Raw genomic sequence first — 56379 nt, 5'->3', positions numbered from 1 at the left:
TGGTAGGTCAGACCCAGCAGTTCAGCCGCCCGTTTCTGGTTATATTTTGCCGTCTTCAGGCTTTGCTCCAGCAGCTGTTTCTCCTGGTCGTTCTGGAAGTGGCGTAAATCAAGGGGGAGGGTAGGGAGATCGCCTGAAGACGTTGGTGCGGACAGCGGCGGCACGCTGCGCTGAAAAGGATCGATAATGATGTTGTCCAGCTCCGTCTCGCTGCTGCCGTGACGATAGACGGAACGCTCCACGACGTTTTTCAGTTCGCGGATATTTCCCGGCCAGTGGTAAGCAAGCAGCGTCTCCTGCGCATAATCGCTGAAGCCGGGGAACAGCGGCAGGCCGAGCTCGCGGCACATCTGAATCGCAAACTGGTCTGCCAGCAGCATGATGTCGCTTTTGCGCTCGCGCAGCGGAGGAAGCTGAACGACGTCAAAGGCCAGGCGGTCAAGCAGGTCGGCACGGAATTTCTCCTCCGCCACCATCTCCGGCAGGTTGGCGTTAGTGGCGCACACCAGGCGCACGTTAACCTGCAGCGGCTGGCTACCGCCGACGCGCTCCAGCTCGCCGTACTCAATCACGCGCAGCAGTTTTTCCTGTACCAGCATGGGCGCGGTGGCCAATTCATCAAGAAACAGCGTACCGCCGTCGGCGCGCTCAAAGCGTCCGGGATGGCGCTTCTGGGCGCCGGTAAACGCGCCCGCTTCATGGCCGAAGAGCTCGGTGTCGAGCAGGTTTTCATTCAGCGCCGCGCAGTTAAGGGAAATAAAGGGGCCGTCCCAGCGCCCGGATAAATAGTGCAGACGGTTGGCTATCAGCTCTTTCCCCGTTCCGCGTTCACCGATGATCAGCACCGGCTTGTTGAGCGGCGCCAGGCGAGAGACCTGTTCCAGCACTTCAAGGAAACTGTTTGCTTCGCCGAGTAAATTGTCTTTGTATCCAGGCATGATGAAATTAACCACTCCTTAGCGATTTTCACCAGGCAAGAATAGTTCTTCACTGCATGAAAATCAATCAGGTTCATTAAAATCAATAAGATAAAAAGTTGGCATGATGTTTGTATTATCTGTACAGCAGGGCATAGCCCGATAACAGAACTATGAGGATTAGATTATGGGTATTTTTTCTCGTTTTGCCGACATCGTGAACGCCAACATCAACTCGCTGCTTGAGAAAGCAGAAGATCCGCAGAAGCTGGTCCGCCTGATGATTCAGGAGATGGAAGACACGCTGGTTGAAGTGCGTTCTACCTCCGCCCGCGCGCTGGCGGAGAAAAAACAGCTTACGCGTCGCATTGAACAAGCTACCGCTCAGCTGAACGAATGGCAGGAAAAAGCGGAACTTGCGCTGCGCAAAGATAAAGAGGATCTGGCCCGCGCGGCGCTGATTGAAAAACAGAAGCTGGCCGATATGGTCGCGACGCTCGAGCATGAAGTGACGCTGGTGGACGACACGCTCACTCGTATGAAGAAAGAGATTGGTGAGCTTGAAAACAAACTGAGCGAAACCCGCGCGCGTCAGCAGGCGCTGACCCTGCGTCACCAGGCGGCAAGCTCCTCCCGCGACGTGCGTCGTCAGCTGGACAGCGGTAAGCTGGATGAAGCAATGGCGCGTTTTGAATCGTTTGAACGTCGTATCGACCACATGGAAGCAGAAGCCGAAAGCCACGGCATCGGCAAGCAGAAGTCGCTGGATCAACAGTTCGCCGATCTGAAGGCTGATGATGAAATCAGCGAGCAGCTGGCGGCACTGAAAGCCAAAATGAAGCAAGACAACCAATAATAATTCCTGCGGCACCTGAGCGTGCCGCATCATAAGACAAGGAGTACACATGAGCGCGCTTTTTCTGGCCATTCCCCTGACAATTTTCGTGCTGTTCGTTTTGCCGATTTGGCTATGGCTGCACTACAGCAACCGTTCTTCTCGGGGCGAACTCTCCCAGAGTGAACAACAGCGTCTGGTGCAGCTCTCCGACGAGGCGAACAAAATGCGCGAACGCATTCAGGCGCTGGAAGCCATCCTGGATGCTGAGCATCCAAACTGGAGGGACCGTTAATGTCTGGACTGAATCTGAACAAAAAGCTGTGGCGTATTCCACAGCAGGGCATGGTGCGCGGCGTTTGTGCCGGGCTGGCTCACTATCTTGATGTCCCGGTCAAACTGGTCCGCGTGGTCGCGGTGCTATCGATCTTCTTCGGCCTGGCGTTTATTACCCTTGTGGCATACATCGTCCTGTCGTTTGTCCTTGACCCGATGCCGGAAGGAGAACTGGCTGCGGAGGGAGCCCCGACCAGCAGCGATCTTCTCAATGCGGTTGATGAGCAGCTCGCCGCAGGTGAGAAGCGGCTACGGGAAATGGAACGCTATGTCACGTCGGATACCTTTACGCTGAGAAGTCGCTTTCGTCAGCTTTAAGAGAGAGATGAGATGAAACAACACTGGCAACAGGCCGGTCAGAAGGTAAAACCCGGCCTGAAAATCGCAGGTAAACTGGTCCTGCTGACCGCGTTACGGTTCGGCCCGGCAGGTGTGGCGGGTTGGGCAATTAAATCCGTAGCCCGCAAGCCGGTCAGAATGGTGCTGGCCGTGGCGCTAGAACCGCTGTTGCAAAAGGTGGCAAAACGGCTTTCTCGCCGCTACTTATCCCAATAATTCCTGCTGGCGTTAGCCCTTTCCCTTACGGGAGAGGGACTGGCGACGGTTAACCGCATTTCCTCTTTTCCCCGTTCTTTCTTTGCGGCAGCTCACAATATTGCGCTGAGCTGCTTTGCAATCACCTTTTTCTCCTTTCTGGTCCGTTGACAGATATTTTTCATGGGAGTAGATTGCCACTTCGTGGGACCGCTACCATGGAAAATAAAGTGAATACAAAAATTAAAGAACTCATTAATCTTGTTTACGGGGAAACGTTTTCTGAAGCCCATCTTAATGTGCTGCTGGAAAATATTGGAAAGGCCGCTTCTGTTATTACGGAAAAACGTAAAACGGGTTGGGATGAAAAAGACGTTGTCCTGATCACCTATGCCGATCAGTTTTCAGCGAAAGGGGAGAAGGCTCTGCCTGTTTTTACGCGTTTTTATAACAGGTGGCTTTCTCATTCTTTTTCTCATGTCCATCTCTTGCCTTTTTATCCATGGTCTTCAGACGACGGGTTTTCTGTTATTGATTATCATGAAGTTGCACCGGAAACCGGAACGTGGCGAGACGTTGCTGAATTAAAACAGTCAGCCAGTTTAATGTTTGATTTCGTCTGTAACCATATGTCGGCCAAAAGCATATGGTTCGCTAATTACCTGAAGCAAATACCAGGATATGACGATTTCTTTATTTCTGTCGATCCTGAAACAGACTTATCCGCGGTGACGCGTCCGCGTGCTTTACCGCTTCTTACGCCTTTCACGCTGCATGACGGCAGCGTGCGACACCTGTGGACCACCTTCAGCGAGGACCAGGTCGATCTCAATTTCGCCTCTCCGCAGGTGCTGATCGCGATGGTCGACGTGCTGCTGCATTACCTGATTGAAGGGGCGCGATACATACGTCTGGATGCTGTAGGCTTCATGTGGAAACTACCCGGAACAAACTGCATCCACCTTGAGCAAACCCATCAGCTCATCCAGCTTTTCCGCGCCATTACCGAGGCTGTCGCCCCTGGAACGGTGATTATCACCGAGACGAACGTTCCGCATAAAGATAACGTTGCTTACTTCGGTGACGGCGAAAATGAAGCGCAGATGGTTTATCAGTTCTCTTTGCCCCCGCTGGTGCTGCATGCGGTGCATTCTCAGGACGTCCGGACGCTGAGCCAGTGGGCAGCGTCGCTGACGTTGCCTTCCACGAAAACCACCTGGTTTAACTTCCTGGCCTCGCATGACGGGATTGGTCTGAATCCGTTACGCGGAATTTTACCCGAGTCGGAAATCCTCTCGCTTGTGGAAAAACTTCAGGCTGAAGGGGCGTTGGTTAACTGGAAAAATAACCCGGATGGAACACGCAGTCCTTATGAAATTAATGTGACCTATCTGGATGCTTTAAGTACGCGTAACAGTCCTGACAGCCAACGGATCGCCCGGTTTATTCTGGCGCATGCCGTCCTTTTAAGCTTCCCCGGCGTACCCGCGGTTTATATTCAGAGCATTCTCGGCTCGCGTAATGACTATGCAGGTGTTGAACGCCTGGGATACAACCGCGCAATAAATCGTGAGAAATACGCTGCGGGACAAATTGATAGCGTGCTTGAAGATAAAAATAGCCTGCGTTCTCAGGTCTATTGCTCATTAAGTCAGTTGATCGCGCTGCGTCGGGCCGAAAAAGCATTCCATCCTGACAGTGAGGCTTATTTCAGTGCGTCAGGTGAACATGTATTAAAAATCGTTCGCGTGGCGAATTGTGGCGAAAAAATAACGGCGCTGTTTAATTTCAGTGACGGCATTCAAACGGTGGAATCCGATATTCAATCCGGAACGGAATTAATTTCCGGGAAAGATATTACAGATAAAACGCTGACCCTATATCCATGGCAGGTGTTGTGGATTAAAGAAAACTAAAAAGGACCTTAAAAATGAAAATGCCCAGAATTGTGCTGATTTCAGCACTGGTTTCGTGCGCCTTGTTATCAGGCTGCAAGGACGACAAAAAGTCTGCTGTCACTATTGAGTTTATGCACTCGTCAGTTGAGCAGGAGCGCCAGGCTGTAATCACGAAGCTTATCGAAAAGTTCGAGAAAGAGAACCCCGGCATCACGGTGAAACAGGTGCCGGTCGAAGAGGATGCCTACAACACCAAGGTCATTACGCTCGCCAGAACGGGCGCGCTGCCCGAGGTGATTGAAGTCAGCCATGACTACGCGAAAGTCATGGACAAGGAACAGCTTCTGGATCGCAAAGCTATCGGTGAAGCCATTAAAGCGGTAGGCGAGAGCACCTTCTATGACGGCATTTTGCGTGTTGTTCGTACAGAAGACGGTTCTGCCTGGACTGGGGTGCCAGTCAGCGCCTGGCTATCCGGCGTCTGGTATCACAAAGATGCGCTTGCTGCGGCGGGTATCCAGGAGCCGCATAACTGGGAACAGCTGCTGAAAGCCAGCCAGAGGCTCAACGACCCGGCCAAAAAACATTACGGCATTGCGCTGCCCACCGCCGAAAGCGTGATGACGGAGCAGGCATTCTCCCAGTTTGCGCTTTCCGGCGGCGCGAACGTTTTTGATGCCAAAGGGAACGTCGACATCGATACCCCTGAAATGGCAAAAGCCCTGGCGTTTTATAAAGATCTGGCCGCGACCACCATGCCGGGTTCAAACGACGTCATGGAGATCAAAGATGCCTTCATGAACGGTTCTGCGCCGATGGCGGTGTACTCCACCTACATCCTGCCGGCGGTATTCCAGGACGGAAACCCTGCCAATCTGGGCTTCGTCGTCCCAACAGAAACCTCTTCTGCTGTTTACGGCATGGTCACGTCGCTGACGATTACCACCGGTCAAACCGAAGATGAAACTCAGGCGGCTGAAAAGTTTGTGACCTGGATGGAGCAGGCTCAAAACGCAACCGACTGGGTCATGATGTCGCCTGGCGCGGCACTGCCGGTGAACAAGCTGGTGGTGGGCACCGATACCTGGAAAAACAACGATGTGATCAAAGCGTTTGGACAACTGCCTTACGAACTGATTGCGCAGTTCCCGAATGTGCAGGTGTTTGGCGCGGTGGGGGACAAAAACTTCACACGCATGGGCGATGTTACCGGGTCCGGCATCATCAGTTCCATGGTGCATAACGTCACGGTGGGGAAAAAAGATCTCAGCAACACGCTTAGTAACAGCCAAAAGCGTCTGACCGATCTGATTTCACAACGATAGGAGCGCTCTGCGGAAGGAAATTATGAAGACGTTGTTTTCTGGTCGTTCAGATATGCCTTTCGCCATGCTGCTGTTGGCCCCCAGCCTGATTTTGCTGGGGGGCCTGGTGGCCTGGCCAATGATTTCCAATATTGAAATCAGTTTCTTACGTCTGCCGCCCAACCCGCGTATTGATGCGGTGTTCGTCGGGCTGGATAACTACATCCGCATTCTGGGAGATGCTGCGTTCTGGCACTCCCTGTGGATGACGTTCTGGTATACCGCGCTGGTGGTGATCGGCAGCACGGGGTTGGGGTTGGCGGTTGCGATCTTCTTTAACCGTGAATTCCGTCTGCGGAAAACGGCACGTTCACTGGTGATTTTGTCCTACGTCACCCCGTCCATTTCGCTGGTGTTTGCATGGAAATACATGTTCAACAACGGCTACGGCATTGTGAACTATCTGGGCGTTGACCTGCTGCATCTGTATGACCAGGCACCCCTGTGGTTCGACAATCCTGGCAGCAGCTTTGTACTGGTGGTGTTGTTCGCCATCTGGCGCTACTTCCCGTACGCGTTCATTTCGTTCCTCGCGATTTTGCAGACCATTGATAAGTCGCTGTATGAAGCGGCGGAAATGGACGGCGCGAATGCCTGGCAGCGTTTTCGAATCGTTACGCTGCCCGCGATTATGCCGGTGCTGGCAACGGTGGTGACGCTCCGCACTATCTGGATGTTCTACATGTTTGCGGATGTCTATCTGTTGACGACCAAGGTCGATATTTTGGGCGTCTACCTATACAAAACGGCATTCGCTTTCAATGATTTGGGTAAGGCTGCGGCGATCTCCGTCGTGCTGTTCGTGATCATCTTCGCGGTGATTCTGCTGACCAGAAAAAGGGTAAACCTCAATGGCAACAAATAAACGCGTACTGAGCCGTATTGGTTTTTATCTCGGTCTGGCGGTATTCCTGGTCATCACGCTTTTCCCGTTCTTCGTGATGCTGATGACGTCATTCAAGAGCGCTAAAGAGGCCATATCGCTGAATCCGACCATTTTGCCTCAGGTGTGGACGCTGCAGCATTACGTCGACATCTTTAACCCGCTGATTTTCCCGTTTGTGGACTATTTCAAAAACAGCATGGTGGTGTCGCTGACCTCCTCGGTAATTGCCGTATTTCTCGGCACGCTGGGGGCTTACGCCTTGTCCAAACTGCGTTTTAAAGGCCGCACGACGATCAACGCAAGTTTTTACACCGTCTACATGTTCTCCGGAATATTGCTGGTGGTGCCGCTGTTCAAAATCATCACTGCCCTTGGGATTTACGACACCGAGCTGGCGCTAATTATCACCATGGTGACCCAAACGTTACCGACAGCGGTGTTCATGCTGCGCAGCTATTTCGACACCATCCCGGACGAAATCGAAGAAGCCGCGATGATGGACGGCCTTAACCGCCTGCAAATCATCTTCCGAATCACCGTGCCGCTGGCGATTTCCGGGCTCGTGTCGGTGTTTGTCTACTGCTTCATGGTGGCGTGGAACGACTATCTGTTTGCGTCCATTTTCCTGTCCAGCGCCAGCAATTTCACCTTGCCGGTCGGGCTGAACACGCTCTTTAGCACGCCAGATTACATCTGGGGTCGCATGATGGCGGCATCACTGGTGACGGCGCTTCCGGTGGTCATCATGTACGCCCTGTCTGAACGTTTTATTAAAAGTGGTTTGACCGCCGGCGGCGTGAAGGGCTGAGGCGGCCAATTTTAACAAGGAGTCAGTCATGAAAAAATTAGTAGCGACAGCGCCACGCGTGGCGGCGCTGATGGAATATGAAGATCGTGCTGTGGGAGCACATGAAGTGAAAATTCGCACCCGCTTTGGCGCGCCGAAGCACGGCACTGAAGTCGTGGATTTCCGCGCGGCAAGCCCGTTTATTGACGAAGAGTTCAACGCGGAGTGGCAGATGTTCACGCCGCGTGAAGAGGGGGCGGCCCGCGGGATCGAATTCGGTAAGTTCCAGCTGGGCAATATGATTGTTGGCGAGATTATCGAATGCGGTGATGACGTCACTGAATATCAGATCGGCGACAGCGTCTGCTGCTACGGCCCGCTGCAGGAAACAGTCATCGTTAACGCGGTGAACAACTACAAGCTGCGTAAAATGCCGCAGGGTGCCTCCTGGAAAAACGCCGTTTGCTACGATCCGGCGCAGTTCGCCATGAGCGGCGTGCGAGATGCCAACGTCCGCGTGGGCGACTTTGTGGTCGTGGTCGGTCTGGGAGCCATTGGGCAGATTGCGATTCAGCTGGCGAAAAAAGCCGGTGCGTCAGTGGTTATCGGCGTTGATCCAATCGAACATCGCTGTGAGATCGCCTGTCGCCACGGTGCGGACCACTGCCTGAATCCAATCGGTACCGATGTGGGTCTTGAAATCAAAAAATTGACCGGGAAGCAGGGCGCGGACGTGATCATCGAAACCAGCGGCTTTGCAGATGCGCTGCAGTCCGCGCTGCGCGGGCTTGCCTACGGCGGCACCATCTCCTATGTAGCTTTCGCAAAACCGTTCGCGGAAGGCTTTAACCTTGGCCGCGAAGCGCATTTCAATAACGCGAAGATTGTCTTCTCCCGCGCCTGCAGTGAACCCAACCCGGACTACCCGCGCTGGAGCCGCAAGCGTATTGAAGAGACCTGCTGGGAACTGCTGATGAACGGCTATCTGAATTGTGACGATCTGATCGACCCGGTCGTGACCTTCGCCACCACCCCGGAAAGCTACATGACGTATGTCGATCAGCACCCGGAACTCAGTATCAAAATGGGCGTCACTTTTTAAGCTAAGGACAGCAAATCATGAAGATCGCAACACAAAACCAGGCCTTTTTCCCAACCAACATCATGGAAAAATTCGAGTACATCAAAGCGATGGGTTTTGATGGCTACGAAATTGACGGCCGCCTGCTGGTTGAAAACCTCGACGACGTAAAAGCCGCTATTAAAGCCACCGGTCTGCCGGTGACAACGGCCTGCGGTGGATACGATGGCTGGATCGGTGATTTCATCGAAGAGCGTCGTCTGAACGGATTAAAGCAGATTGAACGCATTCTGGAAGCGCTGGCTGAAGTGGGCGGCAAGGGCATTATCGTGCCTGCCGCGTGGGGGATGTTTACCTTCCGTCTGCCGCCAATGACCTCTCCACGCAGCCTGGACGGTGACCGCAAAGCCGTAAGCGCCTCCCTGCGCTGGCTGGATGAGGTGGCGGCGCGCACCGGAACAACCGTCTACCTGGAGCCGCTGAACCGCTATCAGGATCACATGATCAACACCCTGGCTGACGCGCGTCGCTATATCGAAGAGAACGGCCTGAAGCACGTGCAGATCATCGGCGATTTCTATCATATGAACATCGAAGAAGACTCGCTGACGGACGCGCTGCATCAGAACCGCGATCTGCTGGGCCATGTGCACATCGCAGATAACCACCGCTACCAGCCGGGCAGCGGCAGCCTCGATTTTGCCAGCCTGTTCGACCAGCTGCGTGCCGATAACTATCAGGGATACGTGGTGTATGAATGCCGTGTTCGCGCCGAGGATCCGGCTCAGGCATACCAGGACTCACTCATTTATCTGCGTGAATGCTAAGGATGACGAGCGTGATGAGTGCTTCTACACCTTCGCCTCTGCGCGTCGCCATCATTGGCGCCGGGCAGGTCGCGGATAAAGTGCATGCCTCGTATTACGCCACGCGCAGTGATGTTCAGATGGTGGCTGTCATGGACAGCCATCCTGAACAGGCTCGGGCGTTTGCGGAACGTCATGGTATTCCCTCGGTATGGCAGGATGCGCGAGACATGCTCGAGGCGGTTAAGCCGGAGGTGGTGAGCGTCTGTTCGCCTAACCGGTTCCATTTCGAGCACGTCATGGCAGCGCTGGAAGCTGGCTGCCACGTGATGTGTGAAAAACCACCTGCTATGACGCCGCAGGAGGCCGATCGGATGCGCATGGCCGCGCGCAAGGCGGGAAAAGTGCTGGCGTATGATTTTCACCATCGTTTTGCTCTCGATACGCAACTGCTGCGTGAGGCTGTGGTGAAGGGGGCGCTGGGAGAAATTTATTACACCACGGCGCAGGCGCTACGCCGCTGCGGGGTTCCCGGCTGGGGCGTCTTTACCAACAAAACGCTACAGGGCGGTGGGCCGCTGATTGATATCGGCATCCATATGCTCGATGCCGCGATGTACGTGCTGGGGTTCCCGGCGGTAAAAAAGGTGACGGCACATAGCTTCCAGAGGCTGGGAAACCGTAAAAGCAGCGGCCAGTTTGGCGCGTGGGATCCCACGCAGTTTACCGTTGAAGATGCCCTGTTTGGCACCATTGAATTTTGTAACGGCGGCATTCTGCGTCTGGACACGTCGTTTGCGCTCAATATCCGCGAACAATCCATCATGAACGTCGCATTTTGCGGTGAAAAGGCTGGCGCCATGCTGTTCCCGGCGCACATCTACAACGACGAAGCCGGGACTTTAGTCACCCTCACGCAGCGTGAAGAAGCTGACGATCGGCGTCATATGCGCAGTATGGATGCCTTTGTGCGGCATGTGCAGGGAGAGCCCGTCATGATCGCTGATGCAGAGCAGGGGCTGGTTATCCAGCAGCTTGTCGCCGCGCTGTATGAATCAGCAGAAACAGGGGAAAGCGTGACGTTATGCTAAACGTGTCTGTATTAACCGACCCGGGCTTTTGTCCACACAGCCTGAATAAATACGCCTCCATCATGGCCTGCGGTAATGGCTACATGGGGATCCGCGCTGCGCACGAAGAAGATTACACCCAGCAAACCCGAGGCATGTATCTTGCGGGTCTCTATCATCAGGCGGGTCGCAACGAGACCACTGAGCTGGTCAATCTGCCGGATATCATCGGTATTGATGTTGAGCTGGATGGCGTCAATTTCACGCTCCTGTCAGGCGAAATTCTCGAGTGGCAGCGCGAGCTGGCGTTTGCCAATGGTGAACTTCGTCGCAGCGTCGTCTGGCGCTCGCCTGACGGGAAACGCTATCGTCTGGAAAGTCGTCGTTTTGTGTCGCTGGACCAGTTGCCCTTAGTGGCTATGCAGCTTTCGATCACACCGCTCGATGCCGTCGCGCAGGCCGTGCTGAAAACCGGCATTGATGCAACGCAAACGAACAGCGGCAGACAGCATCTGGATGAAATGTCGGTCAGAGTATTCGATCAGGAATACATGCAGGGCGTGTATGAAACGCAGGACCGTACGTCTGAGATTGTTGTTTCAGCGTATTGTCAGCTCTCAGCGAAGAGCGACAGCTGTTTCACCGCCAAAAATCGTCGTCTCAGCGCTCATCATTCGCTGACGATTGCGAAGGGTGACACCGTCACGCTTGAAAAAATCGTTTGGGTGGCACATCGCAGTGATAAGGCACTGTCGCAGGCATCTTTCGCCCGCAACGCGTTGGCCGATCTCAAAGTCTGTGCGGCAAGAGGCTACGACGCCTTACTGGAGAGTTCGGCGTGTGCCTGGCAAGAGGTCTGGCGCGACGCTCGGGTGGAGGTGGACTCTACGGAGTATCAAGATCAGATGGCGCTGGATTACGCCGTCTGGCATTTGACGGCCATGACGCCAGCCCATGATGAGCGAAGCAGTATCGCCGCCAAAGGGCTGACGGGCGAGGGATATAAAGGCCACGTCTTCTGGGATACCGAAATTTTCCTGCTGCCTTTCCATCTCTTCACTCGCCCACAAACCGCCCGTAGCCTGCTGCGCTATCGCTGGCTCAATCTGGCCGGGGCGCGGGAAAAAGCCCGTCGCAACGGCTGGCCCGGCGCGCTGTTCCCATGGGAGAGCGCCGCCAGCGGCCTGGAAGAGACGCCGGAGTTCGCGGCTATTAACATCCGAACCGGCACGCGCCAGAAGGTGGCCTCCGCGCTGGCGGAACACCACATCGTGGCGGACATTGCCTGGGCCGTCGTCGCTTACTGGCAGGCGACGCACGATGAGACCTTTATGCGAAATGAAGGTCTGACGCTGCTGATAGAAACCGCTGCGTTCTGGATGGGACGCGCAACGGAAATCAATGGTCGTCTCGAAATCCATGACGTCATCGGACCGGACGAATACACCGAGCATGTGAACAACAACGCTTATACCAACTATCTGGCCTGGCACAACGTCGCCTGCGCTCGCCAGTTTATGGCGATTTTTGGGCGCGAGGATGAAGGTTTTACGCAGAATGCCACACGGTTCCTGACGCGCTTATGGCTGCCGGAGGCCAATCCAGACGGTGTGATCCCGCAGGATGATACCTTCATGGCAAAACCTGCCATCGATCTGAGCCGCTACAAAGCCAAAGCGGGTAAGCAGACCATTCTGCTCGATTATTCCCGCGCGGAAGTAAACGAGATGCAGATCCTTAAGCAGGCCGATGTGGTGATGCTCACCTACCTGTTGCCGGAGCGGTTTACCCTGCAGCAGTGCGCCGCCAATCTGGCGTTCTACGAGCCCCGCACGATCCATGATTCTTCGCTAAGCAAGGCCATTCACGGCATTGTGACTGCCCGCTGTGGTGACGTCGAAGGTGCATACGCCTTCTGGCGCGATGGCGTCGCTATTGACCTTGGGGACGACCCGCACAGCTGCGATGACGGAATTCACGCCGCTGCGACCGGCGCTATCTGGTCCGGCGTCATTCAGGGCTTTGCCGGTATGCAGATTGTAGAAGGGGAACTGCACCTTGCGCCCAGGTTGCCGGCCCACTGGCGAAGACTTGCTTTCCCCCTGCGCTGGCGGAACGCAACGCTGCACTTCACCTATGAAAATGAGGTGTTAACCATTGAAGCTTCAGCGCCTGCCACGCTGACGCTGTGGGGCAAAACGCTACATCTATCGGGGCGGAAAATTTGCGCTTATAAGGATTTTCTTGCATCTGAAAATGGGACCGCTACCACGGAGGGGCGCCATGATGCTTAAGGCTGTTGTATTCGATCTGGACGGTGTGATCACCGATACCGCACACCTCCATTTTCTGGCCTGGCGTGCAGTGGCGGATGAAATCGGCATCACCTTCGACGAAGCGTTTAACGAACAGCTGAAGGGGATTAGCCGCATGGATTCCCTGCAGCGCATCCTGAAGCATGGCGGGAAAGAGAGGACGTTTAGCGATGAGCAGTGCTTCGCGCTGGCGACGAAGAAAAACGCGCTCTATGTCCAGTCTCTGGCGTCGCTAACGGAGGATTCACTGCTTCCCGGTATTCGCGGCGTGCTGGCGGATATCCGTGCGGCGAAGGTCAAAATTGGGCTCGCCTCCGTTTCCCTGAATGCCCCGGGGATCCTGCACGGGCTGGGCATTCATCAGGCCTTCGATTTTTGCGCCGATGCTTCCCGTATTCGCCGCTCAAAACCAGACCCGGAGATCTTCCTCGCCGCCTGTGCAGGCCTGAATGTGCGTCCTGATGCGGTTATAGGTATCGAAGATGCACCTGCAGGCGTTGAGGCGATCAACGCGGCGGGAATGCTATCGGTTGGGATTGGAGCTGGCCTGAACCATGCGGGATTACAACTTCATTCAACGCGGGAACTGACCTGGAAATGCCTGACCGAGTTTTGGGCATCCCGGACGTATTGATAAGGAATTAACAATGGCTCAACTGTCTCTGAAACACATTCAGAAAATCTATGATAACCAGGTTCACGTGGTTAAGGATTTCAGTCTCGAAATCGAAGACAAGGAGTTCATCGTCTTCGTTGGGCCTTCGGGCTGCGGTAAATCCACGACGCTGCGAATGATTGCCGGTCTGGAGGAGATCAGCGCGGGTGAACTGATTATTGACGGGGTGTGCATGAATGACGTGCCCGCCAAGTCTCGCGATATTGCGATGGTGTTCCAGAACTATGCGCTTTATCCGCATATGACGGTCTACGACAACATGGCGTTTGGCCTGAAGATGCAAAAAATTGCGCCTGCGATTATCGAAGAACGCGTTAACTGGGCGGCACAGATCCTCGGATTACGCGAGTACCTCAAGCGTAAACCCGGCGCGCTGTCCGGCGGCCAGCGACAGCGCGTGGCGTTGGGCAGGGCGATCGTGCGCGAGGCGGGCGTGTTCCTGATGGATGAACCGCTCTCCAACCTCGATGCCAAGCTTCGCGTGCAGATGCGGGCTGAAATCAGCAAGCTGCACCAGAAGCTCAACACCACGATGATTTACGTGACCCACGATCAGACGGAAGCCATGACCATGGCGACCCGCATCGTGATCTTAAAAGACGGCATTATTCAGCAGGTCGGTGCACCGAAGCAGGTGTACAACGAACCGGCAAACATGTTTGTCGCAGGATTTATTGGATCGCCAGCCATGAACTTTATTCGCGGCGCTATCGACGATCGCTATTTCGTCACGGAAACGCTGCGTCTGGCGATCCCGGAGGACAAGCTCGCTTCACTGAACGCCGCAGGGTATCAGCGCAAAGCAGTGGTCTTTGGGATCCGCCCGGAAGATATTCTCACGCTGCAGAGCCGAGGTGAGAATATCGCGGCGAAAGTCAGCGTAGCCGAACTGACCGGCGCGGAGTTCATGCTCTACGCCACCGTTGGCGGCCATGAGCTGGTTGTGCGCGCTGGCGCTGCTAATGATTATGCCGCTGGGGATAATATCGACATCCAGTTCGATATGAATAAGTGCCATTTCTTCGACGCTGAAACCGAAGCGGCTATTAGATAAGAAAGGTGTTCGCCGGAAATGCAAATTTCCGGTTTTTTTGTTTGTTACTTATAAAGGGAAAATTTAATGGGTACTCTACTAAGAAGTGCTGCGCTCGTGCTGTGCGCAGGGGTGAGCTGTGCACAAGCATCAGAAACAGCGAAACAGTGGGAATTTAATATTGGGGCGATGTATGAAATCGAAAACGTTGAGGGGCAGGGCGACGATAAAGATGGATTATATGAACCTTCCGTGTGGTTTAATGCAACCTGGGATGCGTGGACTATTTCGCTGGCGATGTATCAGGAGGGGCCGGTTGATTACAGCAGTATGACCCGTGGAACCTATTTCGACCGTCCTGAATTTGAATTACGCTATCGCTTTATCGGAACCGATGATTTTACTTTCGGTCTGACCGGTGGTTTCCGTAATTATGGCTACCACTTTAAAGATGAACACGGTGCCAAAGACGGCAGCGCGAATATGCAGCGCTATAAAGTTCAACCTGATTGGGATATTAAATTAACCGATGACTGGCGCTTTGGCGGCTGGTTTGCCATGTATCAGTTTGCCAACGATCTGGAGAAAACCGGTTATTCTGACAGCCGCGTTGAAACCGAAACGGGCTTTACCTGGACCATTAACGAAACCTTTGCGGCTAAAGTGAATTACTATTTAGAGCGCGGTTTCAATATGGACAGTTCACGTAATAACGGTGAGTTCTCCACTCAGGAGATTCGCGCCTATCTGCCTATTTCAATTGGTCAGACGACCTTAACGCCTTACACCCGACTGGGGCTCGATCGCTGGTCGAACTGGGACTGGCAGGACGATCCTGAGCGTGAAGGACATGATTTCAACCGCCTGGGTATGCAGTATGCCTATGACTTCAATAACGGTTTATCCATGACGCTTGAATACGCCTATGAATGGGAAAACCATGACGAGGGTAAAAACGACCGCTTCCACTATGCGGGCGTTGGGGTAAATTACGCGTTCTGACCGAGGGCACGCCAGGGGCGTTAAGCCCCTGGTTTTAGCGCAGCGAGGCCGCCAGTAAAAAGTGGGTATCAACGAGAACTTTTTGCGGTGCGGGCTGACCCGCAATACGCCTGAAAAGAAGATCGCAGCTCTCTTCCCCCAGCTTTCGGGTCGGGATATCGAAGCCGCCAGGTGCGGGCGTTAAAATGAGAGACAGCATCGGGTCACTGTATCCGGCTATCACCACCTGCTCAGGGATCATCAGGTTCAACTCATCCGCCGCGCGATAGAGGCTAAGTAACTTCATGCTGTCGGTAGCGAATACCGCATCAGGCGGCGTGGGTGAAGACAATAATTCCAGCGCCGCCGTGAGCGCACTCTCATGGGTATAACCACCATCCCTGATCCAGTCCGGGTTAAGGGCAATATGGTGCTTTTCCAGACTGGCCTTATAGCCCGCAAGACGATCGATCGAAACATGATAATCAAGCGGGGCATGCAGACAGGCAATTTTACGGCGTCCGTTTTTAATAAAGGTTTCAGTCAGCGTGGCGCTGTCATGGAAATTATCCGTGTCGACGGAATAAATATTCTGAAACTCACCTTCGACTTTGCCGATAACCACTACCGGTACGCCATACGCATCCAGCGTGGTGAAAAAGGATTCATTTGCCGGTGAACTCAGCATTATTATCCCTTTGATCATCTTCTGTTTTATTTTACTCACACATTTCAGCAGATCGTCTTCGCTGCTTTTTGACGTTTGTAAAATAACATCAAAACCTTCTTCTTCCGCTTTTGCCGTAATGGCATGAAGGACATCGGAGAAAAAAGGATTACCGGCGGTGGTTTTGGTTGAACGGGTCGAAATAACCATAATGGCATCGAAGCCTGAAGAGGTCAGGGCGCGGGCCAGTTTGTTGGGCTGATAATTTAATTCGTCAATCGCCTTCAGCACTTTTTCACGCGCTTCGGGAGAAATATTCGTTTGTTTATTCAGAACGCGGGAAACGGTTGATTTCGATACGCCCGCAACCCGTGCGATATCATAGATGGTGGGTGACATACACCTTACTCACTCCGGACTGACAGCAATGTCGTTCATCTTACTGGAGAGAAAACGGCAATAGCAATAAATAAGAATTGATAATCAACGATCTGCCCCCATTTATTGTATTCTGAAGCAATGCGTTCAAGGCTTCCAGGCAACGAAGGACGGCGATGAAGCGACTTAAAAACGAAATCAATTCACTGGTGAACCGTGGCGTTGACCGTCATCTGCGTCTGGCCGTGACGGGGCTGAGCCGCAGCGGTAAGACGGCGTTTATCACCGCGATGGTAAACCAGCTCCTGAACCTGCACGCCGGCGCGCGTCTGCCGCTGCTTAGCGCGGTGCGGGAAGAACGTCTGCTGGGCGTGAAGCGTGTCCCTCAGCGTGATTTTGGTATTCCACGCTTTACCTATGACGAAGGGCTGGCGCAGCTCTACGGCGATCCGCCCACGTGGCCGACGCCGACGCGAGGGGTGAGTGAAATTCGCCTCGCGCTGCGTTTTCGCTCGAATGAATCCCTGATGCGCCACTTCAAGGATACCTCCACGCTATACCTTGAAATCGTCGATTATCCCGGTGAATGGCTGCTCGACCTGCCGATGCTGGCGCAGGATTACCTCAGCTGGTCCCGTCAGATGACGGGCTTATTGCAGGGGCAGCGCGCCGGGTGGTCGGCCAAATGGCGACAGCTGTGCGAAGGCCTGGACCCGCTTGCGCCGGCAGATGAGAACCGTCTGGCAGCCATTGCCGAAGCCTGGACGGCGTATCTGCATCAGTGCAAGCAGGAGGGGTTGCACTTCATTCAGCCGGGTCGCTTTGTCCTGCCGGGTGATTTAGCGGGCGCACCTGCGCTTCAGTTCTTCCCCTGGCCGGATGTGGATGGGGTGGGCGAGTCGAAGCTGGCGCAGGCCGACAGGCACACTAACGCCGGGATGCTGCGCGAGCGTTACAATTACTACTGTGAAAAAGTGGTCAAGGGATTCTATAAAAACCACTTTTTGCGATTTGACCGTCAGATTGTGCTGGTGGATTGTCTGCAGCCGCTCAACAGCGGGCCACAGGCCTTCAACGATATGCGTCTGGCGCTGACGCAGCTGATGCAAAGTTTTCACTACGGGCAGCGGACGCTGTTTCGCCGTCTGTTCTCTCCGGTGATCGACAAACTGCTCTTTGCGGCCACAAAGGCCGATCACGTCACGGTCGACCAGCATGCCAATATGGTTTCGCTGCTGCAGCAGCTGGTGCAGGACGCCTGGCAAAACGCCGCCTTCGAAGGGATCAGCATGGATTGCCTTGGACTTGCGTCCGTGCAGGCGACGCAAAGCGGGCTTATCGATCTTAACGGCGAGAAAATACCGGCGTTACGCGGGAACCGGCTCAGCGACGGTGAACCGCTTACCGTGTATCCGGGCGAAGTGCCTGCGCGGCTGCCGGGTCAGGCCTTCTGGCAGAACCAGGGCTTCCAGTTTGAAGCCTTCCGCCCGCAGGCAATGAGCGTCGATCGGCCATTGCCACACATCCGTCTGGATGCAGCGCTGGAGTTTTTGATAGGAGATAAATTGCGATGACGGAACCGTTAAAACCGCGCATAGACTTTACCGGAACGCTTGAGCAGGATCCTCAGGAGGCGTTTAAAACCGCGCAGACGTTCAGCGGCACGCAGGCTGATAACTTTGCCCCGGCCCTGACTGAGGAGCCGGGCGTCGAGGAAGGTCCGGCAGAGGCGGTTGTGGAAGCTGCCCTGCGTCCAAAGCGCAGCCTGTGGCGCAGGATGGTCACCACCGGGCTGGCGCTGTTTGGCGTAAGCGTGGTTGGGCAGGGCGTGCAGTGGACGATGAATGCCTGGCATACTCAGGACTGGGTCGCGCTGGGCGGATGTGCCGCGGGCGCGCTGATTGTGGGGGCGGGCATCGGGTCGGTTACCACCGAGTGGCGTCGGCTCTGGCGTTTGCGCCAGCGCGCGCACGAGCGTGATGAAGCGCGGGATCTTCTCCACAGTCACGGCACCGGCAAAGGCCGCGCGTTCTGTGAAAAGCTGGCCAGCCAGGCCGGCATCGATCAGTCGCATCCGGCGCTTCAGCGCTGGTATGCCGCCATCCATGAAACCCAGAATGACCGGGAAGTGGTGACGCTCTATTCCCATATGGTTCAGCCGGTGCTGGATGCCCAGGCGCGGCGCGAGATCAGCCGCTCTGCGGCGGAATCCACCCTGATGATTGCCGTCAGCCCGCTGGTGCTGGTCGATATGGCCTTTATCGCCTGGCGCAACCTGCGCCTGATCAACCGTATCGCGAACCTTTACGGTATAGAGCTGGGTTATTACAGTCGGCTCAGATTGTTCAAACTTGTCCTGCTCAATATCGCGTTTGCCGGGGCGAGTGAACTGGTGCGCGAAGTTGGCATGGACTGGATGTCGCAGGATCTGGCGGCGCGTCTTTCTGCTCGTGCCGCCCAGGGTATCGGCGCGGGATTATTGACGGCGCGTTTGGGGATTAAAGCGATGGAGGTCTGTCGTCCGCTGCCGTGGATTGATGGCGATAAGCCCCGGCTGGGGGATTTCAGACGTGAGCTGATCGGCCAGCTCAAAGAGACGCTCAATAAAAAACCTGCTCCGTGAGGTTTTGTTCACTTATCGTGCTGGCTGTCAATATTTGTTGACAGCCATCTTCCGGATCGCCGTGTTCTGACATATCATTTTACTGTTATTGGCTTAAAACGGTGAATTTCCCATGCGTCTTGAAGTCTTCTGTGAAGACCGTCTCGGTCTGACCCGCGAATTACTCGATCTTCTTGTTTTACGTAGCATTGATTTACGTGGCATTGAGATCGATCCTGTCGGGCGAATTTACCTCAATTTTGCCGAAATTGAATTTAATACCTTCAGCAGCCTGATGGCGGAAATCCGCCGTATCGCTGGCGTTACGGATGTGCGCACCATTCCCTGGATGCCCTCTGAGCGTGAGCACCTGGCGCTGAGCGCGCTGCTGGAAGCCATGCCAGAGCCGTTCCTCTCCCTGGATTTGAAAAGCAAAGTTGAGCGCGTTAACCACGCGAGCTGCCAGCTTTTCGCGCAGAGCCAGGAGAAGCTCAGCAATCATAACGCCGCGCAGCTGATCCCCGGCTTTAACTTCCAGCGCTGGCTGGACAGCAATCCGCAGAATACGCTTAGCGAGCATGTGGTGATTAACGGGCAGAATTTCCTGATGGAGATCACGCCGGTCTATCTGAAAGGGGAAGGGAATACCCGCGTATTGACCGGGGCAGTGATCATGCTGCGCTCGACGTTACGCATGGGTCGCCAGCTGCAAAATCTCTCGAGTCAGGATGTCGGCGCATTCAGCCAGATTATTGCCGTCAGCCCTAAAATGCGCCATGTGGTTGATCAGGCGCGCAAGCTCGCAAGCCTGACCGCACCGCTGCTGATTACCGGGGATACCGGCACCGGGAAAGACCTGCTGGCTCACGCGGTGCATCTGGCGAGCCCGCGTGCGGCCAAGCCTTATCTGGCACTCAACTGCGCCTCTATTCCGGAAGATGCCGTTGAAAGCGAGCTGTTTGGCCACGCGCCGGAAGGCAAGAAAGGGTTCTTCGAGCAGGCTAACGGCGGCTCCGTGCTGCTGGACGAAATCGGCGAAATGTCGCCGCGTATGCAGGCTAAGCTGCTGCGTTTCCTGAACGACGGAACCTTCCGCCGCGTCGGTGAGGATCACGAGGTGCATGTGGATGTGCGCGTCATTTGCGCCACCCAGAAAAACCTGGTTGAACTGGTGCAAAAGGGGATCTTCCGCGAAGATCTCTATTACCGCCTTAACGTCCTGACGCTGAATATTCCCCCGCTGCGCGATTGTCCGCAGGACATCATGCCGCTAACGGAGCTGTTCGTTGCCCGCTTTGCCGACGAGCAGGGGGTGCCGCGTCCGAAGCTGTCTGCCGATCTTGGCACGGTGCTCATGCGCTACGGCTGGCCGGGCAACATTCGCCAGCTCAAAAACGCCGTTTATCGTGCGCTGACCCAGCTGGAAGGCTATGAGCTGCGTCCGCAGGATATTCTGTTGCCCGATTACGACGCGGGGACAGTGTCTGTCGGCGAAGAGGCGATGGAAGGTTCGCTGGACGATATCACCAGCCGTTTTGAGCGCTCGGTGCTGACGCAGCTGTACCGCAGCTATCCCAGCACCCGCAAGCTGGCAAAACGTCTTGGCGTCTCGCATACCGCGATTGCGAACAAGCTGCGCGAGTACGGTTTGAATCATAAGAAAGGCGACGAATAACAAAAAAGCCTCTGCAAAGAGGCTTTTTACTTTACGTTTATTCCTTCGCCATCGGCGTGTTAACGATTTCTGTTTTTGTCTCTCCCTGAATCGACGCAATCCTGTTTTCGACCTCTTTCACCTGCTGCGGACTATGCAGCAGGGTATAGGTCAGGTCAAACTGCGCGCTGGCGCCGGGCTGCAGCTGCTTAACCCGCTTCTGCTCGCGTTCAATCGTAACGGGGTAGGCGTAGCTGGTGCCTGGCTCAATGCCCGTGACGTAGCCCTGCTTCAGCGTGTCGGTATTCTTCCATAAGGTCAGCACGGGCAGCTGGCGAGTATCAAACTGGATTGACGCGCCTTTATCTCCGGCTTTATTGACCACCGCCGCAAGCGTTTCGTGGTTATTGTCCGCGAGCGGTTTAATGTTAAAGACCATCTCATCAAAGCCTTTTGTCGGCCCGGCATAGGTTTGCCAGTCGTTAACCCCCGCTTTGGCGTAGTCATTGAATGGGCTCACGCTTGCCGCCGGCGCAAGGAAACGCGCGCCTTCTTCAAGGATCGGCGTGCCGAAGTTGCTGTGATAGATGATTTGGTAATCATGAGGGTAATCCGCATGGTTGGTCAGAACATCATGCAGGCTGAACTGGTTGGTTCCGGGAACGTAGCGCAGTTCGGTCATGGTTTGCAGATCCGATTTTTTAAACGTGCTCTCTTTGATCAAACCGCGAACGCGGATCTCATGCGGGGCGGCATCCGCGATTTCAACCTCGACCTGCGAAACGGGTGTATTACCGGCCCTGCCGTGCAGGGTGTAAATTTGCCCGTCCGCGGTGACCGGGTGCCCGGTCCACTCATAGCCACAGCGCACCATCATCTCGTTGAAACCATCCAGCCAGCCGAGACCGTTGCGGCTTTCAAGATTGATATATGCCGGATTAACGACCTCTTTAACGGGCGAATTCCACCCCAGTCGGGTGCCAAAGCCTTCTACATGCAGAAGGTTCATCCCGCGGGTCGGGCTCAGGGTAATCGTCAGGCCATCTTTGCTGCTAATAATGATGACTTTGCTGCCTTCCTGTTTACCACCGTGCAAGATTTTTTGCTCAATGCTGAACGTTTGGTCTTTAACTTTCAGCTCATCGCTGGAAATCTTCCAGTTTCCTTTCTCTATGCTGCTTTCAGCGCTTGTCAGCACCCAGGTCTTGGCCGCTGCATGGCCAGAAATCAGTACCGCAAGAAGCGTAAAAGCGAATTTAATCTTCATATATTATCCTTTTTGCTGAAACGATTATTTTCTTTCGTAAGCAAATCTAATGTTTAGACAAAAAGGGAAATGTGATGCGCTTCACTGGGGATGAAAATAGGGATTTTTAACGATTATTATGCGTTATTGATCACGCTCATGTTACATATTGTCTAAGTTATTGCATGATTAATGTGACTTGTGCGCATTTGTGCTTTAACGATTCAGCTTTGGCGCAATAAAAAACCCCGCCGCGGCGAGGTTGAGAATAAGTTGTATAGAATGCTAAGTACTTATTATGCTTTCAGCACGTCCAGCGCGGCAGTGTAGTCCGGCTCGGTGGTGATTTCGTTAACCAGTTCGCTGAAGACGACGGTGTCGTTTTCATCCAGAACCAGCACGGCACGTGCTGCCAGACCTTTCAGCGGGCCTTCCGCGATGCTGACGCCGTATTTCTCGAGGAAATCTGCGCTGCGCAGGGTGGAGAGGGTAATAACGTTGCTCAGGCCTTCGGCACCGCAGAAACGGGACTGGGCAAACGGCAGGTCAGCGGAAATGCACAGCACAACGGTGTTGTCCATTTCAGTCGCCAGCTGGTTGAATTTACGCACGGACGCGGCACAAACGCCGGTATCAATGCTTGGGAAAATGTTCAGTACTTTGCGTTTACCCGCAAACTGAGCCAGTGTGACGTCAGACAGATCTTTAGCCACCAGAGTAAAAGCCTGCGCTTTGCTGCCAGCCTGCGGAATGGAACCTGCAACAGCAACCGGGTTGCCCTGGAAATGAACGAGTTGTGACATAGATATCTTCCTGTTTACATATAGTTAACGTCGGGGCTAGTGTATGCCATCAGCGGATAACACGGCAAACCAAATTTTTCGCCTTTCCGGGCCGCAAGGAGTCAGTGATGAGAAGCGTTAAGGTCTATGAAGAAGCCTGGCCATTGCATACCCCGTTTGTGATCTCCCGCGGCAGCCGAAGTGAAGCCAGCGTGGTCGTGGTTGAAATCGAAGAAGAGGGAGTTAAAGGCGTCGGGGAATGTACGCCTTACCCGCGCTACGGAGAAAGTTCTGCGTCGGTGATGGCGCATATCATGACCCTGGTGCCTGACCTGCAAAAAGGGCTCACGCGCGAGGCGTTACAGCAGCGTTTACCCGCCGGGGCAGCGCGCAACGCCGTCGACTGCGCGCTCTGGAGCCTTGAGGCCGCTAAGCAGCAGCAATCGCTGACGTCCTTGCTGGGTGTGGCGCTGCCGGAATCCGTCGTGACGGCGCAAACGGTCGTGATTGGTGAGCCGGAGCAGATGGCCGCCAGCGCAAAAGCGCTCTTTGACGCCGGGGCCACGCTGTTAAAAGTGAAGCTCGACGATCGCCTGATCAGCGAGCGGATGGTCGCCATTCGCTCGGCGGTTCCCTCGGCCACGCTGATTGTTGACGCCAACGAGTCATGGCATCCCGAGGGGCTTGCCGCACGATGTCAGCTGCTGGCTGACCTGGGCGTGGCGATGCTGGAACAGCCTCTGCCAGCGAAGGATGATGCGGCGCTGAAGAATTTTATCCATCCGCTGCCCGTCTGTGCGGATGAAAGCTGTCATACCCGCGAGAATTTGAGCGCGCTTAAGGGCAGCTATGAGATGGTCAATATCAAGCTCGACAAGACAGGCGGGCTGACAGAAGCGCTGGCCCTGGCGGCGGAAGCGCAGGCGCAGGGCTTTTCCCTGATGCTGGGATGCATGCTCTGCACATCACGGGCGATCGGCGCGGCGCTGCCGCTGGTCAATCAGGTCCGTTTCGCCGATCTGGATGGCCCGACGTGGCTGGCGGTTGACGTTTCACCGGCGCTTAATTTTACCAGCGGCGTGCTTCATCTTTGAGGCTGCCAGCGCAGAAGCTCCATCATCGCTTTTAGGTAAATCTCGCTGGCTTCGTCGGAGGAAATCGGCGGGAATTCAGCGGTGATGCAGGGCAGGCTCAAATCGGCGCACCAGCTACCGAACGATCCGGGGGTTTCATAGCCCACGCTGGTGACGAGCGGCAGGGCGAAAGCCTGCGCCAGCCACGCGCCCAGTTCGGAGTGGCGCGGATCTTCAATGCAGGCCAGCGGATCGTGGAAAGAGACAACCCATGCGGGGTGGATCTTATGGATAAGCTGGCACAGCGCCTGCGTTTCCGGCTCGGAGCCGGGCTTGTCTCCCGTCAGTAGCACCACGTCCCGCTCCTCGGCGGAGCTGTTCCAGCGATAAACCGTTTCGCCGGCGCGCCAGTTTGCCGCTGGGAAATTACGGTTCAGGTCGATTCCCCTCGCATTCGCGCGTAAACCAAGCTGACAGCCGTCCGGATTGACGGCAAGAATCACGTGGTGACGTCGCAATGAAGGCGTCAGCGTCCGCAGCGCGCAGGAAAGCGTGACGATGGACGAGTTCTCATCTCCGTGCGTGCCGGCAATGACCAAACCGCTGTTGCGATCGGCATCGGGCGCCGGGAACCAGATCAGCGATGCGCCTAAAAATGAGCGGCCATATTGCTCAGCGCCCGGCGGAAAGGCCCCGCGCTCCGCTCGTGGTCGGGTAATTGCCATACGAAATCCTGATAAAGAAGTCTCTACTGGCAGTGTTGTGCAAAACTCGCTGTTAATCAAATAGTTTCCGTAACGCTTGAGAATTGCCTCAAATCACTATTCCTGACGAAGGTATTTGCATTTCCCTGTGTCGAAACAAATAATTACGCATCTGCTTGTTACCTGAATTTATTAAAGGGGATCTTATGAAGCATCCTGTTTCGCGTCTCTGCGCTGCACTGTACCTGTGCGGACTCTCTACACTCTCGTACGCTGCTGATGTGCCCCAGGGCACGGTACTGGCGCAAAAACAGGAGCTGGTCAGGCATATTAAAGACGAGCCTGCTTCGCTCGATCCGGCAAAAGCGGTGGGATTACCCGAGATTCAGGTGATTCGCGATCTTTTCGAAGGGCTGGTGAATCAGAACGAGAAAGGGGAGCTGACCCCGGGCGTGGCGACGCGCTGGCAGAGCAACGATAACCGTATCTGGACGTTTACCCTGCGCGATAACGCGAAATGGTCTGACGGTACGCCCGTCACCGCGCAGGATTTTGTCTACAGCTGGCAGCGTCTGGTTGACCCAAAAACCACGTCTCCGTTTGCCTGGTTTGCGGCGCTGGCAGGCATCAACAACGCGCAGGCCATTATCGATGGCAAAGCAGCGCCAGATACCCTGGGCGTGACGGCGGTGGATGCCAGAACGTTACGCGTCCAGCTGGACAAACCGCTCCCGTGGTTTAGCAACCTGACGGCAAACTTCGCCTTCTATCCGGTGCAAAAAGCGAACGTTGAAAGCGGTAAAGAGTGGACGCGTCCGGGCGCCCTGGTGGGCAATGGCGCATACGTCCTGAACGACCGCGTGGTGAATGAAAAACTGGTTGTCGTGCCGAATACGCACTACTGGGACAACGCGAAAACTGTCCTGCAAAAAGTGACTTTCATTCCGATTAATCAGGAATCCTCCGCCACTAAGCGCTATCTGGCGGGAGATATTGATATCACCGAATCGTTCCCGAAAAACATGTATCAGAAGCTCCTGAAGGACATTCCGGGACAGGTGTATACGCCGCCTCAGCTCGGGACCTATTACTATGCGTTTAACACGCAAAAGGGCCCGACGGCCGATGCCCGGGTGCGTCTTGCGCTGAGCATGACTATCGATCGCCGCATTATGGCAGAAAAGGTATTAGGTACAGGCGAGAAGCCGGCCTGGCATTTCACCCCTGACGTGACGGCGGGGTTCACCCCTGAACCTTCTCCGTTCGAGCAGATGTCCCAGCAGGAACTGAACGCTCAGGCGAAAACGTTGCTCCAGGCCGCAGGTTACGGTCCTCAGCGTCCGCTGAAGTTGACCCTGCTGTACAACACCTCGGAAAACCACCAGAAAATCGCCATTGCGGTGGCGTCTATGTGGAAGAAAAATCTCGGTGTGGACGTCAAACTGCAAAACCAGGAGTGGAAAACCTATATCGACAGCCGTAATACCGGCAATTTTGATGTGATCCGCGCGTCATGGGTAGGCGATTACAACGAGCCGTCGACCTTCCTGTCTCTGCTGACCTCAACCCACAGCGGTAATATCTCGCGTTTCAATGAACCGGCCTACGATAAAATTATCCACCAGGCAACGCTGGAAACCACGGCGAAAGCGCGTAATACAGACTACAACATGGCGGAGAAAATCCTCCTGGAGAAAGCGCCTATCGCGCCAATTTACCAGTACACCAATGGTCGTCTTATTAAGCCCTGGGTGAAAGGCTACCCCATCAATAACCCGGAAGACGTGGCGTATAGCCGGACGATGTTTATCGAGAAGCACTGATGTTTTATGAGACCTGGCGCATTCCCGCGCCAGGCCTGCAAAACGCGGTAGGGCTTCATTCGCTATGCGTGGCCCGATGCCGGGTCTCTGTTATTCTAATAGCGCATTAAACTTCGCCAGCCACTGCGGATGCGCGGGCCAGGCGGGAGCCGTCACCAGGTTACCGTCTACATGGGCCTGATCGATGCCGATAGCGGCGTAGTGTCCGCCGCTGAGACGGACCTCAGGCGCACAGGCCGGGTAGGCGCTACAGGTTCGTCCTTTCAGGATCCCCGCGGCAGCAAGCAGCTGTGGTCCGTGGCACACCGCAGCAATCGGCTTACGCGCGGCGTCAAATGCCTGTACCAGCTTTAAGACGTCCTCATTTAACCGCAGATACTCGGGGGCTCTCCCGCCGGGGATGAGCAGCGCGTCGTAGTCCTGCTCCTTTACGGCTGAAAAATCGGCGTTGAGGGTAAAGCGGTGACCGGGCTTTTCGCTGTAGGTCTGGGCGCCGTCAAAGTCATGGATTGCCGTCATGATGTAGTCGCCCTTCGGTTTGTCTGGGCAGACCGCATCCACCTGATGGCCAATCATCTGCAACGCCTGAAAAGGCACCATGGTTTCGTAATCTTCGGCGTAATCGCCAACCAGCATCAGGATCTTCTTGCTCATCTTTCCTCACCTCTATCAATAAAGATGATTAAGATATAGCCTGGCGTGGCTGAATTGCCGGAAATAAAAAAGCCCGTCAGAGCACGGGCAACATAAGCAAATGAATAAGTGATTCGTTATCAACGTTGTTGGAGGATAACGCCGCGTATTTTACGCGGCTGTAAGGGAAGCAGATACCTGACATATTCGGTAGGTGAAACAAGCGATTAAACGTGCGTTACGGTGCGTCAAAGGTCGGGTAAAGGCTATTTTCAAGAAACTCGACGAGATACCAGATCTCACCGCTAAAAATAAACCAGAAGCCAAATATAATAAGGAGTAAAATAATTAAGGTGAGTATTATTTCTGTTTTTCCCATTGCGGCTTTTACCCACCTGAAACTAATTGATTCGAGGTGGGCATTGTAGCGGGGCTTTTACGGATACTCCAGTTTCATGCCGCAAGGACTTTATTGCGTCCGTCATTTTTAGCGCGGTACAGCGCATCGTCCACGCGCTTAAACAGCTCGTCAATACTCTCCCCCTGATTGTGCCGCGCCACGCCGATGCTAACGGTGAACCGCGGCAAGCCCGGAATCGTAATGCGGGCAACGGCTGCGCGGACTGACTCGGCAATCTGCATCGCGGTATCGAGAGAGGTGCGCGGCAGCAGGATAACGAACTCTTCGCCACCCCAGCGGAAGACCATATCGCCCTCCCGACTACAGGCTTCCAGCGTCCGGGAAAGGGCGATAAGCACCTCATCGCCTTTCAGATGGCCGAACAGGTCATTAATGTTTTTGAAATGGTCGGTATCCACCAGCAGCAGGCTAAATTGCTGCTGCGCAGGAAGTTTATTCAGGCTGCTTTGATCGGTAATCGCGTAGAACTGCCGCCGGTTGAGTAGCCCGGTCATGGAGTCACGTAGCGCCGCATGTTCCAGCTCCTGCTCCAGCCTTTTTTGCTCGGTGATATCGTGGATGATGCACAGCATCAGCTTGTCACCGTAGATCTCAATGGGCCCGGCATACGTCTGAACGTGGCGGGTAGATCCATCGGCAAGGCGGTGAACAAAATTGAGCGGCTTATGACCACCGGGCAGCGCGGCAATCGCAGTCATAATGGGCATCACATCTCGCCCCAGCGTATTGATTTCCCAGGTATGCTTACTGCACATGTCATCATGTGAATAACCATAAAAATTGAGCGCGGCCAGATTCGCATCGACGATTTGACCGTCGCGGGCCGGATCGATTAACAGCATCGGGGCACTGTTGGTCAGAAAAAAGCGCGCATAAAAACCCTGTTTTTTCCGCCGGTAGTTAGCGGAACGGCTGGCCTTCAATCCTGAGAGTATTTGTTGGGAGATGCCCTCGAAAACAATCACATCTCCCCAGGGCGCGTAGTGGGCAAGCGAGAGGCGACAGCTTAACGGCGTATCCTGTCCATCCCGGTTCGTTGTCCAGATTTCGACGATCTCCTGCTCTGTTTTCAGTTCAGATACATACATCGACAGGACGGTTTGCGCACTGGCTGAATAGATCCCTTTGCGCAGGTCATCGAGCGTTTTATCCCCCATGATCTGCGTTGCGGACACATTCGCAAAAATGATCTTTTCCGACACGGGTGAAACGAGCCACACGGGTGTTTTAATTACATTTAACGCATCAAAACAAGGTTGCGACATAGGCGTTTCCTGTTCATCGACAACATGTGCCTGACAATCATGACAGAATTGACTCGCGTGTACTCCCTTGAAACATACTCCACTTAACCCCGTCAGGCATGATTTTTTTGAGAAATAAATGCGGGGTCCGTTTGAATTTTATTAATGGGTATAATCTGTTTGTCTGAATTTATCTGCAGCAGTAGCCACGGTACCTGTTCGGCAGGTAAGGGCCGGGAGAAAAGGTAACCCTGCAGGTAATCGCAGCCGAGACGGGTGAGAACCGCCTGCTGTTCTTCCGTCTCGATCCCTTCTGCCACCACATTCATCTCCATGGTCCGGGCGATACTGATAATGGTTTCAACCAGCTTGTAGCTTTTTTCATTTTCCAGCATCGACGTGACAAAGCTTCTGTCGATCTTAAGTTCTTTTGCCGGAAGCACGCTCAGCATCAGAAGGTTGGAATAGCCCGTACCAAAATCATCAATCGAGACGACGATCCCCGCGTGATTAAACGCATTGAGCAACTCAATGCTGCGGTCCAGATTTTTAAGCGCGGTGCTTTCCGTTACCTCAAGGATCAGCCGGGACGGAGACAAGCTATATTTTTCCAGCATCGACGAGACGATCTGGAAAATATCCGGCTGTTCAAACTGGATGGGGGATAGGTTGAGCGACAGAGTCCACTGGCTGAAACCTTGCTCAGTCCAGAAATGAAGCTGTCGGCATGCCGCTTCAATGGCCCAGTTACCTACCGGAATAATTAAACCCGTTTGCTCCAGAGAGGGGATAAACAAATTGGGCAGCACAACCCCTTGCTCAGGATGCCGCCAGCGCAGAAGGGCTTCAAAACCGTGAATGGTTTTCTCTCCCGCATGCCAGGTTGGCTGGTACCACAGTTCAAACTGATCGCGCTCAAGCGCCTGAGAAAGCTCCTGCAGAAAACCGGGTTTTGCCGGGATCGCCGTTGACATCTCGGCCCGGTAAATCGCCCAGCCGTTGCGGCCCTCTTCTTTGACGCGATGTAGGGCTGCATCCGCCTTTAGCTTCAGCTCGTGCAGCGTTTCGCCATCCTGAGGATAGAGGCTGACGCCCGCGCTGATCGTCGTGCTTAACGTATGCCCGCAGACAGACAGAGGGCGTCGAACATCCTCGAGCAACGCGGTGACCAGGGCGTTGAGCCTGTCGTCGTCACATTCCGGCACCAGCAGGATAAAGGCGTCGCCTCCCAGCCTTGCCAGGGTCATCTCACGAGTGAGCCGGGCCGTGATGCGCTGCGCGACCGCGATCAACAGCTCATCACCGACGCTGTGGCCCCACGTATCGTTAACGCGTTTGAAGTGATCGACGTCCAGGAAAATAACCGCAAATGGCTTCTTGCTCAGCAGCGCGCTGCGCAGACAATCCTGCATGCGGAGATCCATCTGGTGGCGGTTTGCGAGCCCGGTGAGCGCGTCAAAACGCGCCTGTAGCTCAAGCTGGCGGTTGAGCTGATGCAGATTATCCGTCAGCCGGCTGGTACGCCGGTGGGAATCGATAAGTGAAATGATTAACATCACGCCGAGCAGGCAGAGCGTGGTGACCGAAACCCAGATGGATAACCCCAGCTCGCCGATCCCGCCCGGGAGGGTATGCGCCATTTCCTGAAACTGCGCGGCACTCATGCCGGTATAATGCATCGCACAAATGGCGGCACCCATGACGAAGGCCGCGAGAATGCGATTGATAAAGACGCCTTTGTGTTTATCCCGCAGACGGAAAGCCAGCCACAGCGCCGTGCCGGAGGCAACAACAGCAATAACCACGGACAACCCCACGATGCGGCGATCCCAGATGATGCTGCCATCCAGCATCAGGGCCGCCATACCGATGTAGTGCATAGACACCACGCCAGCGCTCAGGATCGCCGTAGCAAAGATCAGCCGGAAGGGAGAAAGTTTTTTGCCCGCGACGGCAATATTAAGTGCCGTGGCCGATGCAATCACCGCGACGCCCAGTGACGCAAGGGTTAACCAGAGGTCGTAGCTCATCATCATGGGCATTTGCATCGACAGCATGCCGATAAAGTGCATCGACCAAATGCCAATGCCCAGCGTGACCCCACCGGCAATGCGCCAGAAGAGGGCAGCCTTTCGGCTGGAGAGGGGGATCTTTCCGGCGCTGTCCAGCGCCACAAAGGAGGCGATAAACGCCACCAGATAAGAGATAGCGATTAACACAGGGTCCCACGATATATTGAGCATTATGCAGTCCCACGCCTGAGAGGGTCACCGATTTCGCCTGCCGGGTACATCTTTATTGGGCAACGAACATGCGCATTCAAACCATATTAGTTATTTATCGTGAAAAATGACCAGTCATATTAATACTCTAAAACTTATTAAGAATATAAAATATATTCTCTTGTTAATATATTAAGCGTTGCTAAACAAGAACGAATAACTGTAGCAAAGCTCCTTAAATATGAGGGCGATCGTATCGTCTCACCGCGGGCGATACTATCGCTTAAGATGGCGGGAAACCAGTATTACAGCATGCTGAGCAGAACATTTTCACTAATACGCTTTTTTTATCTGACTTAAGACAAATCTCAGGATGCTAACGGCGAAACAAAAAACAAGCGTTGTTTGCGATGAAAAACTTCCGGGCCAATGCTATAAGTCTAAGTGCCGACCAAAATATAAAACGTGGGTATTATCATGCTAAAAAATATTAGTGTCAGGACCTTTATTATCGGGTTCCTTTTCTCTCTTTTTTTGGTAAGTGCGGGTGTCGTTGTTCTATTTTCCAGCAATACGTCTCTCTTTATTTCGCTTAATGTCATCAATTTCGTTGCGCTATTTTTGCTCTGGGTCTATATGACGAAGTATCTTGTGACGCCGATCAATACGGTGAAGAGAAGTATTGAGGAGGTGACCGCAGGTAACCTTGGCGTATCTATCCCTGAGTTTGGCAATAACTGTGCGGGCCGACTCATCCCCGGGATAAATAGCCTTTCCGGCAATATTGCGACGCTGGTGCGTGAGATCAGGGCGTCATCGCAAACCGCCATGACCTTATCGGACCAACTCTCAGCACGTAGCGCTCAGCTATCGGTGAAAACCGAACAGCAGTCTGCGTCTTTGGTGCAAACCGCAGCCAGCATGGAGCAAATGGCCGCGAGCACCAAAAACAATGCCGATAACACCCGCCTGGCGAGCGAGCAGGCAAATGTGGCGACGTTACAGGCGCGCAAGGGCGGTGAGCTCATGGGGCAGGTCGCCAGCAATATGCAGTCCATTACCGAATGCGCGCAGCAGATGACGGAGATTATTTCGCTCATTGACGGCATTGCGTTCCAGACGAATATCCTGGCGCTCAACGCGGCCGTTGAGGCGGCAAGGGCGGGCGATCATGGAAAGGGGTTTTCTGTGGTCGCGGAAGAGGTAAGAAACCTGGCACACCGCAGCGCGGAGGCCGCGAAGAATATCAAAACGCTGATTGAAGTCACCAGCAGTAACGTCACGCAGGGAGCCAGCGTTGTGTCACAGGCAGAGAAAAACATGCATGAAATCGTGACGGGGTCGGGGAATGTCAGCCGCTTAATGGACGACATTTCCGCGTCAACCTCAGAGCAGGAGAAAGGCATTTCTCAGATTACGCTGGCGCTATCGGAGCTGGAGCGGGTTACGCAAAGCAACGTGGCAATGGCAGAAGAACTCAACGGTTCGTCTGATGTACTGCGTAATCAGGTGATTGAGCTGCAGACCCGAACGCGTAATTTCAGGCTCGATCCGGGTTCCTCTTCCTTATCATCTACCGGCTCGCCATCCTTCCTTCAGCGGCCAGAGCACTCGCTCTGACTGCACCTCAAAGCCTGGCATGCCAGGCTTTTTTTACGCCTCTGGCCAGTATGTATAATTCCTGAGCGATTTCAGCGCGATGGGATACATAGTTGTTGCTTAACACCTGATGAAAGCTAGACTGACACCGAAGAGCTAAAAAGGTGGAGGCGCTGTGGAAAGCATTAAAGGATCTGAACTTAACGTTCCAGACGCAGTTTTTGCGTGGGTACTGGATGGTCGCGGCGGTGCGCGACCGCTGGAAGATAATGATGTGATCGATAGTGCGCATCCCTGCTGGCTACATCTGAACTACACCCACCCGGACAGCGCTGACTGGCTGGCCTCGACGCCGCTCTTGCCCAATAACGTGCGCGATGCGCTGGCGGGTGAAAGCCTGCGGCCCCGCGTGAGCCGAATGGGTGACGGGACGCTAATCACCCTGCGCTGCATTAACGGCAGCACGGATGAACGCCCGGATCAGCTGGTTGCGATGCGTGTCTACATGGACGACGGGCTCATTGTGTCGACCCGGCAGCGAAAAGTTCTGGCGCTGGATGACATCGTCAACGATCTGAAAGAAGGCACCGGGCCGGTCGACTGCGGCAGCTGGCTTGTGGACGTCTGTGACGCCCTAACCGATCATGCGAGTGAATTTATTGAAGAGCTGCACGACAAAATCATCGACCTGGAAGATAACCTGCTCGATCAGCAGATCCCGCCCCGCGGTTTTCTCGCACTGTTGCGTAAGCAGTTGATTGTGATGCGCCGCTATATGACGCCGCAGCGCGACGTGTACGCGCGTCTTGCCAGCGAAAGGCTCAGCTGGATGAATGACGATCAGCGACGCAGAATGCAGGATATTGCCGACAGGCTGGGGCGCGGGCTCGATGAGATTGATTCCTGTATTGCCAGAACGGCGGTGATGGCGGACGAAATCGCGCAGGTGATGCAGGAGTCTCTGGCGAGAAGAACCTATACGATGTCCCTGATGGCGATGGTGTTTTTACCCAGCACGTTTCTTACCGGGTTGTTTGGCGTGAACCTGGGGGGAATTCCGGGTGGCGCTTATCGTTACGGCTTTACCGCGTTTTGCGTGATGTTAGTTGTTTTGATTGGTGGTGTTGCATGGTGGTTGCATCGTAGTAAATGGCTGTAAATTTACGCTTTTTTCAGCTTTTCACGGGATCAAAACGCTCTTTTAATTGAGCGAAGTCAATAAACATCTACCCCGTAAGGTGCAATATTACTCCCGCAGGTGAATGCAACGTCAAGCGATGGGCGTTGCGCTCCATATTGTCTTACTTCCTTTTTTGAATTACTGCATAGCACAATTGATTCGTACGACGCCGACTTCATAGTCGGCTTTTTTTTGCCTCCTGATTCTCAGCGTCTACCCTAAAAGGGACGAAAGCAAATTCTGGAGGGAATGATGAGCATCCTGAACGCTCTGCTACTGCAACAATCGCGTCAATCCGATCCCATCCCCAGCGATCCGGTGCCAATGCCCGATCCCATTCCGCGTCCGCAGCCGATGCCCGACCCGCCGCCAGATCAAGAACCGATTAAATTGTCGCATCGGACCGCGAGATCTGCGAGGATACGCGCCATCTGACCGCAAAGATGACCACGAGAGACTACTGTGACCGCTTTTTCTACCCTGAATGTTCTGCCCGCCGCCCAACTCGATAACCTCAACGAGTTGGGTTACCTCACGATGACGCCTGTTCAGGCGGCCGCGTTGCCCGCCATCCTTGAGGGCCGTGACGTGCGCGTGCAGGCGAAAACGGGCAGCGGGAAAACGGCGGCATTTGGCCTTGGCCTGTTGCAGCATATCGATGCGGCGCTTTTTCAGACCCAGTCTCTGGTGCTGTGCCCGACCCGCGAACTGGCAGACCAGGTCGCGGGTGAACTGCGTCGCCTGGCGCGTTTCCTGCCAAACACCAAGATTTTAACCCTCTGCGGCGGACAGCCGTTCGGCGCGCAGCGTGATTCACTCCAGCATGCGCCGCACATTATTGTCGCAACGCCCGGCCGCCTGCTGGATCACCTGCAAAAAGGCACCGTCTCGCTGGATGCGTTACAAACGCTGGTGATGGATGAGGCAGACAGGATGCTGGATATGGGCTTCAGCGATGCGATTGACGAGGTGATCCGTTTCGCCCCGGCCGATCGTCAGACGCTGCTGTTCTCCGCGACCTGGCCGGAGGCCATCGCCGCCATCAGCGGGCGCGTGCAGAAAAATCCGCTCACCATTGAAATCGACAGCGTAGATGCGCTGCCCGCTATCGAGCAGCAGTTCTTTGAAACCTCGCAGCAGGGAAAAATTTCGCTACTGCAGAAATTGCTGAGCCAGCATCAGCCTGCGTCCTGCGTGGTGTTCTGTAATACCAAAAAAGACTGTCAGTCGGTCTGTGATGCCCTGAATGCCGCCGGCCAGAGCGCATTGTCTCTGCATGGCGATCTGGAACAGCGCGATCGCGATCAGACGCTGGTCCGCTTCGCTAACGGCAGCGCCCGCGTTCTTGTCGCAACCGACGTCGCTGCGCGCGGTCTGGACATTAAATCCCTTGAGCTGGTGGTGAACTTTGAGCTGGCGTGGGACCCTGAAGTGCACGTGCACCGTATTGGTCGTACCGCGCGCGCGGGAAACAGCGGTCTGGCGATCAGCTTCTGCGCACCGGAAGAGGCGCAGCGCGCCAACATTCTTTCTGAGATGCTGCAGATTAAGCTGAACTGGATGAATGCACCGGCCAGCGTCAGCCTTGTGCCGCTGGAGGCTGAAATGGCGACGCTGTGCATTGATGGTGGTAAAAAAGCCAAGATGCGTCCAGGTGACGTATTAGGGGCGCTGACCGGGGATGTGGGTCTGGACGGGGCGGATATCGGCAAGATTGCGGTCCATCCGGCGCATGTCTACGTAGCGGTTCGCCAGGCGGTTGCCCATAAGGCATGGAAGCAGCTGCAAAACGGGAAAATTAAGGGTAAAACCTGTCGCGTACGTCTGCTGAAATAAAGAATGAAGCGTCTCAGAAGATGTTTCTGAGACGCTAATCGCTTACTTCACTTCAAGCACGTTCAGACGCAGCTCTTCAAACTGATTGTCATCTTCTTCCGGCTGCCAGCCCGCTGGCTGCATGGGAATATCTTCCCGATCAAACGCCAGGTCCCCGCCGTTCACGACTTCTGACTCGTGATTGATGCCTTTAAAGTCGAACAGCTCCACATCCGCGAGATGGGAAGGGACGACGTTCTGCATCGCGCTGAACATGGTTTCGATACGACCCGGATAACGCTTATCCCAGTCGCGCAGCATGTCGCCAATTACCTGACGCTGCAGGTTCGGCTGAGAGCCGCACAGGTTACATGGAATGATCGGGAAACCTTTAGCCTGAGAAAAACGCTCAATGTCTTTTTCACGACAGTAGGCAAGCGGGCGGATCACAATGTGTTTGCCGTCATCGCTCATCAGTTTGGGCGGCATGCCTTTCATCTTGCCGCCGTAGAACATATTGAGGAACAGCGTTTGCAGGATATCGTCGCGGTGATGGCCCAGCGCAATTTTGGTCGCGCCCAGCTCCGTCGCGGTACGATACAGAATGCCGCGGCGCAGGCGAGAGCAGAGTGAGCAGGTGGTTTTCCCTTCCGGGATTTTCTCTTTCACAATGCCGTAGGTATTTTCTTCGACGATTTTATACTCAACGCCCAGCTTTTCGAGGTATTCCGGCAGAATGTGCTCCGGGAAGCCCGGCTGTTTCTGGTCAAGGTTGACCGCCACCAGGGAAAATTTCACCGGTGCGCTTTGCTGAAGATTACGCAGGATCTCCAGCATGGTATAGCTGTCTTTACCCCCCGACAGGCAGACCATGATGCGGTCACCTTCTTCAATCATGTTGAAGTCTGCAATGGCTTCGCCCACGTTACGGCGCAGTCGCTTTTGCAGTTTATTCAGGTTGTATTGCTCTTTTTTGTTAATCTCTTGATTCTCTTGCATTTAGTACTACCTTCGGAGCCAGCAGGGGCAAACATTGTATGCCGCGTATGGTACGGATTCCGGCGGCGAATGCCAGCACGTTTTACAGCGGGGTTATAACTGTCGCAGCAACGCCGTTAGCGTGCGTTGTGATTTCAGGACCTCATATAGCATTTTACTCGTGGTAGTTTTCCATATTTGTTATATGACCGCAGGGAACTTATATGGCATAAGAGCGTTAAATGAACATAAAACGGAATGACTTTATGTCGCTTTATGACCTAAAAACCGAAGCACTTGCCTTACCGGAGACCTGGCACTCTCGTGTATTGGGCCGCATTGGAACTGCAAATCTTAAAGTTTTACGAATGGATGAACGCTCAGTGATTGAAGAGGTACATGAGTATGACGAGGGGTTATTGGTCATTGATGGATGTCTGGAGCTGGGCGTGAAGGGTAAAAAAATCTCTGTAACGGCTGGACAGCTCTATATCGCTAAAGCTGGCACTCCCCATACTGTAGAAACAGGCAGTTTTGGCACACTGGTTATCATTGATTTACCAGAAACGGAAGTGGCCTCGCTTTAAGCGGCTTGCGATAAGGTCACAGATTGTCAGGATTGTTCGACGTGCTGATCCAAACTTTAATCAAACTCAACGTTATCAACCCCATCACAACGGCAACAGTGGTTACTACAATATAAGATGTCATAAAATAATCTTTTCTGGTTAGGGTCTTAATTTGACTCATTTCTTTTGCATTAGTTCCTGCAAGGAGCAAAATTTTAATGAAAAGAAGTGTCGAGTTTTAGTCTGAGTTGTGTAAATAAAAACGAGGCAGGGTATGATTACAGGTTTAAAAAAACGCCTGCATTTAGCAGGCTTTAATAGCAAGACGTTTTTATTATTTTAATTCAAAAGATAAAGCCTAAAGATGTTCGCTAAAAATATTGGCGATTTTTACTGAGGTTTTATCTTTCCTTTTGTGAAGTGGCTGAGATTTTTCCGGAAACGCACATCACAAATGGTTTTTTGCGGCATCAAGTATCTTCTGAGAGGTGAGTTCTCTATCAGAGGCAACGTAGACAAAGCTGCGATCGCCGGTTAAAGACGGGAAACCGGCAGACATAATCTGAAGGTATATTTCTTCTCCATCCGGATACTCCTGCCTTACGGACGTAACGCCTTGTTGTACCGTGACAACTTTACCAGGCTTCCCATTGAAAAAAACGATGACATTCTTCATAAACCACCCTGTGTTTTTTTTGGAACATTCGAAAACTAAAGCAAGCATTTTTTAGCTTTAACGTGTATGGTGGCAGTCCGTAAAATCAGGAGATGCCTATGTCTGGACGTAAAAATACACAATCCCATCGAAATCATTTAGTCAAATGTTCATGCCCAAGTTGCTCTAAAGATTCAGAGCATAGTTTTAATCGCGTGCAAAAGGGCGCTCAACTTGTCTGCCCGTACTGCCACGTTTTGTTTAAATCTACTCAACGATTCTAAACCAAAGTAGTTGACAAAATGAGTTAGCTTTGAGTTTTAGACCATTCATGCAGCAGTTCTGCACTTCATCACATTGGTTAGCGTACTCGTTAAGAAAATATGCTGACTGTTGCTATCAATAACAGTCATATAATCCAGGGCCCGTTAACTCAGGAAACCTTGTTGGTAATCACGGGCCATTGATAATATTATCTATCCAGAAGAATGACATTTGCAGCAGCAGGGCCTTTATCGCCGCTTAGAATCGCAAATTCGACTTTCTGGCCTTCAAATAGTGTATTAAAGCTTTCTCCCTGCAGGGCAGAGAAATGAACAGAAACATCTTTACTGCCATCAAGGGGAGAGATAAAGCCAAAGCCTTTATCTTCATTAAACCACTTAACCAGACCTTGAATTCGTGAAGACATAAATACTCCTTTAAAGAATCTTTAAATGATAAGAAATGACTAAAACGTATGGACTCAAAAGGAGGGGATATCAGCGATAGCGCCTGGTTATGAGGACTGCGTGGTAAAATATTGTATTCGGTATTGCATCGAACCAACTAAATCATTAAGGCACGGACTGAGTTGATAAGCAAATGTTATTTTAGCCATCTGGATGGCTTGCGTGGCGCGTTTCCGGTCACGTTGAATCTGGTGTCAATTCTCGATAAAAAGTCTTCGGCTTGATGTTCGCCTTTGCGAGTCCGGGGCAGGAAAAAGGGTTGCGCGCAATGACCTTGTGAATATATTTTGATTAGGCTATGTATGTTCAGCACCACGCTTTTTCTTAAAATTTTATCCCATTGGAAGGGTTTAACGTGTTCAAGCTTAGTTCATCTCTACTGGCCATTTTCCTGCTGTCAGGCTGTAGCTCCGATCTGGTTCTCAGTCCACCTAAACAACCCGAATACAAGTCAATGCCTGAAATAACCCAGTCTGTGACGCCAACGCAACAGCGTGCAATCATGGCCGGCGAGCGGCCAGACTGGTCAGAAAGAACCCCGATCAATACAATAAAGCGATATTAATAGACACTTATCCACCAGGGCTGCCGTTCGGCGGCCTTTTGTTTCCCCTCAATCTGGTTAGCGAGAACATTTCTGACGCCTGGCATGGTAATTATTACGTTATCGACCATGCTTAAGACAATGACAATTCAATCACTTCAGCATCGTTGAAGCAGCTACTTCACTTAAATCGAGAACCCTAAATGCGCCATGCATCTATCCCAGTAGCTGCAGCCACGACAATGTTTTTGCTCGGCGTTTTTATCATTAATTTACAGGTCTGGTATTCTGCACGGGCTGATAGCCTGGCAGAGGCGCACTACGTCGTGCGGAACATGAATGTTATTCTTAAAGAAGCTCGTCATGCGACTGAGATGGCAATGCAACTTGCCGAGAATGAGTGTGATGCTGAAGGGCAATATCGGCTAGGCACCGAGGCGGCATTACAGCCTCACCTGAGAACGATCGTTATTCTGAAAAATGATGCGGTCTGGTGCTCCTCGTTACCGGGAAACCGCGTATTGTTGGTCAACAGTTCAGTGCTGCCTGAGTCATCACTGCTCCTCGTCCCTTCGGCCAGTACCGTCAACGGTCTTCCGGTTCTCTTATACCAGACAATTCACGCCGGAAGCCGAATCATCGTTAGCATCAGCGATAGCCATATCCGTGATGCGCTGGATATGCCATTAAATGGCGTTGAATATTCCCTGAGAGTAGGCAATACCCTTTTAGGCCTGACAGGCGATGTGACGACGGCAGACCATACGAAGAAAGAGGTATTAACGGTAAAAGCCTCTAATTATCCATTTTCGGTACAATTTAACTCTCCACCTCTTTTTAGTCTTAAGAGATTATTCAATCGAGCCGGAGGCGTGGTGTTATTCCTGCTGATAATATCCTCTCTTTCCGCTTATATTCTTCAACGCTATATTTCTAAGGATGTCTCACCTGAAGAATCACTGCGCATCGCCATTTACAGAAATGAAATTATTCCGTATTACCAACCCGTTGTGAGCGGCAAAGAGGGAACCTTACGGGGTGTGGAAGTGCTGGCCAGATGGAAGCATCCTCAATCAGGGTTCATTTCTCCCGCATCCTTTATTCCTCTTGCTGAGAAATCCGGTTTAATTATTCCATTGACTCAGAGCTTAATGAGGCAGGTTGCAATACACATGAATGCTATTGCGACATTGCTGCCAGAAGGGTTTCACGTAGGGATTAACTTCAGCGCTTCTCATATCGTTGCGTCCACCTTTGTTGAAGAGTGTCTCCACTACAAGCGCAGCTTTACTCAACAGGATCTTAACCTTGTCGTTGAAGTGACGGAGCGTGAACCACTCGACATTGATGAACATCTCGTTAATACATTGAATGAGTTACATAACAACGGATTTGCCATTGCGCTGGATGACTTTGGTACGGGTTATTCCGGCCTGTCCTATCTGCAGGATCTGCATATTGACTACATTAAAATCGACCAGAGCTTTGTTGCCAGGGTTAACGCGAATGAGGACTCAACGCTAATCCTTGATTCGGTACTGGAGTTGGCCAAAAAACTTTCAATTAGCATCGTGGCGGAAGGCGTTGAAACTGAAGAGCAGCTCGATTACCTCACGCGCAATCATATCCGGTTTTTACAGGGTTTTTTCTTTTACAAACCTCTTCCTTTCAAGGAACTGGTCAAAGTTCTCTTGTCGAAGCCAAAAGTTAAGGTCAGGGTGGAATAAGGTTTATTCGGTTGTTTCTGAGAAAATAAAAAGGGGGGACATCATCCCCCAAAAAATGCAGACCATTATTGCTTTAACCACGGTGATATTTTGTTATGCATTGACCGGATGGTCAAATTAATTGTTTTCAACATTGTTTTTAAAATTAGAAGCACATATGGGGTCTCGAATATTAGCAGCCTAACGTTTAATTTGATTCTAATCAATATTGCCGCGCCCCTCTTTATATTAATGGATGCAATATTTGTTATTTTGTTAAAGCAATGCTCTTGCGCTGTGTTTTCGACGTAAGGCGCTTCAGGTTAATTTTTTAAGAAAAAAAAGCTGACCGCTAAAGCATAATGAAAAAATGCTTACTTATTACGGCAGTTTAAATGTTAACCAGTGATGCCAGGGGCGCAGTTAGCGTATAATGCGTCATCCAAAACCGCTAAACACCCCGTGACTCGTGCTATGACCCTTAATCGCTTTTGTTATTTACTCCTGATTATCGCTGCGATCGGCAGCCTTCTTGCTACCCATCCTCTGCTTATGTGGTTTCTGACGATCAATGTGCTGACGTTGGTCATGTATGGTGCCGATAAAATGGCGGCGCGGAAGGGGATGAGCAGGGTTCCGGAAGCGACATTGCTGGTATTTGGCGTGACTGGTGGCTGGCCTGGCGCCATTGCGGGGCAACAGCTCTTTCGCCATAAAACCCAAAAGCAGCCTTTCAAAAGCTACTTTTTCATCAGCGTCGTCGTCAGCATCGCCATGATGGCGGCGGTTTACCATTTTTCTTCTTATTCTCTTTTATGAGCGTCGGCCGGGACCGCTGACGGTAAGGCATATCTTTAATTCATTCCTCCGTCACTGCCAATAGTAGTAGGACTATTCTTAAGGGGTTGCTGTTTTTTGCACAATCTGAATAATACGTGCAACAACACGGACGACAACATCCCATGAAAATAAAATCTATTCTACTGGCAGCGCTGGCGGTCTTTTCTGTGCCTTCCTGGTCCACTTTTCAGGAACGGGAATATAATACCTGGTATATGAAGAATGCGGTGCTTTACGATATGACGCAGACCTCGACAGGCTATCCCGTCATGGTGAGCGTCTCCCAGCCAGGGAGGAAATCCGCTAATTTGCTCGTGTCATATATTACGGAAGGTCGCTGTGGAGAGAATAATCTGCCGCTGAATGTAAATGGTAAAGTGCTGCCCGCAAAATATAATTGCGTCCAGATAGGGGAAAACAGAATTGAGCATTTTTCAGTGGTGGATGCGGAAAGCGTCAATGGCATGGTGATGCACCTGAAATCTGATTTCACTATTCTCCTGCAAAATGATATCAAAATTTGGGCGGCGAATATCAAAACACCAAAATATGGACTGGCACCGAGATTCTAACTATGAAATGCCTGTATTACGACGGGCTTTTTTTTGGGGATGTAACGCAATCATTTCTAAGTTAATAGTTTTAATGCATTACTAATCAATATAAAGGGTAAGTGGCCCTGGTTTTTTACGTATTTAAATGGACTGTATGCTAAACGGTACAAAACCGCATAAATAATCCTTTCTGACATTATGGATAAAGTTCATTACCAGACTTACGCTTGCTAGCGGCGTTTTAGTTGTTCAACACATCTTTACTGGTAAGGAGCAGAAAATGTCGCAACGTAATAGTCTGGATTTACTAAGCCCTAAAGAAGGAATGTGTCTGTTAGAGCAAAGCATGGGTTTTGTCTGGCAGGCAGCGCTTCGGGCGGTCGCGGTCTTAGGCGTCGCAGATCGTCTGGTTGAAGGAAAAAAATCCGTCAAGCAGCTGGCGAAGGAGCTGAATGTCGACGCTGACTATCTTCATAGAATCATGCGCTTATTGTCCTCTCGTGGAGTTTTCAACGAATTATCTGAAGCTGAATACAGTCTTAGCCATTCAGCACAATTCCTCTGTTCTGAGCATGAATTTTCCTTGCGCGCGGCGGTGCTCATGCTGACTGACCAAACATTCTGGCAGCCAGCGGCTAAAATGGATGAGATATTGCAAGGCAAACCTGTTTTTAACGAATTGTTTGGTAAGCCTTTTTACGACTACTGGCAGCATGACGATAGGGGGGCTGACAGCAACGTTTTTCATGCCGGTATGGCCTCTATGTCATCCGTAGAGAATGAAGTCATCGCAGATAGCTATTCATTCGCTCAAAACGCTGTCGTTGCCGATATCGCCGGTGGGCTGGGGAATTTATTGCTGACCGTTTTACGTCGAAATCCGACCTTAACGGGGATCCTTTTCGATCAAAAAGACGTTCTTGAGCGGAATCGACTGCACCTGTTAAAGGATAATCGTCGATGGAAGACCGTTGAGGGCAGCTTTTTTGAAGCCTGTCCTGTAGCGGACATTTACCTGCTTAAGTATATTTTGATGGACTGGCCTGATGAGAAGGCCATTCAGATCCTTCAATGCTGCAGAAAGGCTATGAAAGAAAACGCCCGACTATTAATTTTTGAGCCGCTTATTAAAAAAGAAAATAATGAGCTGGGACGATTCGAAATTGACCTTCTTCTGTTAACAAGCTTTGATGGGGGGCGGGCACGAACAGAGTCTGCGTATCAGGCCTTGTTTGAGCAGACCAATCTGAAGTTGAACAAAATAATAGACACCCATTCGTATCTGTCGATTTTAGAAGTTGTACCTGTCTGAACAGTTTAAATAATATTTACAGAGCATGCGCCCCGCATTCCGTTTTACCGTATTCCTGCTACGCTTGTTTGTTGTACCAGGAGCATGAATATGAAAAACAAAGATGAACAAACCGGATTAGTGGGGCTGGCGATTGGGGCCGCCGTCATTGGGCTGGTTTCAGCGCAAAAACCGATCCATCGCAACAGTATTGTCGATGAACTGGTCAGGCTCGGCAGGCAAAAAGGCGATGGCGTAGAAGATGAGGTTTTCGTTAAGGCTGCCGAGTTGGTGAGAAAAGGGGTATAGCCCATGGCTGAAAAACGAAATGCGAAGTGCCATTGCGGCGCGGTGGCGTTCACCGTTGAGCTCACTGATGGTCTGAACACCGCGCGGCGCTGCAGCTGTTCCTTTTGTCGTATGCGGGGCGCGGTCGTTGTCTCCGCGCCGCTGTCGGGGATTACGGTGACCAAAGGTGAAGATAAGCTCACCGAGTACCGCTTTAACACGGGAACGGCACGGCATTTCTTCTGCTCGGTGTGCGGGATTTACACGTTCCATCAGCGACGTTCTAACCCAAACGAATATGGCGTTAATGTGGCCTGTTTTGAAAACGTATCCCCTTTTGATTTTCCAGAGGTGAAGGTGATGGACGGCGTTAACCATCCCATGGATGGGGATAGTGGGGTATTTGGATATCTTTCTTTTCGCGAGAAAGGTGAAGAGCAGGCATGATTGCCGCCTGGCCACTCTTTTACTCCTCCGGCTATAGTTGGCAGTGGGTAACTGAAACAGGAGAAACTATGCTCTGTGTTGAAAAAGACGATCCGCGTGAGGCCCCTGAATCAGGTGATAAAAAGCCTCAACCTGTGAAAAAATAACGCGACATACGCGTTTACCCGCCACCGGCAATGCTGGTGGCTTTTTATTTCCTGGAACACGGTCAACTGCCATCCAGATGGTTTAACAGCGTGCCGAGATGCCCGACAATATCACCAAAATCAAAAATTAACGCCATCCACAGCAATGCTAAAAGGGTAAGTACGGCAAGGGATACACGACCAAACAACGCTGTTATCCTTAGTGACGAAAGGGCTATCACCGCAGTTTAACCAGCTTTCTTTCAACTTTCCCTCAACTAATCCCTTTCTTAAACTGTCTTTTGTGACGAACTTCAAAAAACAAGCGAGCCCGCATGATTATGCGGGCTCTGACAATCAGAACTGGTAAACCAGGCCTAACGCTACAACATCATCGGTGCTGATGCCGTTGTCTTTGTAGAAGTTGTCGTCTTCATCCAGCAGGTTGATTTTGTAATCAACGTAGGTGGACATGTTTTTGTTGAAGTAATAGGTGACCCCTACGTCAGCATATTTAACCAGATCCTGGTCGCCCTGGCCGTTGCCCAGGTCCTTACCTTTCGACTGCAGGTAGGAAAGGGACGGACGCAGGCCGAAGTCGAACTGGTACTGCGCGGTCACTTCGAAGTTCTGGGTTTTGTTCGCTACGGCGTCGGTGTTATCACCATACGGGGTCATATTGCGTGTTTCAGAATACATTGCCGCCAGGTAGATGTTATTGGCGTCATACTTCAGGCCCGCAGTCCATGCATCCGCTTTGTCTCCACCCGCAGTGGTGTTCATGACCTGCTCGTTGGTGCGGTCAGAAGAGGTATACGCGGCACCCGCAGTAATCCCCATGCCGAAGTCATAGGTGGTAGAGATACCAAAGCCGTCACCGTTCTCGTGACGCGTGTCGCGACCGTTGTTGGTGCCTTCCTGGTTGTTGCTGGCGTCTTCATTTTTGCCCTGGTACTGCAGCGCAAAGTTCAGGCCCTGCACCAGACCATAGAAGTCGGTGTTACGGTAGGTCGCCACACCGTTGGCGCGGCCGGTCATGAAGTTGTCGGCTTTGGTATAGGAGTCGCCACCGAACTCAGGCAGCATATCGGTCCAGCCTTCCACGTCGTACAGGACACCGTAGTTACGACCGTAATCGAAGGAGCCGTAGTCACCCACTTTTACACCGGCGAAGGCCAGACGCGTCCAGGACTGATTATCAGACCCTTCCGTGTTATTAGCCTGAATGTTGTATTCCCACTGCGCATAGCCGGTCATCGTGTTGTTAATCTGGGTTTCACCCTTGAAACCCAGACGCATATAGGTTTGATCGCCGTCAGCACCTTTGTTATCGGAAAAGTAGTGCAGACCATCTACTTTTCCGTACAGATCTAATTTGTTACCGTCTTTATTATAAATTTCTGCTGCATGTGCAGAACCAGCTATTAACAGAGCCGGAATCATCAGAGCCAGTACTTTTCTTTGCATTGTGATATTCCTTTGCAGTTGTTTTTATTTAATTACCTGTTGAACTTTCAGAATGAGAAAGTTGTCTCATGCTAAATCACTCCTGTGTAAGAGTAATAAAATATAATTGTTACGAATTAAGTAAAATCTAAACCGAATAAATCGGTGGAAATGATCATTGGTGTGATGAATTATTTAAAAGTAAGCATATTAAATTGAAATTATTAATCAGACGTTAATTAAGCTAATCTAGCCGGCGTTATATGCCTGTAAGATGATTCATCCATAATTAACGTGAATGTTATTAAGGAAACTAAATAGATATTCAATGATTATCTGGATTCGCCCGGTGTGAATACGCCGGGCTTTTTTATGGCAAAAAAATGCCCGGACAAGCCGGGCAGGGGAACTAGTCGCTGGTCGGTTTTTCGGCTTTACCCGCCATCTGCGCCAGGAAGTCATAGCGTTTTTGCAGGTCAGCAGCGGCATCTTTCCAGAGCTGCTCGGCCACTTCCGGCTGCTGGGCGTTAAGGCGACGGAAGCGCTGTTCCTGCATTAACGTCTCGGCCAGGGCATCCGACGGCGGACGCGAATCCAGCGCCAGCGGTAATTTACCCTCGTCTGCACGACGCGGGTCGAACCGGTACAGCGGCCAGAAACCGGTCGCGGTCAGCTGGCGCATCTGGTCGTGGCTGAGGGCCAGATCGTAGCCATGCTCTTCGCAAGGGCTGTAGGCAATGATCAGCGACGGGCCAGGATACGCTTCCGCTTCCTGAATCGCTTTCACCGTCTGGTTAAGCTGGGCACCCAGCGAGATTTGCGCGACGTAAACGTGACCGTACATCATCATGCTCACGCCGAGATCTTTGCGCGCCTTGCGTTTACCGTGTTCGCCGAATTTCGTCACGGCACCTAGCGGCGTCGCTTTCGACGCCTGGCCGCCGGTATTGGAATAACACTGCGTATCCAGAACCAGGATGTTGACGTTTTCGGTCAGGCTCAACACGTGATCCAGCCCGCCAAAGCCGATATCGTAAGCCCAGCCGTCGCCGCCAATCAGCCAGATTGATTTTTCGACCAGGGCGTCAGCGTCGGTCAGCAGCTGTTCAGCCCCCGCCGCGCCCTGCAGCGCGCGGCGCAGCTCAGCAACCTGCTCACGGCGTTCTTCTGGCGTCGCGTCCGCATGAAGCGCGTCATTGAGCTCAGCGGGGATCTGCCCGGCAAACTGCTCCAGCAGACGCATCACGCGCGCGCGGTGCTGGTCGACGGTCAGGCGGAAGCCCAGGCCGAATTCGGCGTTATCCTCGAATAACGAGTTTGCCCACGCCGGACCGCGACCATTCGCGTCGGTGGTGTACGGCGTAGAAGGCAAATTGCCCCCGTAGATGGATGAACACCCGGTTGCGTTTGCAATCAGCATTCGGTCACCGTACAGCTGGGTAAGCAGCTTGATATACGGCGTCTCACCGCAGCCGGAGCAGGCGCCAGAGTACTCAAACAGCGGCGTAATCAGCTGTGACGTACGAATATCAATACGTTCCAGTTTGCTGCGATCGATTTCCGGCAGATTCAGGAAGAAGTCATAGTTGACCTTCTCCTCTTCAACGTGCTCCAGACGCGACATCATATTGATGGCTTTGATCTCCGGATCCTGCCTGTCTTTCGCCGGACAGACCTCGACGCACAGGTTACAGCCCGTGCAATCTTCCGGCGCGACCTGTAGAACGTATTTCTGTCCGCGCATATCACGAGATTTCACATCCAGTGAATGCAGGCTGGCAGGCGCGGCTTCCATCTCTTCCGGTGATACCACTTTGGCTCTAATGGCAGAGTGCGGGCAGGCCGCAACGCAGTGGTTGCACTGGGTACACAGATCTTCTTTCCAGATGGGGATCGCTTCGGCGATGTTGCGTTTTTCCCAGCGCGTGGTGCCCATCGGCCAGGTGCCATCCGGCGGTAGCGCAGAGACGGGCAGGGCATCGCCCAGACCGGCCAGCATCGCCGCCGTCACGGTCTTAACGAAATCGGGCGCCGCATCGGACACCACCGGCGGACGATTCGGACTTGCGGCATTCACCGGCTGCAGCGGTACCTCAAACAGCGATTCGCGCGCCAGCGCCAGCGCCTGCCAGTTTCGCTCGACCAGCTCCTGGCCCTTGCTGCTGTAGCTTTTAGCAATCGCACCCTGCAGTTCCACCAGCGCGCTGTCGCCCGGCAGAATATTGGTCAGATGGAAGAAGGCCATCTGCATAACGGTATTAATACGCGCAGCCAGTCCACATTCGCGGGCAATTTTTGCGGCGTTGACCACGTAGAAACGGGCTTTTTTCTGGTTCAGCACCGCCTGAACTTCCTGCGGCAGGCGTCCCCAGACTTCGTCTGCGCCGTACGGCGTATTGAGGAGGAAAATGCCGCCGGGCTTCAGGCGCTCGGCCATCTGGTATTTATCAATAAACTGCAGCTGGTGGCAGCCAACAAAATCAGCCTGAGAAATCAGATACGCAGAGCGGATGGGCTGTTCGCTCACGCGCAGGTGGGAAACGGTCAGGCCGCCCGCTTTTTTGGAGTCGTAAACGAAGTACCCCTGGGCGTACCACGGCGTTGAGTTGCCGATGATTTTGATGTTGTTTTTGGTCGCGGAGACGCTGCCGTCGCTGCCCAGACCATAGAACAGCGCCTCAAGTTTGGCGGTCGAGGGCAGGGTATTTTCCGGCAGCGAAAGGGAAAGGTTAGTCACATCATCATAAATGCCAACGGTAAAGCGCGGCTTGGGTTTCGCCTCGCCTAACTCGTTGAATACCGCCAGCACGCAGTCCGGCCCAAACTCCTTGGAGGACAAACCATAGCGACCCCCGATTACGCGCGGCAGCGTTTCACGTTCGCCCTGATTAAAGGCTTCTGCCAGGGCGGTCATCACATCCAGATAGAGGGGTTCCGCCTGCGCGCCCGGCTCTTTGGTACGGTCGAGCACCGCCACAGCGCGGGCGCTTTCAGGCAGAGCCGAAAGCAAATGTTTGGCCGAGAACGGACGATAGAGACGCACCTTAAGCACGCCGACCTTTTCGCCGCGCGTCAGCAGCTCGTCAACCACCTCTTCACAGGTCCCAATGGCTGACCCCATCAGCACAATCACCCGTTCCGCCTGTGGATGGCCGTAGTACTCAAACGGTTTGTACTGCCGGCCGGTTGCGGCGGCAAAGTCATCCATTGCCTGTTCAACATGGTCGTAAACCGCGTTGTACCAGGGGTTCGTGGCCTCGCGGGACTGGAAATAGGTATCCGGGTTCGCCGATGTCCCGCGAATAACCGGGTGTTCAGGATTCAGAGCCCGGGCGCGATGCGCGTCGATTTCCGCCTGCGGCAGCAGATTCAGGATAGTATCGTCGGCCAGCGGGACGATTTTGTTGATTTCGTGAGAGGTGCGGAAACCATCAAAGAAGTGAATAAACGGCACGCGGCTTTTGAGCGTGGCGATATGCGAAATTAAGGCAAAGTCCTGCGCTTCCTGAACGCTGCTGGCGCATAGCATCGCGCAACCGGTCTGGCGCACGGCCATCACGTCAGAGTGATCGCCAAAGATAGAGAGCGCGTGGGTGGCAACCGTACGCGCGGCAACGTGCAGAACGAAGGGGGTCAGCTGACCGGCGAGTTTGTAAAGCGTAGGGATCATTAACAGCAATCCCTGTGAGGAGGTAAACGACGTGGAAAGCGCGCCTGTCTGAAGCGCACCGTGTACCGTGGCAATCGCACCGGCTTCAGACTGCATTTCAACCACTCTCGGGACATCGCCCCAGACGTTTTTTAACCCGTTACCCGCCCAGGCATCCGCCTGCTCGGCCATGGTAGAACTTGGCGTAATCGGGTAGATGGCGATAACTTCACTGGTGCGAAACGCGACTGAGGCAACTGCACCATTACCGTCAATAGTTTGCATAGGACAACACCCTTACATTGCGCAAAAAATAGGGGTCTGTATTACGGCAACAAACCCTGAATATTATCTGTGTATTCTAGCAAACGGGGGATTTTACGATTTTCGCTTTTGTGTCCTTGGTATTCTTGCCATCAATGTGTAGATCAAACTTTTGGCGAAAAAATTGCGAGAAATTGTTTCTGAAGCGCATAAATACGCACTTCCGCTCTCGACGACACGGGATGTGATGCCTATTATGCATAGGTTTCGCATTATTCATGGGGGAGAGAGCATGCGTTCAGCATTTTGGGTAGGGTGTGCCGCGTTATTGTTGTCGGCATGTAGCAGTGAGCCAGTCCAGCAGGCAACGGCAGCCCACGTGGCGCCGGGAATGAAAGCGGCAATGTCCAGTTCAGGCCAGGCCAACTGCGCAATGATTGGCGGTTCGCTGTCTGTCGCCCGCCAGCTTGATGGTTCTGCTATTGGGATGTGCGCCTTGCCAAACGGCAAACGCTGTAGCGAACAGTCGCTTGCCGTTGGAAGCTGCGGTAACTACTGATTATTCTACACGCTTAAACATCAGCGTTTTATCGGCTGTCGCCAGCGTTAACTGGTCCTCAGTCAGGTCGACCTGCGCCCCTTTGCGCAGCATGTCGCCGATGGCCTGATCCAGCTCATTCAGCTGCGGCTCAGTACAGAGCTTGCGCGTCATGGCCAGCGTTTTAACCTTAAGCTCGCCTTCGGACAATTTCCCCTGTCCGTTAAAGCGGTTACACATCTGGCCAGAAACGCTGATGTTATTAACCAGGCTGATATCTGGCAGCGCGCTAAAACCGATCTCAGGTTGCGGTGTCGCGGTCTTCACGGCCTTACCGTTTACGTTTTCCAGCACAAAGCGGTGGTTTTTAAGTTGCTCCGGCTGTACGGAGGCTTTACCCGGATTAACACACCCGGTAAGGACAAGACTAATAACGCTTAACGCAATGAGCTTTTTCATTTTTCTTCTCAAACTATAAATACCGTGAATCTTTTTCCAGTGTAACGATACTCTGCCGTGCGTTAATGGGGTTTATCTGAAAGTGCGGGGAGAAGTACCGGGCAACGCAGCGGTTGCCCGGGATGACGTTAATGCGATTTAAACCCTGCCGCCGTCATCAGCATGCGGAAGAGCATACTGACAGCAGCCAGCGCCAGTACGCTGCCGCCCCAGATAATGGCCAGCCACAGTAATCTTTTCCAGACCGGTTGTTGCATCAGTGATAACCCTCCCCATGCTGAACTTTGCCGCGAAACACGTAGTAGCTCCAGAAGGTGTAGACCAGAATAACGGGAATGATCAACAGCGCGCCCACCAGCATAAAGCCCTGGCTTTGCGTCGGGGCGGCGGCCTGCCACAGGGTGATCGACGGTGGAATAATATGCGGCCAGATGCTGATCCCAAGCCCGCTAAAGCCGAGGAATATCAGCCCCAGCGTCAGAATAAACGGACGGCTATGGCTATTGGGATTATTCAGGCAGCGCCACTGGTACAGGCTAAAAATCACCACCAGGGCAGGGACAGGCAGCAGATAAAACAGATTCGGCAGCGTAAACCAGCGCGCAGCGATAGCCGGTTGCGCCAGCGGCGTCCAGAGGCTGATCGCTGCAATAAACGCCAGCAGCACGATTAACAGCGTTTTCGACACCTCACGCATCCGCTGCTGCAGCGCGTTTTCGCTTTTCATCACCAGCCAGGTAGAGCCTAACAGCGCGTAAGCCACCACCAGCCCGGCGCCGCAAAACAGGTTAAACGCGGTAAACCAGTCAAAGGGGCCGCCGGTATATGCCCGACCGGTGACGGTAAAGCCGTTAATGACGGCGCCTACCGTCACGCCCTGGGTGAACGTTGCCAGAATTGAACCGCCAATAAACGCCTTATCCCAGAAGGGGCGGTGGGCAGGCGTGGCTTTAAAGCGAAACTCAAATGCCACCCCGCGGAAAATAAGTCCGATCAGCATTAATGTTAGCGGAATGGTCAGGGCATCAACGATCACCGCATAGGCCAGCGGGAATGCGCCGAACAGGGCGGCACCGCCAAGCACCAGCCAGGTTTCATTTCCGTCCCAGACCGGCGCGACGCTGTTGACCATTACGTCGCGATCGTCGGCGTTCTGCGTTGCCGGGAACAGAATGCCGATCCCCAGATCAAAACCGTCCATCACGATATACATCAGCGTGGCGAGGACGATGATCACAAACCAGATAATGGAAAGATCGATACCCATTATGGCTGCTCCTTATGTTCAGTTGTGACGGCAGAAAGCGGGCGCGCCGGACGTCCGTCGGACTCGGTGGCGAAAGTTTCATGCGGCTGCGGCCCTTTTCGGATGAGGCGTACCATATAGCTGTAACCCACGCCGAATACCGAGGTATAGACGACGAAAAAGGCCAGCAGGCTCACGCTCATATGCAGGTCACCGTGGGCAGACACAGCATCCTTCGTTCGCTGGAGTCCGTAGACCACCCACGGCTGGCGGCCCACTTCGGTGGTGATCCATCCGGCCAGGATGGCAATCAGCCCGGTTGGCCCCATCAGCAGCGCAAACCACAGGAAGGGGCGCGACGAATACACGCGTTTTTTGTAGCGCAGCCAGAGTGCCGTCACCCCGAGCAGCAGCATCAGCATGCCCAGGCCCGCCATAATGCGGAATGACCAGAAGACGATGGTGGAATTCGGACGGTCTTCCTTCGCAAACTCTTTGAGGGCCGGAACCTGTTTATCCAGGCTGTGCGTCAGGATAAGACTCCCCAGCGCCGGGATCTCCAGCCCAAAGCGGGTGCGCTCCTGTTCCATATCCGGCCAGCCAAACAGCAGCAGCGGGGTAGGCTCACCCGGCGGATTTTCCCAGTGGCCTTCAATGGCGGCAATTTTGGCGGGCTGGTGCTTTAAGGTGCTCAACCCGTGCATATCGCCAACCATGGCCTGGATGGGGGCGACAATCAGCGTCATCCACAGCGCCATCGAAAACATTGCCCGGATCGCAGGGGTATTATTGCCGCGCAGCAGATGCCATGCCGCGGATGCGCCCACAAACAGGGCGCTGCTCAGGAATGCGGCTATCGACATATGCAGCAGGCGGTAAGGGAAGGAGGGGTTAAACACCACGGCGAACCAGTCCACCGGTACCACCTGACCGTTGACGATCTCATAGCCCTGCGGGGTCTGCATCCAGCTGTTCGACGAGAGGATCCAGAAGGTAGAAATAATAGTGCCCAACGCCACCATGCAGGTGGCGAAGAAGTGCAGACCCGGCCCGACCTTGTTCCAGCCAAACAGCATCACGCCGAGGAACCCGGCTTCGAGGAAGAAGGCGGTCAGCACTTCATACGTCAGCAGCGGGCCGGTAATGCTGCCCGCAAACTGTGAAAATCCGCTCCAGTTGGTGCCAAACTGGTAGGCCATCACCAGCCCGGAGACCACGCCCATGCCAAAGTTGACGGCAAAAATCTTCGACCAGAAATGGTACAGCGAGCGCCAGACTGGATTTTTGGTTTTAAGCCACAGCCCTTCGAGTACGGCGAGGTAGCTTGCGAGACCAATGGTGATGGCCGGGAAAATAATGTGAAAGGATACGGTAAAGGCAAACTGTATCCGTGCAAGGTGAAAAGCATCTAAACCAAACATGCACAGCCTCAATGTCAAACGGTGTGCTGTTATGGTATAGGGGCAAAGTTCGGACTATCAGAGGCAGAAAAGTGATTTTTAACCATAACAGTTGGCTTAAAACTCATGCTTTAGCCATCTGATATACCTCGCGTGAGGAATAAAAACCGTGTTTTTATGAATTTTACGCATAAAACTGCTTGCCTTGTCGTCTGCACCGTGCGTTAATGGTCCTCTGGTTTTGAGTCCAAATAAATATCTGACGTAGTTTTATAAAGCAGTTCTCATCACGTTGTGCCTCTCCGCAGCCTCTCTTGGGTCTTTATCTACTTTCCGATTCGTTTTGTTTAAAACCATTATTGCCCAATCGGCCCATTAGTAATTTACGTTTTACGTGTCAGGAGAATCCTATGACTTCTTATATTCATTTCCGCTGCCCATGCTGTCATGGCTCGCAGTACCGTACCTCAGTCTTTGATATGTCTGAGAAAAACCCACTCGGCGCGAAATGCATCTTTTGCAAATCGTCGATGATCACGCTCGATCACCTGGCCGCTGCGCGTCAGGCGCAAAGCCACGTTACCGAGTATCGTAAGTAATTCATTTCGCGAACTATAACAGTTAGCTAAATCTTCTCTTTTTCTCCTGCTGATATACACTGTCGGTCACAAGGAGAATTTGATGAAAAAATACCAGCGTCTGGCGCAACAAATTATCTCGCAGATTGAGCTTGGCGTATGGCTGCCGGGCGATAAGCTGCCTTCGCTGCGAGAGCAGGTGGCGAGCAGCGGCATGAGTTTTATGACCGTTGGCCACGCGTATCAGATGCTGGAAAGTCAGGGGCGCATTGTCGCCAGACCGCAGTCGGGCTATTACGTTGCCTCGCGCCCGACCGCACATCAGCCTGCTCCACCTGCCCAGGTGATGCGTGACGAAGTTGTGGATATTAACACCTACATCTTCGACGTCTTACAGGCCAGCCGCGACCCGTCCGTTGTTCCTTTTGCCTCCGCGTTTCCCGATCCCCGACTTTTCCCGCTGCAGCAGCTCAACCGCTCGCTGGCTAACGTCAGCAAAACCGCGACGGCGATGAGCGTGATTGAAAACCTGCCCCCGGGTAACGTCGATCTCCGCCACGCCATTGCCCGTCGCTACGCGCAGCAGGGGATGAACATCTCCCCGGAAGAGATTGTGATCACCGCAGGCGCGCTTGAAGCGCTCAATCTCAGCCTGCAGGCGGTAACCGAGCCGGGCGACTGGGTGATAGTCGAAAACCCGTGTTTCTACGGCGCGCTTCAGGCGCTGGAACGCCTGAAGCTCAAAGCGTTGTCGATTGCGACGGATGTCCGCGAGGGGATTGACCTGAATGCCCTTGAACAGGCACTGAAGGAGTACCCGGTTAAAGCCTGCTGGATCATGACCAACAGTCAGAACCCGCTTGGCTTTACGCTGAGCGCGGAGAAAAAAGCGCAGCTTGTCGCGCTGTTAACGCAGTACAACGTCCCCCTGATTGAAGACGATGTCTACAGCGAGCTCTATTTTGGCCGCGAAAAGCCGCTCCCGGCGAAAGCATGGGATCGCCAGGACATGACGCTGCACTGCTCGTCCTTTTCAAAATGCCTGGTGGCCGGTTTTCGCATCGGCTGGGTTGCGGCAGGAAAACACGCGCGACGCATTCAGCAGCTGCAGCTGATGAGCACGCTCTCCACCAGCTCACCCGTGCAGCTGGCGCTGGTGGATTACCTGGCGACGAAACGCTACGACGCCCATCTTCGCCGCCTGCGGCGGACGCTCGCCGAGCGAAAGCAGCAGGCCTGGCAGTCACTTCTGCGCCATATGCCTGCCGGCGTCAAAATCCACCATAACGACAGCGGCTACTTTTTATGGCTGGAGCTTCCGGCGCAGCTGGATGCGGGGCTGCTCAGCGAAAAAGCCTTAAAGCACCACATCAGCATTGCGCCCGGAAAGATGTTTTCCACCTCCGACGCGTGGACACCGTTCTTCCGGTTTAATACCTCCTGGGCCTGGGGAGAGCGAGAAGAGCAGGCGGTCATTCAGTTAGGAAAATTAATTAGCGCGATGCTGGAATAAACTTTTCTCCGTTATTTAAATAATCAATTCTTATCCTGATGACGGCACGGCGAATATTTCGCGGTGCCCGGTCATAGGAAATCTGCATACCGTCTCTCGCGGCTAACTCCTTGTCTATAATCCAGTTAACGGGGAATGCGCCCTCGGTCACACCTTGATGAAATTTCCTGAAGCCGTACGGTGCGGCGCATTTGCGCGGTCTACGTTTAATAAGGGAGATATTTTTACGGCACGGCTGCCGCTAAATTTCATTGCGACAGGAGTAACTCTTATGAGCAAACATTTTGCCCGCAGCAGCCTGTGCGCGCTCGGCATGACTATCATGACAGCGCAAGCCGCAGAACCACCAAAGGCCATCGGCGACGGGGAAGGTCGGCTGGATATTATCGCCTGGCCGGGATATATCGAACGCGGACAGACGGATAAAAATTATGACTGGGTCACCCAGTTTGAGAAAGAGACCGGATGTGCGGTCAACGTCAAGACGGCGGCCACGTCGGATGAAATGGTCAGCCTGATGGCGAAAGGGGGCTATGACCTGGTCACCGCCTCGGGTGACGCCTCCCTGCGCCTGATCATGGGGAAACGCGTCCAGCCCATTAACCCCGATCTCATCCCCAACTGGAAAACCCTCGACGCGCGGATTGTGAAAGGGGAATGGTTTAACGTCGGCGGGAAAGTCTACGGTACGCCGTATCAGTGGGGGCCAAACCTGCTGATGTACAACACCAAAACCTTCCCGACGCCGCCGGACAGCTGGAGCGTAGTCTTTACCAAACAGGATCTGCCGGACGGTAAAACCAATCAGGGACGCGTGCAGGCGTACGACGGGCCGATTTATATCGCCGATGCCGCGCTGTTCGTCAAAGCCACGCAGCCGCAGCTGGGTATTAAAGACCCGTACCAGCTCACCGAAAAACAGTATGCCGCCGTGCTCAAGGTGCTTCGCGACCAGCACGCGCTGATCCACCGCTACTGGCACGACACCACCGTCCA

General features: G+C 53.2%; 57 protein-coding genes (2 of these 57 only partly in view). 37 read left to right on the top strand and 20 right to left on the bottom strand.

Annotated features, from left to right (window positions below; translation table 11 throughout):
- Positions 1 to 938 carry the 5' portion of a phage shock protein operon transcriptional activator gene (pspF, locus tag BJ885_RS08820; protein ID WP_054829758.1) on the bottom strand. It extends 40 nt beyond the left edge of the window, so only the first 938 of its 978 coding nucleotides appear in the window; it begins with the start codon at positions 936 to 938; its stop codon lies beyond the left edge, outside the window.
- Positions 939 to 1104: 166 nt separating this feature from the next.
- Here pspF and pspA point away from each other — a divergent pair, with 166 nt between their 5' ends.
- From pspA to BJ885_RS08745, 15 genes are all read left to right on the top strand, one after another.
- On the top strand, positions 1105 to 1773 hold the full coding sequence (gene pspA / locus BJ885_RS08815) for a phage shock protein PspA (RefSeq protein ID WP_029740507.1): 669 nt from the start codon (positions 1105 to 1107) through the stop codon (positions 1771 to 1773).
- A gap of 49 nt (positions 1774 to 1822) precedes the next feature.
- On the top strand, positions 1823 to 2047 hold the full coding sequence (gene pspB / locus BJ885_RS08810; protein ID WP_023312045.1) for an envelope stress response membrane protein PspB: 225 nt from the start codon (positions 1823 to 1825) through the stop codon (positions 2045 to 2047).
- Positions 2047 to 2406, top strand: a complete 360-nt coding sequence (gene pspC, locus BJ885_RS08805; RefSeq protein ID WP_023312044.1) for an envelope stress response membrane protein PspC — start codon at positions 2047 to 2049, stop codon at positions 2404 to 2406. Before pspB ends, pspC begins: the two co-directional genes overlap by 1 nt.
- A 12-nt stretch (positions 2407 to 2418) precedes the next feature.
- Complete coding sequence (gene pspD / locus BJ885_RS08800) at positions 2419 to 2643, top strand: phage shock protein PspD (protein WP_023312043.1); 225 nt, start codon at positions 2419 to 2421, stop codon at positions 2641 to 2643.
- 197 nt (positions 2644 to 2840) lie between these two features.
- Positions 2841 to 4538 (top strand): sugar phosphorylase, encoded by a 1698-nt coding sequence (locus BJ885_RS08795; RefSeq protein WP_121931735.1) that lies wholly within the window; start codon positions 2841 to 2843, stop codon positions 4536 to 4538.
- Between the two features lie 14 nt (positions 4539 to 4552).
- Positions 4553 to 5845 carry an ABC transporter substrate-binding protein gene (locus tag BJ885_RS08790; RefSeq protein ID WP_121931734.1) on the top strand — a complete coding sequence of 431 codons (1293 nt, stop codon included), beginning with the start codon at positions 4553 to 4555 and terminating at the stop codon, positions 5843 to 5845.
- Positions 5846 to 5867: 22 nt separating this feature from the next.
- On the top strand, positions 5868 to 6749 hold the full coding sequence (locus BJ885_RS08785; protein ID WP_121931733.1) for a carbohydrate ABC transporter permease: 882 nt from the start codon (positions 5868 to 5870) through the stop codon (positions 6747 to 6749).
- A complete protein-coding gene (locus tag BJ885_RS08780) occupies positions 6736 to 7578 on the top strand; it encodes a carbohydrate ABC transporter permease (protein WP_121931732.1) in 843 nt (280 codons plus the stop codon). The genes BJ885_RS08785 and BJ885_RS08780 overlap by 14 nt, the downstream gene beginning before the upstream one ends.
- Positions 7579 to 7606: 28 nt before the next feature.
- Entirely contained in the window at positions 7607 to 8659 is a 1053-nt protein-coding gene (locus BJ885_RS08775; protein ID WP_121931731.1) for a zinc-binding alcohol dehydrogenase, read from the top strand.
- 17 nt (positions 8660 to 8676) lie between these two features.
- Positions 8677 to 9465 (top strand): sugar phosphate isomerase/epimerase, encoded by a 789-nt coding sequence (locus tag BJ885_RS08770; protein ID WP_121931730.1) that lies wholly within the window; start codon positions 8677 to 8679, stop codon positions 9463 to 9465.
- Between the two features lie 11 nt (positions 9466 to 9476).
- The gene (locus BJ885_RS08765; protein WP_121931802.1) at positions 9477 to 10535 is read left to right on the top strand and encodes a Gfo/Idh/MocA family protein; all 1059 of its coding nucleotides are present in this window, start codon (positions 9477 to 9479) and stop codon (positions 10533 to 10535) included.
- Positions 10529 to 12808: a glycoside hydrolase family 65 protein gene (locus tag BJ885_RS08760; RefSeq protein WP_121931729.1), complete on the top strand. Its 2280-nt coding sequence runs from the start codon at positions 10529 to 10531 to the stop codon at positions 12806 to 12808. Before BJ885_RS08765 ends, BJ885_RS08760 begins: the two co-directional genes overlap by 7 nt.
- The gene (gene pgmB / locus BJ885_RS08755; protein WP_121931728.1) at positions 12798 to 13463 is read left to right on the top strand and encodes a beta-phosphoglucomutase; all 666 of its coding nucleotides are present in this window, start codon (positions 12798 to 12800) and stop codon (positions 13461 to 13463) included. Before BJ885_RS08760 ends, pgmB begins: the two co-directional genes overlap by 11 nt.
- 13 nt (positions 13464 to 13476) lie before the next feature.
- Positions 13477 to 14559, top strand: a complete 1083-nt coding sequence (locus BJ885_RS08750) for an ABC transporter ATP-binding protein (protein WP_121931727.1) — start codon at positions 13477 to 13479, stop codon at positions 14557 to 14559.
- A 66-nt stretch (positions 14560 to 14625) separates the two neighbouring features.
- Positions 14626 to 15540: an OmpG family monomeric porin gene (locus BJ885_RS08745; RefSeq protein ID WP_121931726.1), complete on the top strand. Its 915-nt coding sequence runs from the start codon at positions 14626 to 14628 to the stop codon at positions 15538 to 15540.
- Between the two features lie 34 nt (positions 15541 to 15574).
- Here BJ885_RS08745 and BJ885_RS08740 read toward each other — a convergent pair whose 3' ends face one another.
- The gene (locus BJ885_RS08740; protein ID WP_063439776.1) at positions 15575 to 16585 is read right to left on the bottom strand and encodes a LacI family DNA-binding transcriptional regulator; all 1011 of its coding nucleotides are present in this window, start codon (positions 16583 to 16585) and stop codon (positions 15575 to 15577) included.
- Between the two features lie 155 nt (positions 16586 to 16740).
- Between BJ885_RS08740 and BJ885_RS08735 the strand changes: the two genes are divergently transcribed.
- The 3 genes from BJ885_RS08735 (at position 16741) to tyrR (ending at position 20841) form a co-directional block, all read left to right on the top strand.
- Complete coding sequence (locus BJ885_RS08735) at positions 16741 to 18138, top strand: YcjX family protein (RefSeq protein ID WP_121931725.1); 1398 nt, start codon at positions 16741 to 16743, stop codon at positions 18136 to 18138.
- A complete protein-coding gene (locus tag BJ885_RS08730) occupies positions 18135 to 19187 on the top strand; it encodes a YcjF family protein (RefSeq protein ID WP_121931724.1) in 1053 nt (350 codons plus the stop codon). Before BJ885_RS08735 ends, BJ885_RS08730 begins: the two co-directional genes overlap by 4 nt.
- Before the next feature lie 112 nt (positions 19188 to 19299).
- A complete protein-coding gene (gene tyrR, locus BJ885_RS08725) occupies positions 19300 to 20841 on the top strand; it encodes a transcriptional regulator TyrR (protein WP_023312028.1) in 1542 nt (513 codons plus the stop codon).
- 37 nt (positions 20842 to 20878) lie between these two features.
- On the opposite strand, the gene BJ885_RS08720 is transcribed toward tyrR, so the two are convergent.
- Both BJ885_RS08720 and tpx read right to left on the bottom strand, forming a co-directional pair.
- Positions 20879 to 22087: an aldose 1-epimerase family protein gene (locus tag BJ885_RS08720; protein WP_121931723.1), complete on the bottom strand. Its 1209-nt coding sequence runs from the start codon at positions 22085 to 22087 to the stop codon at positions 20879 to 20881.
- 275 nt (positions 22088 to 22362) lie between these two features.
- The gene (gene tpx, locus BJ885_RS08715; protein ID WP_023335907.1) at positions 22363 to 22869 is read right to left on the bottom strand and encodes a thiol peroxidase; all 507 of its coding nucleotides are present in this window, start codon (positions 22867 to 22869) and stop codon (positions 22363 to 22365) included.
- Positions 22870 to 22976: 107 nt separating this feature from the next.
- Here tpx and ycjG point away from each other — a divergent pair, with 107 nt between their 5' ends.
- Positions 22977 to 23942 carry an L-Ala-D/L-Glu epimerase gene (gene ycjG / locus BJ885_RS08710; RefSeq protein WP_121931722.1) on the top strand — a complete coding sequence of 322 codons (966 nt, stop codon included), beginning with the start codon at positions 22977 to 22979 and terminating at the stop codon, positions 23940 to 23942.
- On the opposite strand, the gene mpaA is transcribed toward ycjG, so the two are convergent.
- Positions 23933 to 24646 (bottom strand): murein tripeptide amidase MpaA, encoded by a 714-nt coding sequence (gene mpaA, locus BJ885_RS08705; RefSeq protein ID WP_047647589.1) that lies wholly within the window; start codon positions 24644 to 24646, stop codon positions 23933 to 23935. The genes ycjG and mpaA overlap by 10 nt on opposite strands.
- Before the next feature lie 185 nt (positions 24647 to 24831).
- On the opposite strand from mpaA, the gene BJ885_RS08700 reads away from it, so the two are divergent.
- Positions 24832 to 26448, top strand: a complete 1617-nt coding sequence (locus BJ885_RS08700) for an ABC transporter substrate-binding protein (protein ID WP_121931721.1) — start codon at positions 24832 to 24834, stop codon at positions 26446 to 26448.
- Between the two features lie 90 nt (positions 26449 to 26538).
- Here BJ885_RS08700 and BJ885_RS08695 read toward each other — a convergent pair whose 3' ends face one another.
- The 4 genes from BJ885_RS08695 to BJ885_RS08685 all read right to left on the bottom strand — a co-directional run bounded on the left by BJ885_RS08695 (position 26539) and on the right by BJ885_RS08685 (position 30989).
- Positions 26539 to 27102, bottom strand: coding sequence for a DJ-1/PfpI family protein (locus BJ885_RS08695; protein WP_033145709.1), 564 nt, complete (start codon positions 27100 to 27102; stop codon positions 26539 to 26541).
- Between the two features lie 217 nt (positions 27103 to 27319).
- Positions 27320 to 27460 carry an Ecr family regulatory small membrane protein gene (locus tag BJ885_RS23185; protein WP_021240268.1) on the bottom strand — a complete coding sequence of 47 codons (141 nt, stop codon included), beginning with the start codon at positions 27458 to 27460 and terminating at the stop codon, positions 27320 to 27322.
- 74 nt (positions 27461 to 27534) lie between these two features.
- Entirely contained in the window at positions 27535 to 28767 is a 1233-nt protein-coding gene (locus BJ885_RS08690; RefSeq protein ID WP_059346850.1) for a sensor domain-containing diguanylate cyclase, read from the bottom strand.
- Positions 28768 to 28859: 92 nt separating this feature from the next.
- Positions 28860 to 30989, bottom strand: a complete 2130-nt coding sequence (locus BJ885_RS08685) for a bifunctional diguanylate cyclase/phosphodiesterase (protein ID WP_121931720.1) — start codon at positions 30987 to 30989, stop codon at positions 28860 to 28862.
- A 456-nt stretch (positions 30990 to 31445) separates the two neighbouring features.
- On the opposite strand from BJ885_RS08685, the gene BJ885_RS08680 reads away from it, so the two are divergent.
- The 4 genes from BJ885_RS08680 (at position 31446) to dbpA (ending at position 35583) form a co-directional block, all read left to right on the top strand.
- On the top strand, positions 31446 to 32588 hold the full coding sequence (locus tag BJ885_RS08680; RefSeq protein WP_121931719.1) for a methyl-accepting chemotaxis protein: 1143 nt from the start codon (positions 31446 to 31448) through the stop codon (positions 32586 to 32588).
- A gap of 154 nt (positions 32589 to 32742) precedes the next feature.
- Positions 32743 to 33726, top strand: coding sequence for a zinc transporter ZntB (gene zntB, locus BJ885_RS08675; RefSeq protein WP_121423909.1), 984 nt, complete (start codon positions 32743 to 32745; stop codon positions 33724 to 33726).
- Positions 33727 to 34008: 282 nt separating this feature from the next.
- Positions 34009 to 34182, top strand: a complete 174-nt coding sequence (locus BJ885_RS23540) for a hypothetical protein (protein WP_310886298.1) — start codon at positions 34009 to 34011, stop codon at positions 34180 to 34182.
- A gap of 27 nt (positions 34183 to 34209) precedes the next feature.
- The gene (gene dbpA / locus BJ885_RS08665) at positions 34210 to 35583 is read left to right on the top strand and encodes an ATP-dependent RNA helicase DbpA (protein WP_059346847.1); all 1374 of its coding nucleotides are present in this window, start codon (positions 34210 to 34212) and stop codon (positions 35581 to 35583) included.
- A gap of 42 nt (positions 35584 to 35625) precedes the next feature.
- Here dbpA and ttcA read toward each other — a convergent pair whose 3' ends face one another.
- Entirely contained in the window at positions 35626 to 36561 is a 936-nt protein-coding gene (gene ttcA / locus BJ885_RS08660; RefSeq protein WP_023312015.1) for a tRNA 2-thiocytidine(32) synthetase TtcA, read from the bottom strand.
- A gap of 245 nt (positions 36562 to 36806) precedes the next feature.
- On the opposite strand from ttcA, the gene BJ885_RS08655 reads away from it, so the two are divergent.
- A complete protein-coding gene (locus BJ885_RS08655; protein WP_121931801.1) occupies positions 36807 to 37127 on the top strand; it encodes a cupin domain-containing protein in 321 nt (106 codons plus the stop codon).
- Positions 37128 to 37143: 16 nt separating this feature from the next.
- Here the strand turns inward: BJ885_RS08655 and BJ885_RS23565 are convergent, their stop codons facing one another.
- Together BJ885_RS23565 and BJ885_RS08650 are read right to left on the bottom strand one after the other, a co-directional pair.
- Complete coding sequence (locus BJ885_RS23565) at positions 37144 to 37251, bottom strand: YnaM/YnfT family protein (protein WP_353511636.1); 108 nt, start codon at positions 37249 to 37251, stop codon at positions 37144 to 37146.
- 306 nt (positions 37252 to 37557) lie between these two features.
- Entirely contained in the window at positions 37558 to 37785 is a 228-nt protein-coding gene (locus tag BJ885_RS08650; RefSeq protein WP_029741521.1) for a hypothetical protein, read from the bottom strand.
- Positions 37786 to 37877: 92 nt separating this feature from the next.
- Here BJ885_RS08650 and BJ885_RS23335 point away from each other — a divergent pair, with 92 nt between their 5' ends.
- On the top strand, positions 37878 to 38048 hold the full coding sequence (locus BJ885_RS23335; RefSeq protein WP_310886296.1) for a YnfU family zinc-binding protein: 171 nt from the start codon (positions 37878 to 37880) through the stop codon (positions 38046 to 38048).
- A gap of 188 nt (positions 38049 to 38236) precedes the next feature.
- Here BJ885_RS23335 and BJ885_RS08645 read toward each other — a convergent pair whose 3' ends face one another.
- Positions 38237 to 38455, bottom strand: coding sequence for a cold shock domain-containing protein (locus BJ885_RS08645; protein WP_047647596.1), 219 nt, complete (start codon positions 38453 to 38455; stop codon positions 38237 to 38239).
- Between the two features lie 787 nt (positions 38456 to 39242).
- Between BJ885_RS08645 and BJ885_RS08640 the strand changes: the two genes are divergently transcribed.
- The 7 genes from BJ885_RS08640 to BJ885_RS23465 all read left to right on the top strand — a co-directional run bounded on the left by BJ885_RS08640 (position 39243) and on the right by BJ885_RS23465 (position 44311).
- A complete protein-coding gene (locus BJ885_RS08640; RefSeq protein WP_059346845.1) occupies positions 39243 to 40766 on the top strand; it encodes a cyclic diguanylate phosphodiesterase in 1524 nt (507 codons plus the stop codon).
- 453 nt (positions 40767 to 41219) lie between these two features.
- Positions 41220 to 41564: a DUF1294 domain-containing protein gene (locus tag BJ885_RS08635; protein ID WP_054829633.1), complete on the top strand. Its 345-nt coding sequence runs from the start codon at positions 41220 to 41222 to the stop codon at positions 41562 to 41564.
- 143 nt (positions 41565 to 41707) lie between these two features.
- Positions 41708 to 42157: a hypothetical protein gene (locus tag BJ885_RS08630; RefSeq protein WP_121931717.1), complete on the top strand. Its 450-nt coding sequence runs from the start codon at positions 41708 to 41710 to the stop codon at positions 42155 to 42157.
- Positions 42158 to 42419: 262 nt separating this feature from the next.
- Positions 42420 to 43451 carry a methyltransferase gene (locus BJ885_RS08625; RefSeq protein ID WP_121931716.1) on the top strand — a complete coding sequence of 344 codons (1032 nt, stop codon included), beginning with the start codon at positions 42420 to 42422 and terminating at the stop codon, positions 43449 to 43451.
- Positions 43452 to 43541: 90 nt separating this feature from the next.
- Positions 43542 to 43739, top strand: a complete 198-nt coding sequence (locus BJ885_RS08620) for a hypothetical protein (protein ID WP_023312007.1) — start codon at positions 43542 to 43544, stop codon at positions 43737 to 43739.
- Positions 43740 to 43742: 3 nt separating this feature from the next.
- Positions 43743 to 44165, top strand: a complete 423-nt coding sequence (locus tag BJ885_RS08615) for a GFA family protein (RefSeq protein ID WP_047647598.1) — start codon at positions 43743 to 43745, stop codon at positions 44163 to 44165.
- Positions 44166 to 44233: 68 nt separating this feature from the next.
- Positions 44234 to 44311, top strand: a complete 78-nt coding sequence (locus tag BJ885_RS23465) for a hypothetical protein (protein ID WP_223239581.1) — start codon at positions 44234 to 44236, stop codon at positions 44309 to 44311.
- 62 nt (positions 44312 to 44373) lie between these two features.
- On the opposite strand, the gene BJ885_RS23460 is transcribed toward BJ885_RS23465, so the two are convergent.
- The 3 genes from BJ885_RS23460 to nifJ all read right to left on the bottom strand — a co-directional run bounded on the left by BJ885_RS23460 (position 44374) and on the right by nifJ (position 49670).
- Positions 44374 to 44499 carry a hypothetical protein gene (locus tag BJ885_RS23460; RefSeq protein ID WP_256062893.1) on the bottom strand — a complete coding sequence of 42 codons (126 nt, stop codon included), beginning with the start codon at positions 44497 to 44499 and terminating at the stop codon, positions 44374 to 44376.
- 148 nt (positions 44500 to 44647) lie between these two features.
- Positions 44648 to 45757: a porin OmpC gene (gene ompC / locus BJ885_RS08610; RefSeq protein ID WP_059346843.1), complete on the bottom strand. Its 1110-nt coding sequence runs from the start codon at positions 45755 to 45757 to the stop codon at positions 44648 to 44650.
- Between the two features lie 388 nt (positions 45758 to 46145).
- Positions 46146 to 49670: a pyruvate:ferredoxin (flavodoxin) oxidoreductase gene (gene nifJ, locus BJ885_RS08605; protein WP_121931715.1), complete on the bottom strand. Its 3525-nt coding sequence runs from the start codon at positions 49668 to 49670 to the stop codon at positions 46146 to 46148.
- 271 nt (positions 49671 to 49941) lie between these two features.
- Here nifJ and BJ885_RS08600 point away from each other — a divergent pair, with 271 nt between their 5' ends.
- The gene (locus tag BJ885_RS08600; RefSeq protein WP_023312003.1) at positions 49942 to 50208 is read left to right on the top strand and encodes a DUF333 domain-containing protein; all 267 of its coding nucleotides are present in this window, start codon (positions 49942 to 49944) and stop codon (positions 50206 to 50208) included.
- Here the strand turns inward: BJ885_RS08600 and hslJ are convergent, their stop codons facing one another.
- The 4 genes from hslJ to BJ885_RS08580 form a co-directional block, all read right to left on the bottom strand.
- Positions 50209 to 50646, bottom strand: a complete 438-nt coding sequence (hslJ, locus tag BJ885_RS08595; RefSeq protein WP_047647601.1) for a heat shock protein HslJ — start codon at positions 50644 to 50646, stop codon at positions 50209 to 50211.
- Between the two features lie 128 nt (positions 50647 to 50774).
- A complete protein-coding gene (locus BJ885_RS08590) occupies positions 50775 to 50903 on the bottom strand; it encodes a DUF2474 domain-containing protein (RefSeq protein WP_008501283.1) in 129 nt (42 codons plus the stop codon).
- Positions 50903 to 51913, bottom strand: coding sequence for a cytochrome d ubiquinol oxidase subunit II (cydB, locus tag BJ885_RS08585; protein ID WP_121931714.1), 1011 nt, complete (start codon positions 51911 to 51913; stop codon positions 50903 to 50905). Before cydB ends, BJ885_RS08590 begins: the two co-directional genes overlap by 1 nt.
- The gene (locus BJ885_RS08580; protein ID WP_121931713.1) at positions 51913 to 53313 is read right to left on the bottom strand and encodes a cytochrome ubiquinol oxidase subunit I; all 1401 of its coding nucleotides are present in this window, start codon (positions 53311 to 53313) and stop codon (positions 51913 to 51915) included. The genes cydB and BJ885_RS08580 overlap by 1 nt, the downstream gene beginning before the upstream one ends.
- A gap of 389 nt (positions 53314 to 53702) precedes the next feature.
- Here BJ885_RS08580 and BJ885_RS08575 point away from each other — a divergent pair, with 389 nt between their 5' ends.
- The 3 genes from BJ885_RS08575 to ydcS form a co-directional block, all read left to right on the top strand.
- Positions 53703 to 53891 carry a hypothetical protein gene (locus BJ885_RS08575; protein ID WP_023335881.1) on the top strand — a complete coding sequence of 63 codons (189 nt, stop codon included), beginning with the start codon at positions 53703 to 53705 and terminating at the stop codon, positions 53889 to 53891.
- A gap of 82 nt (positions 53892 to 53973) precedes the next feature.
- On the top strand, positions 53974 to 55383 hold the full coding sequence (locus BJ885_RS08570; RefSeq protein ID WP_121931712.1) for a PLP-dependent aminotransferase family protein: 1410 nt from the start codon (positions 53974 to 53976) through the stop codon (positions 55381 to 55383).
- 271 nt (positions 55384 to 55654) lie between these two features.
- A protein-coding gene (ydcS, locus tag BJ885_RS08565) for a putative ABC transporter substrate-binding protein YdcS (RefSeq protein ID WP_029741508.1) crosses the window boundary here: on the top strand, positions 55655 to 56379 show its 5' portion. Its footprint extends 421 nt past the window's final position; the window shows 725 of its 1146 coding nt (coding positions 1-725); its start codon is at positions 55655 to 55657; its stop codon lies off the right edge, out of view.

The sequence above is a fragment of the Enterobacter sp. WP_7_1 genome, assembly GCF_003688535.1.
GTDB classification, from domain to species: domain Bacteria; phylum Pseudomonadota; class Gammaproteobacteria; order Enterobacterales; family Enterobacteriaceae; genus Enterobacter; species Enterobacter asburiae.
Note: the sequence above shows the minus strand (reverse complement) of the source record. Positions and strands in the feature narration are given on the sequence as shown.

What these genes read in the sequence shown, in the direction of transcription:
- BJ885_RS08720 (WP_121931723.1), bottom strand. Translation starts at nt 22,087, where the DNA reads ATGAAGATTAAATTCGCTTTTACGCTTCTTGCGGTACTGATTTCTGGC.
- BJ885_RS08600 (WP_023312003.1), top strand. Translation starts at nt 49,942, where the DNA reads ATGCGTTCAGCATTTTGGGTAGGGTGTGCCGCGTTATTGTTGTCGGCA.
- BJ885_RS08615 (WP_047647598.1), top strand. Translation starts at nt 43,743, where the DNA reads ATGGCTGAAAAACGAAATGCGAAGTGCCATTGCGGCGCGGTGGCGTTC.
- BJ885_RS08645 (WP_047647596.1), bottom strand. Translation starts at nt 38,455, where the DNA reads ATGTCTTCACGAATTCAAGGTCTGGTTAAGTGGTTTAATGAAGATAAA.
- BJ885_RS08580 (WP_121931713.1), bottom strand. Translation starts at nt 53,313, where the DNA reads ATGTTTGGTTTAGATGCTTTTCACCTTGCACGGATACAGTTTGCCTTT.
- BJ885_RS08735 (WP_121931725.1), top strand. Translation starts at nt 16,741, where the DNA reads ATGAAGCGACTTAAAAACGAAATCAATTCACTGGTGAACCGTGGCGTT.
- cydB (WP_121931714.1), bottom strand. Translation starts at nt 51,913, where the DNA reads ATGGGTATCGATCTTTCCATTATCTGGTTTGTGATCATCGTCCTCGCC.
- BJ885_RS08690 (WP_059346850.1), bottom strand. Translation starts at nt 28,767, where the DNA reads ATGTCGCAACCTTGTTTTGATGCGTTAAATGTAATTAAAACACCCGTG.
- BJ885_RS08745 (WP_121931726.1), top strand. Translation starts at nt 14,626, where the DNA reads ATGGGTACTCTACTAAGAAGTGCTGCGCTCGTGCTGTGCGCAGGGGTG.
- BJ885_RS08685 (WP_121931720.1), bottom strand. Translation starts at nt 30,989, where the DNA reads ATGCTCAATATATCGTGGGACCCTGTGTTAATCGCTATCTCTTATCTG.
- BJ885_RS08590 (WP_008501283.1), bottom strand. Translation starts at nt 50,903, where the DNA reads ATGCAACAACCGGTCTGGAAAAGATTACTGTGGCTGGCCATTATCTGG.
- ycjG (WP_121931722.1), top strand. Translation starts at nt 22,977, where the DNA reads ATGAGAAGCGTTAAGGTCTATGAAGAAGCCTGGCCATTGCATACCCCG.
- pspD (WP_023312043.1), top strand. Translation starts at nt 2,419, where the DNA reads ATGAAACAACACTGGCAACAGGCCGGTCAGAAGGTAAAACCCGGCCTG.
- BJ885_RS08750 (WP_121931727.1), top strand. Translation starts at nt 13,477, where the DNA reads ATGGCTCAACTGTCTCTGAAACACATTCAGAAAATCTATGATAACCAG.
- BJ885_RS08785 (WP_121931733.1), top strand. Translation starts at nt 5,868, where the DNA reads ATGAAGACGTTGTTTTCTGGTCGTTCAGATATGCCTTTCGCCATGCTG.
- BJ885_RS08650 (WP_029741521.1), bottom strand. Translation starts at nt 37,785, where the DNA reads ATGAAGAATGTCATCGTTTTTTTCAATGGGAAGCCTGGTAAAGTTGTC.
- tpx (WP_023335907.1), bottom strand. Translation starts at nt 22,869, where the DNA reads ATGTCACAACTCGTTCATTTCCAGGGCAACCCGGTTGCTGTTGCAGGT.
- nifJ (WP_121931715.1), bottom strand. Translation starts at nt 49,670, where the DNA reads ATGCAAACTATTGACGGTAATGGTGCAGTTGCCTCAGTCGCGTTTCGC.
- BJ885_RS08795 (WP_121931735.1), top strand. Translation starts at nt 2,841, where the DNA reads ATGGAAAATAAAGTGAATACAAAAATTAAAGAACTCATTAATCTTGTT.
- BJ885_RS08635 (WP_054829633.1), top strand. Translation starts at nt 41,220, where the DNA reads ATGACCCTTAATCGCTTTTGTTATTTACTCCTGATTATCGCTGCGATC.
- BJ885_RS23565 (WP_353511636.1), bottom strand. Translation starts at nt 37,251, where the DNA reads ATGACATCTTATATTGTAGTAACCACTGTTGCCGTTGTGATGGGGTTG.
- BJ885_RS08620 (WP_023312007.1), top strand. Translation starts at nt 43,542, where the DNA reads ATGAAAAACAAAGATGAACAAACCGGATTAGTGGGGCTGGCGATTGGG.
- hslJ (WP_047647601.1), bottom strand. Translation starts at nt 50,646, where the DNA reads ATGAAAAAGCTCATTGCGTTAAGCGTTATTAGTCTTGTCCTTACCGGG.
- ttcA (WP_023312015.1), bottom strand. Translation starts at nt 36,561, where the DNA reads ATGCAAGAGAATCAAGAGATTAACAAAAAAGAGCAATACAACCTGAAT.
- BJ885_RS08680 (WP_121931719.1), top strand. Translation starts at nt 31,446, where the DNA reads ATGCTAAAAAATATTAGTGTCAGGACCTTTATTATCGGGTTCCTTTTC.
- BJ885_RS08760 (WP_121931729.1), top strand. Translation starts at nt 10,529, where the DNA reads ATGCTAAACGTGTCTGTATTAACCGACCCGGGCTTTTGTCCACACAGC.
- BJ885_RS23335 (WP_310886296.1), top strand. Translation starts at nt 37,878, where the DNA reads ATGCCTATGTCTGGACGTAAAAATACACAATCCCATCGAAATCATTTA.
- BJ885_RS08700 (WP_121931721.1), top strand. Translation starts at nt 24,832, where the DNA reads ATGAAGCATCCTGTTTCGCGTCTCTGCGCTGCACTGTACCTGTGCGGA.
- BJ885_RS08570 (WP_121931712.1), top strand. Translation starts at nt 53,974, where the DNA reads ATGAAAAAATACCAGCGTCTGGCGCAACAAATTATCTCGCAGATTGAG.
- BJ885_RS08740 (WP_063439776.1), bottom strand. Translation starts at nt 16,585, where the DNA reads ATGTCACCCACCATCTATGATATCGCACGGGTTGCGGGCGTATCGAAA.
- BJ885_RS08790 (WP_121931734.1), top strand. Translation starts at nt 4,553, where the DNA reads ATGAAAATGCCCAGAATTGTGCTGATTTCAGCACTGGTTTCGTGCGCC.
- ompC (WP_059346843.1), bottom strand. Translation starts at nt 45,757, where the DNA reads ATGCAAAGAAAAGTACTGGCTCTGATGATTCCGGCTCTGTTAATAGCT.
- pspB (WP_023312045.1), top strand. Translation starts at nt 1,823, where the DNA reads ATGAGCGCGCTTTTTCTGGCCATTCCCCTGACAATTTTCGTGCTGTTC.
- pspC (WP_023312044.1), top strand. Translation starts at nt 2,047, where the DNA reads ATGTCTGGACTGAATCTGAACAAAAAGCTGTGGCGTATTCCACAGCAG.
- BJ885_RS08625 (WP_121931716.1), top strand. Translation starts at nt 42,420, where the DNA reads ATGTCGCAACGTAATAGTCTGGATTTACTAAGCCCTAAAGAAGGAATG.
- BJ885_RS08780 (WP_121931732.1), top strand. Translation starts at nt 6,736, where the DNA reads ATGGCAACAAATAAACGCGTACTGAGCCGTATTGGTTTTTATCTCGGT.
- BJ885_RS08655 (WP_121931801.1), top strand. Translation starts at nt 36,807, where the DNA reads ATGTCGCTTTATGACCTAAAAACCGAAGCACTTGCCTTACCGGAGACC.
- BJ885_RS23185 (WP_021240268.1), bottom strand. Translation starts at nt 27,460, where the DNA reads ATGGGAAAAACAGAAATAATACTCACCTTAATTATTTTACTCCTTATT.
- BJ885_RS23465 (WP_223239581.1), top strand. Translation starts at nt 44,234, where the DNA reads ATGCTCTGTGTTGAAAAAGACGATCCGCGTGAGGCCCCTGAATCAGGT.
- BJ885_RS08730 (WP_121931724.1), top strand. Translation starts at nt 18,135, where the DNA reads ATGACGGAACCGTTAAAACCGCGCATAGACTTTACCGGAACGCTTGAG.
- BJ885_RS08640 (WP_059346845.1), top strand. Translation starts at nt 39,243, where the DNA reads ATGCGCCATGCATCTATCCCAGTAGCTGCAGCCACGACAATGTTTTTG.
- pspA (WP_029740507.1), top strand. Translation starts at nt 1,105, where the DNA reads ATGGGTATTTTTTCTCGTTTTGCCGACATCGTGAACGCCAACATCAAC.
- BJ885_RS08695 (WP_033145709.1), bottom strand. Translation starts at nt 27,102, where the DNA reads ATGAGCAAGAAGATCCTGATGCTGGTTGGCGATTACGCCGAAGATTAC.
- pgmB (WP_121931728.1), top strand. Translation starts at nt 12,798, where the DNA reads ATGATGCTTAAGGCTGTTGTATTCGATCTGGACGGTGTGATCACCGAT.
- tyrR (WP_023312028.1), top strand. Translation starts at nt 19,300, where the DNA reads ATGCGTCTTGAAGTCTTCTGTGAAGACCGTCTCGGTCTGACCCGCGAA.
- BJ885_RS08770 (WP_121931730.1), top strand. Translation starts at nt 8,677, where the DNA reads ATGAAGATCGCAACACAAAACCAGGCCTTTTTCCCAACCAACATCATG.
- mpaA (WP_047647589.1), bottom strand. Translation starts at nt 24,646, where the DNA reads ATGGCAATTACCCGACCACGAGCGGAGCGCGGGGCCTTTCCGCCGGGC.
- BJ885_RS08775 (WP_121931731.1), top strand. Translation starts at nt 7,607, where the DNA reads ATGAAAAAATTAGTAGCGACAGCGCCACGCGTGGCGGCGCTGATGGAA.
- BJ885_RS08630 (WP_121931717.1), top strand. Translation starts at nt 41,708, where the DNA reads ATGAAAATAAAATCTATTCTACTGGCAGCGCTGGCGGTCTTTTCTGTG.
- BJ885_RS08575 (WP_023335881.1), top strand. Translation starts at nt 53,703, where the DNA reads ATGACTTCTTATATTCATTTCCGCTGCCCATGCTGTCATGGCTCGCAG.